Genomic DNA, 57671 nt, shown 5'->3' with positions numbered 1-57671 from the left:
TGGCCCGGGGCGAGGCGCCCACGCGGGCAGATGCGCGCGACGGTCTTCGGGTCGTGCAGGTGTTGGAAGCGGCCACTCGCTCGCTTGGGAGCGGGGGCGCACCGGTTTCTGTGGAGGAATGAACTGATGTCGTTGGCGGATACGCTGGTCGAGAAGGCTCGCAGCCGAGAGGCGCTGTTTGGCATCGTCGGCTTGGGGTATGTCGGGCTCCCGCTGGCCGTGGAACTGGCCAAAGTGGGCTTTCGGGTGGTGGGCTTCGACGTCAGCCAGCGGGTGGTGGACACGCTGAATGCGGGCAAGTCGCACGTCAAAGACATCAGCGATGCGGACTTGGCGGAGATCAAGGGCCGCTTCACGGCGACGACCGACGGCAGCGCCCTGGGTGCGTGCGACGCGATCTCGATTTGCGTGCCAACCCCCTTGTCCAAGTTCAAAGATCCGGACGTGAGCTACATCGTTGCGGCGACCGAGACGGTCAAAGCCGTCTTGCGTCCCGGGCAGGCGATCATCCTCGAGAGCACGACCTATCCCGGGACGACTCGGGAAATCATGCTTCCCGCGCTGGAGGCGACCGGCCTCAAGGCGGGGAAGGACTTCTTCCTGGCGTTCAGTCCCGAGCGGGTCGACCCGGGTAATCCGACCTATCAGACCCGCAACACCCCCAAGGTCGTGGGCGGCATTACCGAGGACTGTCGCCGGGTGGTGATGGAACTCTATCAGCCGGCCATCGACACCCTGGTGCAGGTCTCGACCACGGAGGCTGCCGAGCTCGTCAAACTGCTCGAGAATACTTTCCGGAGCGTCAACATCGGCCTGGCCAACGAAATGGCCATTGTCTGCGACATGCTCGGCGTCGACGTCTGGGAAGTGATCGAGGCGGCGGCGACCAAGCCGTTCGGCTTCATGAAGTTCCTGCCGGGCCCCGGGCTTGGTGGTCACTGCATCCCGATCGATCCGCACTACCTCGCGTGGAAGATGCGCGGGCTCAACTACAAGACCCGCTTCATCGACCTGGCCGGTGAGCTCAATACCGAGATGCCGCTCTTCTGGGTGCGCAAGATCAACGAGGCGCTCAACGACGCGGGTAAAGCGTTCAAGGGCTCCTCGATCCTGATCGTCGGCGTGGCCTACAAGCGCGACATAGAGGACATCCGGGAGAGCCCGGCGCTCGACATCATCCGCTTGCTGGAAGGCCGCGGCGCCAAGGTCAGCTACCATGATCCGTATGTGCCGTCGTTCAGCGAAGACGGGCATGAGGCGGTGTCGGTGCCGCTGACCAAGGAGTCGCTGGCAGCCGCCGATTGCGTGGTCATCGTCACGGACCACAGCAACATCGACTATGACCTGGTACGCCGAGAGGCGCGTCGCGTCGTCGATACCCGGAACGCTCTCCGCAAAGGCAAGACGGCGTAACCGATGCGGGTGACGGTCATCGGCACGGGCTACGTCGGGCTGGTCGCGGGTGCGTGCCTGGCGGAGACGGGCAACGATGTTGTCTGCGCCGACGTGGACGAGGCCAAGGTCGCCCGGCTTCGGGAAAACTGGATTCCGATCTACGAACCCGGCCTCAAGCCGCTGGTCATTCGCAATCAGACCGAAGGTCGCCTGGCCTTCACGACCGACCTGGATCAGGCGGTCCGCCACGGCGAGGTCGTCTTCATCGCGGTGGGCACTCCGCCCGGAGAAGACGGCTCGGCCGACCTGCGGCATGTGCTCGATGTCGCCCAGGTGGTCGGCCGGAATCTCAACGAGCCCAAAGTCGTGGTGACCAAATCGACCGTGCCGGTTGGCACGGCCGAGAGCGTGCGGCAGGCCATTGCGGCCGAGTCGTCGCAGCCGTTTTTCATGGCATCGAACCCGGAGTTCCTCAAAGAGGGCGCGGCAATCGACGATTTCATGAAGCCGGATCGGGTCGTGATCGGGGTGGATTCCGAGCACGCGCGCGAACGCCTGAGCGAGCTGTATTCGCCGTTCGTGCGCACCGGGAATCCGATCCTCTTCATGGACATTCCCTCGGCGGAGGTCACCAAGTACGCTGCCAACGCGATGCTGGCCACGCGCATTTCGTTCATGAATCAGATTGCACTGTTCTGCGAGCAGGTCGGCGCTGATGTCGGGATGGTTCGGAAGGGCATTGGCACCGATCGGCGGATCGGCCCGGCCTTCCTGTTTCCCGGGCCGGGATACGGCGGCTCCTGCTTTCCGAAGGACGTCAAGGCGCTGATTCGGTCGGCGGACGAGATCGGCATGGACGCCGATTTGTGGCGGGCGGTCGAGGCCGTCAATCAGCGCCAGAAGCATGTGCTGCTGGCCAAGCTCGAGTACGCGCTCGGCGGCGACCTGTCCGGCCGCCGGATTGCGGTCTGGGGGTTGTCCTTCAAGCCCGAGACTGATGATATGCGGGAGAGCCCCTCCATCCCGCTGATCGAGGGGGTCCTGGCCGCGGGCGGATCGGTTGCTGCACACGATCCGAAGGCGATGGACTCGGCTCGCCAGGTTTTTGCCGACCGGATCCGGTATGCCCGTGAACCGTACGACGCGCTGGCTGGTGCGGATGCTCTGGTCATCGTGACGGAGTGGCTGGTGTATCGCAATCCTGATTTCGATCGGGTCAAGTCGTTGCTCAGCACGCCGCTCATCATCGACGGGCGCAACTTGTTCGACCCGGCTCGGATGGGTCGGGCCGGTTTCCGCTACGCGAGTATCGGGCGGGTCACCGTATGAGAGTCGTGATCACCGGTGCGGCGGGCTTTCTGGGTTCGCACCTGGCGGATCGGTTTCTGGCGGAAGGATATCGGGTCGTCGGAGTCGACAACTTCCTGACCGGGTCGCGGGACAACCTGCGGCATCTGTTCGCGCGTCCCGAATTCGAGTTTCTCGAGCAGGACGTCTCGAACGGGCTCCAAGTGGCCGGCGCGCTCGACGGGGTGCTTCACTTTGCCTCGCCGGCGAGTCCGATCGACTATCTCGAGCATCCCCTGGCCACCCTCGAGGTGGGCTCGCTGGGCACCCGCAACGCCCTGCGGCTGGCCCAGGCCTCGACCGCGCGGTTTCTGCTGGCTTCGACCTCCGAGGTGTACGGCGACCCCCTGGTCCATCCGCAGCCGGAGAGTTACTGGGGAAACGTCAATCCGGTCGGACCGCGGTCGGTCTATGATGAAGCGAAACGCTTCAGTGAGGCGCTCACCATGGCCTACCATCGACAGCACGGGCTCGAGACCCGCATCGTTCGGATCTTCAACACCTATGGTCCCCGCATGCGGCCCCGGGATGGTCGGGTGGTGTCGAACTTCATCGTGCAGGCCTTGAAGGGTGAGCCCCTGACGGTCTACGGCGACGGGCGACAGACCCGGTCGTTCTGCTATGTCTCGGACCTGGTCGACGGGATCTATCGCTTGTTCAAGAGTGATCGGGTCGAGCCGACCAACATCGGGAATCCCAACGAGTTCACCATGCTCGATCTGGCCCGGCTGGTCCAGGAGCTGGTCGGCTCGGCGGCGCCCCTGCGCCACGATCCTCTGCCGGTCGATGACCCCAAGGTTCGCTGTCCCGACATTGCGATGGCCACGACGCACTTGGGCTGGACCCCTCAGGTCCAGCTTCGGGAAGGGCTGGAGCGCACCATCCCCCACTTCCGGGCCGCGCTCGAGCGCTGATCGGCGGGCTCCGGGTGGCCGGCCATCGGTCGGCTTCGAGCCTCCGCGAGCCGCGCAAATCAATCGACCACGCTATCTTACAAGCTTGTGCCGGATTCCCGCCGGGCTCCCGAATCGGGGGTCGGCGCGACGGTCGGGCGATGCAGTTCATCGTGATCGTCGACGGGTGGGATCGGCCTGGTCGAACCCTCGGAATGGCGAGTGGACGGATGCCAATGCAAGTCAGCACCGAGCATCTCCTGCAGCAGGCCAATGAGCGGTTTGCCGTGCAGGATTACTACGGCGCGGTCCACCTGGTCGATGAGATCCTCGAGTCGGGGCGTCGCTTCGCTGATGTGTATCATCTGCGCGGCCTGTGCTTGTCGCTGCTGGGGCAGCCGGAAAAAGCCCTCGAGGACTTCGATCGCGCGCTGGGTGTCAATCCGCGGTACATCGATGCGCTGGTGCATCGTGGTGTCGTGCTGGTGGAGTTGGGGCGATCGGGTGAGGCCGATGCCTCGTTTCAGCGGGCGGCGGCGCTGGGACAGACGGGGCCGAGCGGCTTTTCCAACCCGGTTGCGTCGCGGCTGGCCAACCTCCATGCCACGGTCGGCGACGCGTACGCCGAGGTCGGGGCGCTGGCGGATGCGATTCGGGAGTACCAGCGCGCGGTTGCGCTTGGTCCGCATTTTCACGACCTGCGGTATCGGCTGGCGCGGCTGCTGCTCGAGGGGGGTCGCCCGCTCGAAGCCCGTGAAGAGCTCGAGCGGATCGTGGCGGTGCAGCCCAAGTTCGTCGATGCGCAGGCCGCGCTTGGCCTGGCGCACTACCTGTCGGGCGACGCGACAGGTGCGCAGGAGATCTGGGCTCGCTGTCTGATGCAGCGGCCCGACAACGCCCGGATCGGCGCCTACCTCGCGATGGCGCGGCGGCTGGTTTCGTGACCCGGGGGTGGTCGTTGCTGGCGCTGGCGACCGTGGGCTGTTCGACCGCAGCCGCCGACCATGAGCGGCTGGGTGATCATGCCTATCGGGAAGGGCAGTATTCGCGGGCATTGAGCGAGTACTCAGCTGCGCAGCGAGGCGGGGCCCGAAGCCGGGTCTGGGCCAAGGCAGGATCGGCGGCGCTCAACGCGGGCGACTTTGCGGCGGCCACCGACGCGTTTACCGCGCTGGTTCGCGATGACCCGACCCGGGCGGTCGAGGCGGCGGTCGGGCTGACGCGGGCCGCGGTCGGGGCCGAGCGGCAGGGCGACGGCGCGGCGATGGGGCGGGCGCTGCTGGCCTTGCGCCAGGCGGCGCCGAACCGCCCGCTTGGCCGGCTGGCGCTCGGTCCGCTCGAATCGGGCGGTGATCCGGCGACGGACCTGCATCTGCTGCCGTCGGCGATGGCGATGGCATCGGGGCCGCGCGGGATCGATGCGCTGCTGCTGCGGTATGCGGATGCGCAGCGAACAACGGTTGCCTGTGAAGCGGCGGCGCGGAGCTATCAAACGTTGCTGCGGCGTTCGAGTGACGCACGGCTGCGGACGGCGGCGCAGGATGGGCTGGCCGAGTGCGCGCTCCTGCTGGGGCAGGACGCCCTGATTTCGGGTGACGGGTTCGAGGCCGAGCGGTGGTTCGACCTGGTGGTGCGCTCGCAGTCAGCCAACTCGCGCGGCTTGATGGCGCAGATTGGTCTTGGAGATGCCCGGGTCCTGCAGGGTGATGCGCTGGGCGCTGCCGTTGCGTACCAGTCGGTGCTCGCGGCGCCGGCCGGATCGGACAGCCTGCGGCAGGTCGCGACGGCGAAGCTGAATAGTCTTGGGGCCGGTACGCCGCCCCCTACGGATGGGTGACGCATGAATCTGACCCGAATCGGCCTGTTGGCGGCCGTGGTATTGTCTAGCGGGTGCTGGCCGTTCAAGGGGAAACGAAGCGATCCGGCGGTGCCGGTCGTGTCCAACTCGCCCCAGGTGGTGGATTCGCTCTGGCAGGCAGGCGAGCAGGCATTCAATCAGGGACGCTGGGGGAAGGCCTCGGAGCTGTTTGCGCGGCTCAACGGGGTCATGCCCGTTACGGACGCCCGGATCAACCGGATGGCGTTTTACCGGGGTGAGATCGAACTCGCACGGGGCAACCACCTCGACGCGGTGCGGCAGCTGCGGCGCCTGGCCGATGAGCACCCGGACGACGCCCTGGCGGCCGACGCGCTGCTTCGCGCTGGCGACGCCTACTCGTATCTCTGGAGGCGGCCTGAGCTCGATCCGACTTATGGTCAAACCGCGCTGGCGGTGTACCTCGAAGTGCAGAGCCGGTATCCGAACTCGACGGCGGCGAAGCGGGCAGAGGCCAAGATCCGGGAATTGCAGGATCTCTTTGCCCGCAAGGATTACCTGAGCGCGGTCTTCTACCTCAAGTACAAGGCGTACGACTCGGCCGTGCTGATGCTGCGCGACCTGATTGCCCGGTATCCGCGGTCTTCGGTCGTGCCGGCGGCGCTCGAGCGTCTCGTCTCGGCGTATCGCGCCCTCAAGTACGACGAGGATGTTCAGGAAACCTGCGAGTACATCGTGCAGTTCCACCCGGATCCGGACGGGCCCCGCAAGCTCTGTCCCGCGACGGCCGCGACTGACTCGACCGGGCAGCTCTAGTGCGGATTGCTGTGCTCGGCGGCTCGTTCGATCCGATCCATACTGGTCACCTCGTGATTGCGCAGGTGGCGCTCGAGCTGCTCGAGGCGGATGAGGTGAGGTGGATCCCGGTCGGTCAGCAACCGCTCAAGGTCGGCCAGCACCTGGCTTCCGGTCGTCACCGGGCGAGGATGGTGGAGCTGGCCACGGCGGGGCAGCCGCGGTTTACCGTCGATCGGGCTGAGATCGACCGCCCGGGGCCGTCGTATACGGTCGACACGCTGAAGGATCTCCGCGGCCGTTATCCTGGCGCGGCGATCAGCGTCTTGCTCGGGGGTGACGCCGCGGCGTCGTTTACGGCCTGGAAGGCGCCGGAGGAGATTCGGACCATGGCGGAGATCGTGGTCTTTGCGCGGGCGGGTGAGTTGCCGCCGGCGGGCATAGCGGACCGGATCATTCCGGTGCCGCGGATCGATATTTCATCGACGGCGGTGCGCGAGCGGGTGCGGCACGGGCGGTCGATTCGCTACTGGGTCCCCGATGCGGTGGCCGAGTACATCACGCAGCACGGTTTGTATCGGGACTGACGATGTTGAAAACGGTTTTTGCCAAGGTGTTCGGAACCCGCAATCAGCGTGATGCCAAGAAGCTGGCGCCGCTGGTATCGCAGGTTCATGCCCATGAAGCGCGGCTGGCGACGTTCTCGGAAGAGGAGGTCCGAGGTCAGACGGCGCGCTTCCGGGAAGTTCTCGCCGCCAAGACGGGAGAGCTCCGAGAGCAGGTCGAAGCGGTGCGCGCCGAGAAACACGCTTGCGCCGATCCGGTCGAGCGGGAGCGCCTGGAAAGCGAGTTCTATCGGATCGAAGCCGACTACAAGAAGGCCGTCGCGGCCGTGCTGGATGAGATCCTTCCGGAGGCGTTTGCCACGGTTCGCGAGGCGGCGCGCCGCCTGGTCGGCACCAAAGTGATGGTGACAGGCCACGAGCTGACCTGGGACATGGTGCCGTACGATGTCCAGTTGATGGGTGGTGTCGCGCTGCATCGCGGCAAGATCGCGGAGATGGCGACGGGCGAGGGCAAGACGCTGGTGGCCACGCTGCCACTCTACCTGAACGCGCTGACCGGCCGTGGCGCCCACCTCGTCACGGTCAACAACTACCTGGCCCGGCGCGACTCGCAGTGGATGGGCCACCTGTTCACGTACCTCGGCCTCACGGTCGGGTGTCTCGATGACACCGAGCCGCAGTCGCCGGGGCGCCGGGCAGCCTACCTCGCGGACATTACCTACGGGACCAACAACGAGTTCGGCTTCGACTACCTGCGTGACAACATGGTGTTCTCGCTGGATCATCGGGTCCAGCGCGAACATGCCTTTGCCATCGTCGACGAGGTCGACTCGATTCTGATCGACGAGGCCCGCACGCCGCTCATCATTTCCGGGCCGGTCGGCAACGACGGTGACGACAAGTACGGCGTCTTCAACGATCGGGTGGCCGACCTGGTTCGACGCCAGACGACGGTGGTCAACCAGCTGGTTGCGGAGGGTGAGTCGCTCCTGGCCAACGACAAGACGCGCCAGGATGCGGCGGTCAAGCTCTACCAGGCGCAGCTGGGCATGCCCAAGAACAAGCGGCTGCTCAAGCTCTACAACGAGCCGGGGGTCAAGCAGCTGGTGCAGCAGGCTGAGCTGCGGCACATCGCCGATCGCAAGCTGCCGACTAAGCAGCAGTCGATGCGTGGCATCGATGACGTGCTCTACTACGTGCTCGATGAGAAGGGGCACTCGGTTCATCTGACCGATCAGGGCACCGCGACCCTGTCGCCGGACGATCCGGAGCTGTTCGTGGTGCCTGACATTTCCGAGGAAATTCACCAGATCGAGCGCGATCCGTCGCTGGATCCGGCCGAACGGAGGGCTCAGCGGCAGGAAGTGGAACTGGCGTATGCGCGGAAGAGCGAGGTCCTGCACATCATCCACAAGCTGCTGCAGGCGCACTCGCTCTACGAAAAGGACGTGGAGTACATCGTTCAGGACAATCAGGTTCTGATCGTCGACGAGTTCACCGGGCGCGTATTGGCGGGGCGTCGGTGGTCGGACGGACTGCACCAGGCGGTGGAGGCCAAGGAACGGGTCCAGGTCAAGGGCGAAACGCAGACTCTGGCCACGATCACGATCCAGAACTACTTCCGGATGTACGACAAGCTGGCGGGTATGACCGGCACCGCCGAGACCGAAGAGTCGGAGTTCTACTCCATCTACGGGCTCGAGGTGCTGGTGGTGCCGACCAACCGGCCCATCCGCCGGAAGGATGTGCCTGACCGGATCTACAAGACGCGCCGCGAGAAGTACAATGCGGTAGCCGACGAGGTGGAGCGGCTCCACGGGCTCGGCCTCCCGGTGCTGATCGGTACGACGACGGTGGAAGTGTCCGAGACGCTGAGCAAGATGCTCAAACGCCGGGGCCTGCGGCATGAGGTCCTCAACGCGAAGTACCATGAGCGGGAGGCCGAGATCGTCGCGCAGGCAGGACAAACCGGGGCGATCACGATCGCGACCAACATGGCCGGCCGCGGCACCGACATCAAGCTGAGCAAGGACCTCAATCTCGAGGCCGACGAGGCGGGCCTCCAGATCGTCGGAACCGAGCGACACGAGTCGCGCCGGATCGATCGGCAGCTGCGCGGACGGTCCGGGCGGCAGGGCGATCCTGGCGCATCGGTGTTCTTCCTGTCGCTCGAAGACGACCTGATGCGCCTGTTCGGTACCGATCGGATTGCGCGGTACATGGACAAGACCGGCGCCGAGGAAGGCGAGGTCATTACCGGGCGGCTGGTCACGGCGGCGATCGAATCGGCCCAGAAACGGGTCGAGCTGCAGAACTTTCAGCAGCGGAAACGGTTGCTCGAGTACGATGACGTGATGAACCAGCAGCGCGAGGTGGTCTACTCGTTGCGGTTGTTTGCATTGGAAAAGGGCGAGGAGCTCAAGGCCGAGGCGCGTCGGATGATTGCGGGTGCGCTCGAGCATGCGGTCACCAAGGTGATCGACGAAGGCGATGGCAATCCGGAGCAGTGGGACCGTGAGGGTCTCAAGAGCGCACTCACGATGCAGTATCTCGTCTCGGTCGATGCGATTACCGATGCTGCGGCGACCCCGACCCGTGAGGCTCTGCTTGCTGCGGTGCTGGCCGAAGGTGAGGCGAGCTTTCAGCGGAAAGTCGACTACCTGAAGGAGTTCGGAACCGCAATCGGCATCGCGGATGTCGATCAGCAGGTGCTCTCGCAGGTCATGCTCGGTGTGATCGACGAGAAGTGGAAGGACCATCTCTACGACCTCGATCAGCTTCGCAATGCGATCCAGTACCGGGCCTATGGCCAGAAGGACCCGCTGGTCGAGTACAAGAAGGAAGCGTTCGAGATGTTCCAGGACCTGATTCGGGACCTCCGGGCTTCCTTCTCGGACCGGTACCTCAAGGTTCAGGTTACGGCGGATGCGCCGCCTCCGCCTCGGCAGCAGGCGCCACTGGCGCCCCCGCCACCACGCCAGCCCTCGACCGACGACCTCTTTGCGGGCTCGGCGCGGACCTCGTCAGGGCCGCGGCCTCCTGCCGCAGCGCCGGTGGTGCAAAGCAACATCGGTCGAATCGGCGGGCCGACGGGCAGTGTGCCGGTGGTGGGGCGCAACGACCCTTGTCCCTGCGGTTCGGGTAAGAAGTACAAGAAGTGCCATGGGGCGTGACGGCCGGTTTGAGGTGACCCGGCTTTCCGGGTCGCCTCGATGCCGGCTTGCGTTGTTTTCGGTTACCGGGGTTGCTCCGGGCCGCCCCATCTTGGATCCGTGCTGCCCCCTGAGACCCAACCTGGCGATCTTCCTCGTGAACGGCTGATCCGAAACGGACCGGCCGGATTGACGACTGTCGAGTTGCTGGCCATTCTGATAGGCACTGGCCAGGCCGGGGCCGACGTTCTGGCGGTAGCTCAGGCCGTGCATCGGTCCGTAGGCGGCTCGCTTCGGCGGCTGGCCCGGGCCCCTGACGCGGAGTTGCGTCGGATTTCGGGGGTAGGTGTGGCCAAGGCGGCTCGGCTATCAGCGGCGCTCGAGCTGGGTCGGCGGCTGGTTCGGGAGGAACGGCCGGTCCGGCCGCGGGTTCGGTCGCCCGAGGATGTGGCCAGGCTGATCGGAGACCGTCTGAGGGACCTGGAGGTCGAGGAGTTCCATGTCCTGGCGCTATCGGCGCAGCGGGACGTGCTTCGCGACGTCCTGGTGTCCAGGGGCGTATTGACCGGTGCGCTGGTGCATCCGCGCGAGGTATTTCGCCTGGCGATTGCGGAAGCGGCTGCCGGGATCATCGTGGTGCACAACCATCCGAGTGGCGATCCGACCCCGTCGCCTGAGGATCGGGCGGTCACCAGCCAGCTGGTGGCTGCGGGGGCCATCGTAGGAATTCCGGTGCTCGACCACGTGATCGTGGGTGGCGACCGGTGGGTCAGTTTCGCGACGCAAGGATTGTTGTGACGGAAGCAGTAGCAGGGAGCAGTACCGAATTCAGGGCAGCGCTCGAGCGCCACGCGGATCGTCTCGATCTCGGGCTGATCGATCGTGCCCTGCAGTTCAGCGCGTCGGCCCATCGCGGCCAGAAGCGCATGTCGGGCGAGGACTTCGTTTCACACAGCATTGCGGTGGCCACCATTCTGGTCAGCCAGCTGCTCGACACCACGTCGATCGCGGCCGCACTGCTGCACGATGTGGTCGAGGACTCCGAAGTTACGGTGGCAGACATTGCGACCGAGTTCGGTCCGGAAGTCGCCGGGCTGGTCGATGGGCTGACCAAGATTTCCCACCTGACCTTTCGCTCCCGCGCGGAGGAACAGGTCGAGAACTACCGCAAGCTGCTGCTGTCGATTGCCAAGGATGCCCGGGTCATCATCATCAAGCTGGCCGACCGGCTCCACAACATGCGTACCTTGGAGCATTTGCCCCCGGAGCGGCGGGAGCGGATCGCGCTCGAGACTCGGGAGATCTACGCGCCGCTGTCGCACCGGTTCGGGATGGCCAAGGTCAAGGCCGAGCTGGAAGACCTGGCGTTCAAGTTTCTGGAGCCGGAAGAGTACGTCGGGCTGGCCCGGCAGGTTGCTGCGAAGCGCGCCGAGCGGGAAGAGATGATCGAGGCGCTGCGGAAGCCGCTGGAAGAGGAGCTGACCCGTGCCGGGCTGACGGCCGAGGTGACTGGTCGACCGAAGCATCTCTGGTCGATCTATCAGAAAATGCGCAAGCGCAACATGCCGTTCGAGCAGGTCTACGACATGATGGCGCTCCGCATCCTGGTCGATTCGGTGCCGGCCTGCTATCACGTGCTGGGCATCATCCACCACACCTGGACGCCGATTCAGGAGCGGATCAAGGACTACATCGCCTCGCCGAAGTCGAACGGCTATCAATCGCTGCACACTACCATCTTCGGACCGAACGGCCAGCTCTACGAGGTGCAGATCCGCACACCCGAGATGCATCGGACGGCGGAGTTCGGTATTGCGGCGCACTGGCTCTATAAGGCGGACCGGGGCGGTCGGGACGAGCTCGATCAGCATTTCGAGTGGTTTCGTCAGCTGCTCGAGTTGCAGCAGGATACCCACGGGCAGGAGGAGTTTCTCGAGTTCCTCAAGCTCGACCTCTACCAGGACGAGATCTTCGTCTTTACTCCTGAGGGAGACGTCAAGCAGCTACCCAAGGGTGCGACCGCGATCGACTTTGCCTTTCATGTGCACAGCGAGGTCGGGCTGCACTGCCAGGGCGCCAAGATCAACGGTCGGATTGCGCCGCTGCATCGTGAAATCAAAAACGGCGATACGGTCGAGATTCTGACCTCACCGAATGCCAAGCCGAGTCGTGACTGGCTCAACCACGTCCGGACGGCGCGGGCGCGGCAGCGGATCAAGTCTTGGGTCCGTCACGAAGAAGAGACGATGAGCATCACGCTTGGTCGGGATATTCTCAGCCGCGAACTCAAGCGTCGTCGACTCGATCCGCCGGACTCGGCGACCCTCGAACGGGCGGCCAAATCCGTCAGCCTGGCGGATACGCGTGCGCTCGAAGCCGCGATTGGCCGGGGTGACCTCGCTATCGGCGCGGTGATGCGGGCTCTCTATCCCGACCTGACCGACGAGGATCTGCGCGAACCAAAGCCGACGGTGTTTGGGCGGATGCTCAACCGGATTCGGCTGGGACGCGGCATCAAGATTCAGGGCGTCGACGGTCTGCTGGTTCGTTATGCCCAGTGCTGTCAGCCGGTCCCGGGCGACACAGTGGTCGGCTATGTGACCCAGGGGCGTGGCATCTCGATTCACCGGGCGGACTGTCCCAACCTGCTCTCGATTCAGGAAGGCGACCGCCGGGTCGAGATCGACTGGCAGGAGCAGGAAGGGGAGTCGTTTGCCGTGCGGTTGGTGCTGAGCGCGGAAGATCGGCGGGGTCTCTATGCCGATATTCTTCAGGCGGTCAGTGCGTCGGGTACCAACGTTCGCCGTGCCGACCTGCACACCAAGGACGGTACGGCATTCGGCACCATCTTCATCGAAGTCGACAATCTTGCGCACCTTGCCAAGGTGCTGCGTCTGATTCGGCGTGTGAAGGGGGTCGTGTCCGTCGACCGGCGCGAAGTGACGACCCACTGACCGATTGCCGGGCAGGGGGCGGTGCGGTAAAGCGAGATCGGCGCCGTCAGCGGCGCACGCGGGTGTACTCGAACCAAACCACAGGGGTTGCAAGTGGCCAATCGTTGGTTGCTCAAGACCGAACCGTCGACATACTCGTATGCGGACCTCGAACGCGAGGGGCGCGCCGTCTGGGATGGCGTGGCCAATGCGGTGGCTCTCAGGAACATGCGCGCCATGGCGGCGGGAGACCTCTGCTTCATCTATCACACGGGTGACGAGAAGCAGATCGTCGGCATCGCGAAAGTGACCAAGGCGGCCTATCCCGACCCGAAAGGGAACGATCCGCGGATGGTCGTGATCGACCTGGAACCGGTCCGGAAACTGGCTCGGCCGGTGACGCTTGCCGAGGTCAAGGCGGATCCCCGGTATGCGGACTGGGAACTGGTCCGCCAGGCCCGGCTTTCGGTCATGCCGGTCGCGGCCGAGCGGTGGGGCTGGGTCGAATCTGCCAGCAAGATCAAGGCGCCTTAGGGGCTGTGGGGCAGGGCTGAACGCCCCAAGTCGCGGGGGCGAACAAAAGCCGATACCCGTGTTATATTGGGTACCCCATGTCGAGCCCGCCGTTTGAAGTCATTGCGCCGTTCCTCCCTGCGGGCGACCAGCCGGCCGCAATCGAGGCCCTGACCAACGGGCTGCGGGCCGGGCAGAAGTATCAGACGCTGCTCGGCGTCACCGGGTCGGGCAAGACGCTGACGCTGGCGCACACGATCGCCAATTACGGCAAGCCGACGCTGGTGCTGTCGCACAACAAGACGCTGGCGGCGCAGCTGTACGGTGAGCTGAAGCAGTTCCTGCCCAACAACGCGGTCGAGTACTTCGTCTCGTACTACGACTACTACCAGCCCGAAGCCTACGTTCCGTCGAGTGATCTCTACATCGAGAAGGACGCCTCGATCAACGAGGACATCGAGTCGCTTCGGCTCCGAGCCACCTCGAGCCTGATGGAGCGGGAGGATGTCGTCATCGTCGCAACGGTGAGCGCCATCTACGGCTTGGGAGATCCGGCGACGTACCGGAGCATGATGTTCAATCTTCGGGTCGGTCAGGAGCGTGGCCGGGACGCGATTCTCTCCGACCTGGTGGCGATCCAGTATCACAGGAACGACGTCTCGTTCGAGCCTGGGGCCTTCCGAGTCCGGGGCGACACGGTCGAGATCTTCCCCGCGTATGCGGAGCAGGCGGTACGAATCGAGCTCTGGGGCGACGTGATCGAGCGGATCACCAAGATTCATCCGGTCTCCGGCAAGACGATCGCGCAGCTCGAGCATTGCGCCATCTTCCCGGCCAAGCATTTCGTGACCGAGCGCCCGGCCATCGAGCGGGCCGTCGGGCTGATTCGTGCCGAGCTGGCCGAGCGTCTGCTGGAGCTGCGGGTTGCGGGGAAGCTGCTGGAAGCGCAGCGGCTCGAGTCTCGTACCAACTTCGACATCGATATGCTGCTCGAGATCGGCACCTGTCCCGGCATCGAGAACTACTCGCGGCTGATCTCGGGGCGTCAGGCGGGGGAACGCCCGGCTTGTCTGATCGACTACTTTCCGGCCGATTTCCTGGTGGTGGTCGACGAGTCGCACGTCAGTCTGCCGCAAATCGGCGGGATGTTCAACGGCGATCGGGCCCGCAAGCAGACGCTGGTCGAGTACGGCTTCCGGCTGCCCTCCGCCCTGGACAATCGACCGCTCCATTTCGACGAGTTCATGGCGCTGGCTCCGCAGATGCTGTCGGTGTCCGCCACCCCCGGCGACCTCGAGCTGGGCTTGTCAGAGGGGCATGTCGTCGAGCAGATCATTCGACCGACCTTTCTGGTCGACCCGCGGGTCGAGATTCGTCCGGTGCGCGGGCAGGTCGACGATCTGCTGGGAGAAATCCGGGAGCGGGTTCGCCTGCGCGAGCGAGTCCTCGTGACGACGCTCACCAAGCGGATGGCCGAGGACCTTTCGGATTACCTGCAGCAGGTCGGGGTTCGGGTGCGCTATCTGCACTCCGACATCGATGCGATCGAGCGGATGGAGATTCTGCGCGGGCTTCGGCTGGGCGATTTCGACGTCCTGGTGGGCATTAATCTGTTGCGCGAAGGGCTCGACCTGCCGGAGGTGTCGCTGGTGGCCATTCTCGATGCCGACCAGGAAGGCTTTCTGCGGAGCGATCGTTCCCTGATCCAGACCGTCGGCCGGGCGGCTCGGAATCTCAACGGCCTGGGCATTCTGTACGCCGACAAAGTCACCGGCTCGATGCGGCGCGCCCTCGACGAAATGGATCGCCGCCGTGCCCGGCAGTTAGCGTATAACACCGAGCACGCGGTGACGCCTCGATCGATCACGAAGTCGTTCGACGAAGTACGGCTTTCAACATACGTGGCCGATGCGCGGACCGAGCGCCCGACCGGGAAGGACAAGCGCGACAAACCGGCTGCGCCGGACTTGCGTGACCCGGCGTCGCGTGCCAAGGCTATCCAGGCGCTCGAACATCAGATGCGGGAGGCTGCGGCCAACCTCGAGTTCGAGCTGGCGGCCCTGCTCAGGGACCAGCTCAACGAACTCCGAGCCCTCGATGCGGGCAACGTCGCTCGGCCCTCCGCCGGGTCCGCTCAGCCTCGGCGGATGGCTCGGCGGGGGCGGCGGTAGGACGATGCGGCATCTGGTGAACGAGCCGCAGCTCGCCGCGCTGGGTGAGCAGATGGGCCGGAACCTGGTGCGCCATGGCGTGGTCTGGCTCGAAGGGGAGATGGGGGCCGGCAAGACCACGATGGTGCGCAGCATCGTTCAGGGGTTGGGCGTGGTCGGCGAGGTGACCAGTCCCACCTATGGGTTGGTGCACCGGTACGACGGCCCGCTTGGTCCGGTCTACCATGTCGATTGCTACCGCCTGACGCGTGCAGAGGAAGGCCGCGACCTCGACTGGGATTCGCTGGTGCAGGGACAGGCCCTGCTGGTGGAATGGCCTGAGCGAGCTGCCGGATGGGTCCCGGACCCGACCCACCGGGTTCGGCTCGAGTATGCCGACGACCCCGACAGCCGCTGGATCTCGCTCTCATGATGGTACTTGCCGTGGATGCCGCTACGGACCGCCTGTCGGTGGCGTTGGGTCAGCCTCGGGGGCGCCAGGCGGTTCGTGCGCTGAGTGGAGCCCGCCGGCACGCCGGTGCCTTGCCCCGTTTGGTCAACGAGGTGCTCGACGAGATGGGGGCCGCCGGGCTGAGCGAGGTCGAGGCGCTTGCTGTGAGCGACGGCCCTGGCAGCTTTACCGGGCTTCGGGTTGCGACCTCCTGGGCCAAGGGTGTCTGGCAAGTGCGCAGGCTGCCGTTCTGGACGGCGTCGACGCTGCTGGTGCGTGCGGCGCGCGATGCGGCGGTTGGTACGCGGGTCGTGGGGGTCGGCTCGGCGCTTCGTGGCGAGGTGTACGCGGCCGGGTACTGGATCCTGGACGACCGGATCGAGACGCTGTTTGCGCCCACTGTGGCCAGTCCAGGGCATGGGAACCTCCAGGACCTGACGGTGGATCGTCTCGTGGGCGATCTTCCGGAGGCCGAGATGGTTGCATGGGGCGTTGCGGGTCTGGTGGTGTCTGAGGAGGACGGGAAGCCGGATGCTCGGACCTTGATCGACCTCATTGGGGTCCCGGGCGGGGCCTGGAGTATCGAGGCGCCTTCGACCTGGGAGCCGGAGTACGGGCGGCCCGCCGAGGCACAGGCAAAGTGGGAGCGAACCCATGGCCGATCGCTATCGGATTCGACGGGTCGAGCGGGCTGACCTCGAGGCCCTGGCCGGGGCAGAGCAGCGCTCGTTCTCGGACCCCTGGAGCAGGGCGGGGATTGCCGAGTTGTTTGAAAACGATACAGTGGTTGGCCACGTAGTCGTTGAGGGCGGGCCGGAAATGCGCCTTGCAGGATACGTCTTTGCGCGGGTCGTTGCGGGTGAAGCCGAGATCCTGAACATTGCGGTCGTGCCCGAACACCGGCAGGCCGGGCTCGGTCGCCGCCTGCTCGAAGAAGTCCTGGTTTCGGTGCGTTCGGGCGGTGCCCAGTCGGTGTTTCTCGAGGTCCGGGAGTCGAACGAGGCCGCCAAGCGGCTGTACGGTTCTCTCGGCTTTCGCCCGGTGGGATTTCGGGCTGATTACTATCGCAAGCCGCGTGAACACGCCCTGGTTCTTCGGCTTGATTTCGAAATGGTGTTGATTTGATACAATGTGCGTAAGTTTGGTAACAACAACAACTTGTGGCGTCGCTATCGTGGTGGCGTCCCCGGTGTTCCTGCCCTGAATCGTTAGGAGAGTTCGCCATGAGCCGCAGTCTCAACAAAGTCACCCTGATTGGGAACCTTGGTTCCGATCCTGAGGTCCGGAGCACCGCAAACGGGGGGCGGGTTGCCACGTTGTCGGTGGCCACGGGCCGCCGCTGGAAGGGGCAGAGCGGCGGGTAAGGAAAGACAGGTGGCATCGGGTGGTGCTCTGGAACAACAAGGGCTCGAACCTTGCTGACATCGCCGAGCGGTATTGTAAGGGCGACAAGGTCTACGTCGAAGGGTCCATCAGTATCGGAGCTGGCAGGACAAGGAGGGGCAGACTCGGTACACCACCGAGATCACCGCTCGCGAACTGATCCTGTTGTCCGGTCGTGGTGGTTCTGACGGCGAGTCCTTTTCCCCGGCCCGCGCGAGCGCTGCGGCTCCGGCGGCGGGCAAGAAGGAATCGTTCGATGATTTCCCGGAGGCGCTTGATGCCGAGGAAGACGACTTGCCGTTCTAAGCTGTTCGCGAGCCTGGTTCTGCTGGGCGCCGCGGCCGTTCCATTTTCGGCCGCGGTGTCCCAGGCAGCCGGCCGCCCGGCCGCGACCTACACGGTCCGGCCAGGCGATACTCTCTTCTCGATTGCCAGGCAGCTCCTGGGCGACCACCACCAGTGGAGCCGTATTTTCGAGCTGAACCGTGATGTGCTCGGCAATCCGAATCGAATCGAGCCGGGACAGGTGCTCCGCGTACCGCTCGATGGTGAGCGGGTCAGCCCTGCCGAGCCCGCCCCGGCCGTCGCGACGCCTCCGGCTCCGGAGGTCTCGTTGCCCACCCCGCAGCGCCCGGCACGCGGCGTGGTGACCTTCCCGAGTGAGCCAACTGAGGAGCAGCAGGACACGACCTTCCGGCGACGTCGGGCGGTCGACGCGACCTCGGCGCTTCGGACTTATCGGGACCAGCCGTACCGCGCCTTGCGGTCGGGTGAGTTCCATTCGGCCGGGTTCCTGACCGAAGACGCCTCGCTGCCATTTGGTGTGCTGCTTGGTACGGTCACTCCTCCCCAGATCAGCAACTTGAGCAACCGGACCTCGGCGACGCTCCACACGACGGTGGCGATTCGTGCCCCCGAAGGTGCGACCTACCGGGTTGGCGACTCGCTGCTCGTGGTCCAGCTCAATCCGGGGCCTGCCGGCTATGGTCAGATCGTCCTCCCGACGGGGATGATCCGCGTGACGGAGGTTACCGGCGCCCAGTTGATTGGGACAGTGGTCTCGGTTTATGGCCCGATTCGGAGCGAACAGCTGTTGCTGCCGGTCGAGCCCTTCACGGACGGAGGCACCAGCCGCGCGCTGCCGGTGGCCGACGGTGTGACCGGGACGGTTCTGGCCCGCCGGGAGCTGCGTGAGCTGGCACAGCCGCAGCAGTTTCTCTTCATCGATCGCGGCAGCCGGGACGGAGTGGCCCGGGGTGATCTCTTCGAGATTCGCCGTGCTCCGGAGGCGCGGGTTGCTGGCGGGGCAGGTACCATCGATGAGCTGATGGCCGTCGTTCAGGTCGTTCACGTCCGCGAGCGGTCCGCCACGGTCCGAATCGTGAACGTGATCTCACCCGATATCCCGCCGGGGACGCCGGTCAAGCAGGTCGGCAAGCTGCCGACCTGATCGCTCCACCAATCAGAGTCAAATTGAATCGCGCGGGGCCGTCCATAACGGCCCCGTTTGCTTTTATCTTGTTGTCTGTCAACGTCGATGGGCTTCGGGCGTCTCCCCTCGCCTGTGGCTCGGGACGGCTTCGGTTTACCGCAGGGTGCCGAGGCTTTGGCCTTCATTTCGAGGAGAGTGGATGCTTTTCGTCGTCCAAGGGTCCGATGTCGCTCCGGGTTCCGTGCGCGAGCTGCTTGCGATTGCGACGCCCATTACCGTGGCTGTGCTCGTCGTCATCGCGATCCTCTCGATCTACTCCTGGTTCGTGATGGGGGTCAAATGGTGGCAGTTCCGGAAGGTCCGCCGTCAGGCCGACCGGTTCTTCACGGCCATCGAGGGGGCGCCGAAGCTGCCTGATGCGTATCGAGTCGCGATGAAGCTCCCGCCCTCGCCCTTCAGCCGCCTGTTTCGCGAGGCCATGAACTTCTATGGTGAACTGGTGCCGGGGTTTACGCGAGAAGGACCTGCCGAGAAGGTGGGACTGACGCCGACCCAGCTCGACGTTTTCAAGATGATGCTGGCCAAGGAGGTCGGGGTCGAGCGGGACGTGGCGACCCGGAATGTCTCCTTCCTGGCCACGATTGGCACGGTGAGTCCCTTGCTCGGCCTGCTCGGCACGGTGCTCGGCGTGATGCACACCTTCGTGGGGCTTGGTTCGCAGGGAAGCGGCAACATGGCGGCGGTCGCTCCGGGTATTGCCGACGCCCTGATTGCCACGGCGGCCGGTATCGGCGCCGCGATTCCAGCGTTGATGGCGTACAACTTCTTTGCCAACAAGATCGCGCAGCTCGAATCGGAGCTCGAGGGCTTTGCCAACGGCCTGGTCGGCTGGATGGCTCGGGAAGGGTGGTTGTAGACGATGGCGGGTGGAATCAGTGGAGCCAGCCTCGGTCGCAAGCGCCTTGCGGTCAATACCGAGATCAACATGACGCCGCTGGTCGACGTGGCGCTCGTGCTGCTCATCATCTTCATCATTACGGCGCCGATCATGATGGGCGGGGTCGACGTCCAGTTGCCTCAGGCGTCGACGGCCCCGCTCGCGGCCAAAGACGGCGTCGTCATCACGGTCGATCGCGCCGGGCAGGTTTTCGTAGACGACATTCCGGTGTCGGCGGCCGAGCTGCAGGCCACCGTCCGGCGGCTGATGGATCAGCGCAATGCAACCGGGGTCTTTGTCCGGGGCGATCGCGCAACGCCGTATGGCAACGTGGTCCGGGTGATTGCCGCGCTGCACGAGGCGGGGATTACCTCGGCGGGGCTGGTGACCGAAGCGGAAGATATCCGACGATGATCTTTCGGCGCGCGACCGCATCTCGGGAAGGCGTCCTGGCCGGGGTCGGGGGGACGCTTACCGTGCATGCGTTGCTGGTCGCGGTGCTGCTGCTTACGTCGCGCGGGACCAGTGGACCGTCGCCGATGATCTATTCGGTGAATCTCGTTGCCGCGCCGGCACCGACGACCTCCACGGCTCGAGTGGTACCGCCGTCGGTGCCGCCGCCACCTCCGGCGCCGCCCAAGGTGTCGCCGGCGCCGTCGCCGGTGCCACAGCGCACGCCGCAGCGAACACCGCCGCCGACCGTCGATCCGAAGGCCACGCCCGCCCCTCCGACGCGAACCCAGAATCAACCGGTTCCGGGGGCCACGCCAAGCACTGGCACCGACGTGGACAACGTCAGGGTGCAGGGCGCCACATTTCCGTATCCGGACTATCTGAACCGGATCGTCAACGAGGTGTTGCGCCGTTGGGCTCGACCGGTCGGGGCGGGGGCGCTCGAGGCGGAAATCAGCTTTACCGTAATGCGGGACGGCTCGGTCCGGGATATCCGGGTGATTCGGTCGTCACGCAACTACACCTTTGATCTGGAAGCGCAGGGGGCCGTCGAACAGGCGGCCGAGGACCGGGCGTTTGGTCCGCTGCCCGCCGGGTGGGGGTCGGACATCCTGCAGGTGGCGTTTTCCTTCACGCCGAGGAGGCGGTGATGCGGGGTTGGTTGCTACTGATGATGGCCACGCTTGGAGTGAACTCGCTCCGGGCTCAGGACACCGTGCGGGTACGCGGGGTGTACGATCCAGGGACGCGGGCGGGTCTCGTCGTCCTCCCTACGGTGCCTGCGCTGGACTCGATCAGGGCAATCATTGCTCGCGATCTCGACTACAGTGACCTGTTCGATGTGATCACATTGCCGGCGGTGGGGCCGGTGACGGAACAGGTGCTCGCGACGATCAACTACCCGTTGTATCGGTCGTTGAAGGCAGGGCTCGCAGTTGAGATCATAGGCTCGAGTGGAAATGTTACAGTTCGGATCCATGACCTCTCGACCGAGACGGTTCGGCACGAAATGACCCAGCCGCTCGACGCATCGGGTATCGGCGAAGCGCGCATGGCGGTCCACCGGGTTTCCGACGACATCGTCCAGGTTACCACGGGCAAGACCGGCATAGCCGCGACGCGGATCCTGTTCGTCAACAACGCGGACAGACGGATCTATCGAATCGATAGTGATGGCTACGGGCTCGCGCCGATGACCCCGGCCAATGTGCTCGCCATTTCGCCGGCCTGGTCACCGGACGGGAGTCGGTTTGCGTATACCCAGCTTGGCGGCGAGGGCCCGGGAACGCTGATCCTGCAGTCGACCTCGACTGGTACCCGGGTGGTGGTGCCGACGACGACCTCCGGCCAGAACATCACGCCGTCCTTCTCGGCGGATGGTCGCCGCCTGGTCTTCTCGAGGATGACCGAGCAGGCTGCGAATCTCTACACGGTCAACGTGGCGGATCTCTGCTGCGCGGAACGAATTACGGCGGTTCGGTTTGCAGAAAACCTCTCGCCTGTCTATTCTCCCGACGGTCGGCGGGTCGCGTTCGTTTCCAATCGAGCCGGGTCGCCTCAGATATACGGCATGGCGTCGGATGGTACGAACCAGGAGCTGCTGGTTCCGTTCGACTACGGTTCTGGCGGAAGTTTTGCGCCGGACTGGTCTGCCGATGGGACGACGATCGTGTTCCATCGTGAGTTTCAGGGAGCTCCCCAGCTCATGACGTATCATCTGGGGAGTCGTCAGTTGAAGCAGCAGACGTCGTCTGGTCGGAACGAAGATCCGAGTTTCGCGCCTGATGGCCGTCATGTCGTCTTTATCTCCAACCGGACCGGGCGGGGGCAGCTTCATGTCCTCGATCTGGAAACGGCGCGGGTCCGGCAGATTATGACCCCAGGCGTTGCCCGGTTGCCGTCGTGGTCGCACTCGCTTGGTCGCGGGCGCTGACCAGTTTCACCATCACCACCACCATTTACTCCGAGGGTACACCTCATGCGAATTCGGACTTTCGCTCTGGCGCTCGGTGTCATTGTCCTGGCCTCCTGCAAGAAGAAGGAGCCCGAGGTCATTCCGACACCGACGCCACCGCCCGCGAGCCCGGCCCCGGCTCCAGCGCCACCACCGCCACCACCGGCTACCAACGGTGATGCGGCCGCTGCAGCCGAGCACGCGGAGGTGACGCGGCTGCTCCAGCAGGCGATCTACTTCGATCTCGATCAGTTCGAGATTCGTGCTCAGGATCGGCCGGTGCTCGATCAGAAGGCGGCGATTCTTCAGGCCAATCCGTCGCTGCGGATCCGGATTGCCGGACACGCCGACGAGCGCGGTTCTGACGAGTACAACATGGTGCTGGGCACTCGCCGCGCCACGGCGGCCAAGCGCTATCTCGAGACGCGCGGCATCGATGGCAGCCGGATCGAGATCATCTCCTACGGCGAGGAGCGGCCGGCAAACCCGGCCTCGAACGAGGCCGCCTGGGCCCAGAACCGTCGCGATGAGTTCGAAATCATCAGCGGTGGCGCCCGGCTGGTGAGACCGCGGTGATGAGACTGTTGCTGGTGGCCCTCGCGGCCGGCCTGACTGCGGGGTGCGCCACCAAAGGCTCAGTGCGCCAGGTCGAGACGCAGGTGCTGGTGCTCCGGTCAGAAACGGCGCGCCAGGATTCGGTGCGGGCTGCAGAACTGGCGCGCATCATTCGTCTCCAGCAACAGGCCATCGACTCGCTCAGCGCGTCGCGTCAGGCCCTCCGGGTGCTGGAAGCCAGGGTAGGCAGTGACCTGACCGACGTTCAACGTCAGTTGCTTCAGATTCAGGAGCTGTCGGGCCAGAGTCAGCGACAGTTGTCGGTGCTCAAGGCCCAGCTGGATGCGCGTGCTGAATTGCAGACGATGCCGCCGGCGGATTCTGCCCGTCCGACCGATCCGGCGGCTCCGCCGCCGGCGGCATCGGCCGAACAGATGTATGTCGGCGCGCTTCAGCAGTATCAGCGGGGAAGCCCCGGCGTTGCGCGCCGGGCCTTCCTCGAGTTCCTGCAGCAGTACCCGACCCATCCCAATGTGCCGGATGCTATGTATTGGGTGGCGGAGTCGTTCGAGGTCGAGTTGCCTGACACGGCCATCGCGCGGTTTCAGGAGCTTCATGCGAAGTTCCCGCAGTCTCGGCGCGCACCGACCGCGCTGTACAAGATTGGCTACGTGCTCGAGACAGTTAAGAAATCGCCGGCCCAGGCTCGGGCGGCGTACCAGCGGCTGGTGACCGAGTATCCTCGTTCGGAAGATGCCGACCTGGCCAGGGCGCGACTCGAGAGCCTCAAACCCTAGGTCCGGGTTGGTTGGATGGCGCGGTCCAGTGGAGAAATGCCGTTCCTCGACCATCTCGAGGAACTCCGATCGCGATTGCTCAAGGCGGTTGTCGCCCTGGTCGTCGCGATCGGTATAGGCATATGGCTGGTCGACCACTTCCAGATCGTCGATATCCTGCAGCAGCCGATTCTGCCGCTGCTCGAAGGCCGTCATCTCGTCATTCAGAGCCCCACCGAGCAGTTCATGATCCTGCTCAAGCTCGGCTTCATCGTCGGGCTGGTGCTGGCATCGCCGGTCATCATCTGGCAGATCTGGGCCTTCCTGTCGCCCGCGCTCTACGCTCGTGAGAAGAAGGCCATCGTTCCCGCCCTCTTCATCGGCGTGCTGCTGTTCATCACCGGCGCTACCCTGAGCTTCATCTATATCGTTCCCCAGGCCCTGCGCGTGCTGCTGGGCATGGGCCCCGGCACCTTCGAAATGCTGATCACCTGGCGATCCTACTTCGCCTTTGTGATGCAGGTCACGCTGGCGATGGGACTCTCGGCTGAGTTGCCGCTGCTGATCATCATGCTGGCGGTCATGGGGGTGGTCACGCCGCAGATGCTGGGTCGGTTTCGGCGCTTTGCCATCGTGCTGTCCTTTGCCGGCGGGGCCATCCTGTCGCCAGGTGGTGACGTCTTCTCGATGGTGCTGATGACCGCGCCGCTGATCGTGCTGTACGAAGTCGGCTACTTCGGCGCCTGGATCGTTCACAAACGGCGGACCCGGGCAGCCGCGGCCGCGGCGTCGGCCCTGCTGATCCTCTGGCTGCTCCTGCCAGCTCCGCTCGCGGCGCAGCAACCGCCGCCGCCCCCGCCGCGCCAGGCCCAGGATACCACCCGGCCGCAGGCTGCTGATTCGGCCAGCGCCAGGCGGCTGGGACTGCCGACCGCGCCAAAGCGCTCGTTTCCGGCTGCTGATTCGCTGCTGCTCGATCTCCAGGACCTGGAGGGGTACGAGATCACCCGGTATCGGGCGGACACGGCGCAGGTCAGCCCGCGCGACAAGGCCGTCCAACTGGGCGGCAACGCGATGACCGAGCGGACCGATGCCGTGCTCGAGGCCGACCGGATCTTCTATCGCGAGGGAGACTGCCGGTTCGAAGCGCAGGGCGAACCGCGTCTCTTTCAGCAGGGCACCGTGGTGGTAGGCCGGACGGTACTCTACAACACCTGTGTCGAGCGCGGACTGGTGCAGGACGGGCGCACCAGTTTTCCGCAACAGGGCGCCAACTGGATTGTCAGCGGCAATATCGCCATGGACTCGACTGCCAAGCGGGTCTTTGCCAGCGCGCGGGAAATTACCAGCTGCGATCTGCCCGATTCCCACTACCATTTCCGATCCAAGGAGCTTCGCTGGGTCGGCGGTGGGACCATGGTGGCGCGCCCGGCGGTGCTGTACATCCGGGACGTGCCGATTGCCTGGGTGCCTTTTCTCTTTCAGGACACCAAGCGCGGCCGCCGCTCCGGGATCCTGATTCCCGAACTCGGCTTCAACGACATCGTGCGTCCGAGTCGCAACTACAACCGCACGGTCAAGAATCTCGGCTACTACTGGGCAGCAAGCGAAAAGGTCGACGTCCTGGCCCGCTTCGACTGGTACTCGAATCGCTACATCGAGTTCGGGATGGAGGGGCAGTATCGCTGGATCGATCAGTTCATGCGGGGCGCCGTGAGCTTTTCACGCGCGCAGGAAATTGGCGGCTCGACCAATACGCGAGTGGTCTGGAACCATAACCAGACCTTCAACGTGACGACCAAGCTCAACGTCAGTCTCGACTACTCGACCAATTCGTCGATCATCCGGCGGAACTCGATCGATCCGCGGCTGACGACGCAGCAGATTCGCAGCTCGGCCAACCTGAATCGCCAGTTCAGCTGGGGCAACATGGCGGTCGGTGGCACCCGCACCCAGAATGTCACGGATGGCAGCGGTCGAATGACGGCTCCATCGCTGACGCTTTCACCCAAGCCGATCGACTTCGGCTCGGCGGTGACCTGGTCGCCCGACATCAACTTCACCAACGATCTTGCCTTCAAGCAGCCGTTGCCCTCGGTCCTGGTGCCTCGCGGTCCGGGCGGCATCGTCGATACGCTGGCAGTCACGGGCGGGAGCCGGCTCAGCCGTTTCAGCATGAACACGCCGCTTCGGATCAGCGGCTTTCAGTGGACCAACAGCGTCAGCCTGGTCGACGCCGATTCGACCGGCCTTCGCGAGGAGTTCGTCACCCTGCCGAATGAAAGCACCGAAGATCCGACGGATTCAGTCACGATCCGGCGCGTCCGCTCGGGCGGCTATGGCAGCGAGTTCGACTGGAATACCGGCATCAACCTGCCCATTCTCTTCCGGACCTCCTGGAAGATCACGCCCTCGGTGGGCATCACCAACACGACGGCGCAGGCGCCGTTTGCGGTGCGTAACTCACGCACCGGCGGAGAGTACATCCGGCAAGGCAAGCGCTTTCAGTTCGGGTTGTCCGCCGCGCCGACGTTTTACGGCTTCTTTCCGGGAGTCGGACCGCTGGATCGGATCCGCCACACGGTGTCGCCGTCGATCAGCTACAGCTACAGCCCGGCCGCCGAGATTCCGATCGAGTTTGCGCGGGCCATTACGCCGGTCGGGCAGCCGCTGGTGCTGCGCAGTATTCCGACCCAGTCGATCAGTCTGACGCTGAATCAGAACTTCGAGGGCAAGACCAAACGGCCCGCAGGCGACACGACCGATGCGCGGGTCCGCAAGATACGCTTGCTGAGCATCAGTACCAGCGGCCTTGCCTACGACCTCGAGAAAGCCAAGCTGCCGGGCCGGACCGGGTGGTCGTCGCCCACGCTGAGCAATTCGATTCTGAGCGACCTGGTGCCGGGCCTCAATCTGTCGATGACGCATGATCTCTTTGCCGGCGCGTTCGATCCTGCGACGGGGCGGGTCGGGGCCTTCGACAGCAGCACCGCGCGTTTCAGTCCCTATCTGTCGGGTGTGACGGCCAGCTTTTCGCTGACCGAAGGCACCTTCCGGTCGATCGGTCGCTTGCTGGGCCTGGTCTCGGACGACGACGATCCGCCGACTCGGCAGGGGCAACCGACCGTGCCGGGAGCGCCAACGGCACCCGGCCAGCTTGGTCAGCAGCAGTTCGGGATGATGGATGACATGCGGCGTGGCACCGCCTTCACCAGCAACCAGAACTTCGTTCGGGGTCAGCGCGGCTTCAACTCCAGCGTCAACTACACTTTGAGCCGAACCAGGCCCATTCCAGGGGTGGCGCAGCCGCCGAGCCGGAGCAACCTGTCGCTCAACACGAGTTTTGCGCCGACCCAGTTCTGGCAGGTCAGCTGGAACACCCAGTACGACGTTACCAATCGGACCTTCGAGGCCCAGCAGGTCAATCTCACCCGCGATCTCCACGATTGGCGGGCCACCTTCTCGTTCCTCCGGTCACCCAACGGCAACTTCTCCTTTTCGTTCCTGATTACCCTGATCGACCTGCCGGACCTCAAGTTCGACTACCGCCAAAGCTCGATTCAGCCCTGAGCGAGGGGCAGGGCGGAGGCTGGCTGGTGGTCAAGTCCGGCCGGTCCGATGCCGATCGTGATGGTGATTGGCGGTCGTTCCGGAGGGGCCCTGCCGGCGGCGGCTTGCCCTTGTCCTTCCCGGTGGCCTATCTTAAGCGCTGGCAAGGTGTTGCTTCGCTTGGTGCCCCTCACCCGCGAGCCGGATGAATCTCGACAAGCTCAAAGAATCCGCGCGGAAGTACGAGCAGAACGGCCAGTGGCGCCAAGCCATTGACGTTTACAAGAAGGCGCTGCGCGAGTTTGAGGAGTCCGGCGAGGGCGTCCTGGACCCCTCGTTGTACAATCGCATTGGCGATCTCGAGATGCGCGTCAATGACACCAGTGCCGCGATCCGCGCCTACGAACAGGCCGCCGATCTTTACACCGAGCAGGGCTTCTTCAACAACGCCATTGCTCTCTGCAGCAAGATTCTCCGCGTCAATCCGGGCCGAACCGCCACCTATCTTCGCCTGGCGCAGCTCAACGCCCGCAAGAACTTCGTCGGCGATGCGCGGAAGAATCTGACGGAGTACATCGAACGGATGACCGCGCTGCACCACCCGGGAGAAGCGGTGGCGGCCGTCAGGATCTTCATCGCGCAGTGTGCCGAGAACCCGGAAATCCGTTCGATGCTGGTGGAACTGCTGCGCGGCGGATCATTCGATCCGTCGATGCGCGAGCCGTTCGATCAGATGGTCCAGGAGTTGGAACAGCAGGATGCGCCCGAGGAGGAAGAGGCCGGAGGCGAGGTTTCGGTCGACAGCGACGCGGCCCGCCGGATCGACGCTGCGTCCGGGCTTGTCTTTCTCGACTTGGACGGTGGTCAGGGGCGCGAGTCAGCTTACGTCAATCCCGTCGAGGGACTCGAAGTCATCCACAACGATTCGGAGCCTGAGGAGCCGTGGCGGCAGGATACGGGGCGGGTGGAGGGTTTCGAGTATACCGGGCTCGATCCGGTCGACACCGAGATCGGAGCAACCGTCGAGTTCGTGACCGAGTCCGCCTTCGACATCGCTGAGACCCTCGAGCTCGGCGAGGAGGACCCCGACCCGCTCGACATCGATTCGTATCCGAGTGTCGAACTCGACGAGGCGCTGGCCGCCGTCGGCGGAGACTCCGAGATCGAGTCCCTCGACGAAATTGCGCTGACGCCGACTGCCGGGCTCGAGGTCCTCGATCCCATCGACTTGGAAACGACCCCCGATATCGAGCTGCCACTCGACGAGGCGCAGGGTTTCGTGCTCGAGGGCGAGGTGGCGGTCGATGCCGATGGCTCTCCAGAGACGCCTGCGGATCTGGTCTTCCTGTCCGAAGATGATAGCGTAAGTACCCCAGGTGCGCAGGCGCCGGGTGGCGGTGAGGCTGAGCTGATCGATGGCGGCCTGGCTGCGGCAGAGGCCGAACCGGAGTCTGCGGACCTGGCGCGCTACGCCGAGGACCGGGCGCGTGTGCTGCTGTCCGCCGGCGACCGTGTGGCGGGAATTGCCGGGCTGGAGGAGGCCCTGCGTCAATACGAGGGTTCGGGCCGGCTGGCCGAGGCGCTGCAGCTTGCCGATGAGCTGATTCGCTACGAGCCGGATGCGATTTACCGCTACCAGAAGCGGGTCGAGATTGCCTACCGGGCCGGCGACCGGGGTGCCATGCTCGACTCCTACCTCGGCCTGGCCGATGCCTTGGCCCGAAGCGGGGGGGTCGAGCACGCGATGACCGTCTATCGTCGAGTGCTCGAACACGACCCCGACAATCGGGCCGCTCGGAGCGCACTGATCCGTCTCGAGGCCGCGCTGGCGCCGCCGCCTCCTCCGCCCCCGCCAGCGCCCTCGTTCGTCGACCTGGGCAGCCTGATCCTCGATGAGCCAGCGGTCCGGGATACCCGGATGCGGGTCGACCAGGGCGCTCCGATCGAGAATGAGGACGAGGCTTTTCACGAGGCACTGACCCAGTTCAAGCGCGGCATCGAGGAAAACATCGACGCCGAGGATTTCCAGGCCCACTACGACCTCGGCATTGCCTTCAAGGAAATGGGTCTGCTCGACGAAGCGATTGCACAGTTTCAGAAGGCCCTGCGTTCGCCCGACGGCCGCCTCAAGACCTCGGAACAGTTGGGAATTGCCTTCTACGACAAATCGCGCTTTGCCATCGCTGAAGCCGTGCTGCGCAGAGCCATCGAAAGCCTGCCGGGCGGGGACGAAGAGAAGATCGGCTCGATCTACTGGCTTGCCCGTGCGCTCGAAGCGCAGCGGCGCTACGAAGAAGCGCTCCGATACTATGAACGGGCCCTGGCCGTCGATATCCGCTTCCTGGATGTCGGCGATCGGGTCCACCGCCTGACCTCGGGCGCCTCATGACGACTTACGATACGACCCCCGTTTCGCTGGCCGACCTCCAGGCCGGGATCGAAGAACCGCTCGCGCTGGTGCGAGAGCAGATTCGCCAGACGATTGCCGCGGATTTCGCCCTGATTGCCGATGTCAATTCGCACTTGCTGCGGATGCAGGGCAAGATGTTTCGGCCGACCTTGCTGCTGCTCGTCAATCGTGCCTCCGGTGCGCCCGATGAACGGGCGGTTCGGCTGGCCGCAGTGCTCGAGCTGACCCACCTCGCCACCCTGATTCACGACGACTCGGTCGATCACTCGGTGCTCCGGCGCGGGATGCCGACGATCAACTCGATCTTCAGTCATCAGGTCTCCGTCATCATGGGAGATTACCTCTACTCCCGTGCCATGATCGAATTGGTCAACCTGGGCGATCTCAAGCCGCTCGAGGTGATGAGTCGGGTCACCAACGAGATGACCATTGGCGAGATGCGCCAGCTGCTGGCGCACGATCCGCTGACCTTCAGCGAGGAAGATTACGACCTCCTGATTCGCGCCAAGACGGCCTCGCTGATTTCGGGCGCGTGCGAGTGCGGGGCGCTTCGGGCCTCCTCGGAGGTGCGATCCGCCATGGCGCGGTTCGGTAACGCTCTCGGCATGGCCTTCCAGATCATCGACGACGTGATCGACGTCACGGAGGTCGAGTCGGTCACCGGCAAGCCGACAGGGCACGACCTTCGGGAGCACAAAGTCACCTTGCCACTGATCTATGCCCTGCCACGCCTTTCCCCCGAGCAGCGCCGCGACGTCAACGCGCTGATGGCCACGCCCGAGCCTACCGGGGAGCAGGTCTCGGTCGTGGTGGCGCATATCGCGGCAGCCGGGGGCATCGACTACGCCCGGGCCCGGGCTCAGGCGCTTGCGGCTGACGCGCTCCGGGAGCTCGATTCACTGCCGTCGGGTGCTGATCGCGACCGGCTGGAAGCCGCTGTGGCCTTTGTGACCGAGCGTCGGAGGTAGTCATGGCAGGTGCACGTGGCCCCCGCCGGCCCAGATTCTACGCCGCCGTGCTTGCGACGGGGTTCCTGCTGGGTGGATTTCTGCAGGGCTTTCTGTCGAAGTTCCTGCCCGACAGCCCCGCTAAGGATGTCTTTACCAGCGCCTGGCGGGGCGAATTTGGGCCTGTCAAAGTCGATCTCATGGTGATAGACTTTACTCTGGGACCGCTTGGCGTCGAGGTATCCGTGCTGAGCTTGTTTGGGGTCCTGATCGCGTACTTGATCGCGAGATCGCTCTTTTAGCAGGAGCCGTGGTATGATCGGGAATCTGGGGTTTGGCGAGATTCTGGTACTCGCCGTCATCGTACTGCTGGTGTTTGGCGCCAAGCGCCTTCCGGAAATCGGCCAGTCACTCGGCAAGGGTATTCGGGAGTTCAAGAAGAGCTTCTCGGAAATTGGCGACAACGTCACCAGCGGCCTGAACGAACCGCCATCGTCCAACGCGCGTCAGATCGATGCGGCCACGCAGTCCCAGGCGCCCACCTCGAGCGAACCGAAGCGGTTGTCGCAGTAACGCTTTCGATCGGTTTGCGGGGAGGCAGGCAAACGAACAGGGCGACCATCGCTGGTCGCCCTGTTGTGTTTGCAGGCCGTTTCCGTCCGACTACTGGATGGTCGGGAGCGCAGCAGTCGCGGCCGCCTGCTGGGCAGGAGTACGGTAGACCTCGCTGCGGCGGTCGACGATCTTGGCCGAAGCCCGCAAGGTGGCGAGGTAGGCCTGCACCCGGCTGCGCTGGGCCGACTGGAGGGCCTGTTGACGGATCACGGCCAGGTTGGACACGAAGTCTGCCGAGTCGGCCGGAAGCCGCTCGAGACCCTCGAGCAGGTAGACGGCGAAGTCGCCCGAGGCCGAATCGGCCTGGGTCGGACGGCTCAGCTGCCCCGGCTTGAGAGCGAACGCGGTACCGATCAGGCTCGGCGACCCGATCGGCGCCGTGAGCCGCGCAAAGGGTCCCAACTCCTGATACTGCAGCCCGAGCGTCGCGGCTGCGGCGCTCAGCTTGGCGCCACCGGCCACCTGCTGTGACAGCCGTTCGGCCATCTGTTTGGCCTCGGCCACCTGACGGCTCGTCCGCACCGCAGCATCGACCTCGGCGCGCACCGCGGCCAAGGGGGGCAGCCCCTCGCGGCGGAGGCTGTCGAGACGGAACAGGAAGAAGGCAGAGGGCGCCTCGATGACCTGGCTGTGCTCGCCGGGCTTGGCCTGGAAAGCCCAGACGCCGGCGTCAGGGACCTGGCCAGCCTCGGGGACCACCACACGGGCGCCCTCGGCAACCGGACCCGTCTGTCCCACGGTCAGCTTGAGCGCCGCCGCGGCCGTATCGAGTGCGGTAAACTCGAACTGCTCGGCCGCGAGGTTCTCGAGTGAATCGGCCACCGCGTCGAGCTGATCACGGTGGTCGCCGACGATTTCAACCGGGACCAGAATATGGCGCGCTTTGAAGGTGTCGCCGGAGCGGCTCTCGACTCGAATGATGTGGTAGCCGAAGGGACTCAAGACCGGCTCTGACAGGGTATTGAGCGGCAGAGTCATGGCGGCATTGCCAAACTCAGGCACCACCGAGTTCCGGTTCATTTCGCCCAGATCGCCGCCGCGGCGAGCGCTCACGCTGTCGGCCGACTCGCGTGCGGCGACCTCGTCGAAGCTGGTGCCACCAGCAATCTCGGTGCGCACGGATCGGGCCCTGGCCAGGGCCGCCGCGCTATCGGCTGCGTTTGGCACGCGGGGCACATACAGGTAGCTCAGGAACGCGGCCTTGGAACGCCGAAACTGTTCCTTGTGCGCGTTGTAGTACTCGGTGGCCTCGGCGTCCGAAATCGGCGTGGCCGGCGCGGCGACCGCACTGCCCGGGTCGATCCGGACCAGGCCGATGCGAACCCGTTCACGCTCGTCCCGGTAGCGCTCCCAGAGCGCGGCATCCGAGACAAAGACGTCGGCGACTACCGACCGGAACAGCTTGGCCTGCAGCAACTGCTCCCGATACTGTGCTTCCAGGACGGGGATGTACTGCTGACCCTCGGCAGAGGCGAGCCAGCGCTGGTACTTCTCCAGATCGAACTGGCCGTTGGTCTGGAAGGTCGGGACCTGCTGTAGATCGGGCAGCGGGAGATTGCGGATCGCGTCGACGATTTCCGCGTCAGACACCCGCAGCCCCCGCTTCTCGTATTCTCGCCGGAGCAGAATGCTCTGGACCGTCTGATCCCAGACCTGATCGCGGACGTTGTGCATCTGATCGAGGCCCAGGGTAATGCCACGCTGCTGGTATTCTGCGCTGGCATTCTGAACCTGCTGATCGAACACACGGATGTCGATGGACTCTCCATTCACCTTGCCGACGGAGCGGGAGGCGAAAATGCTCCCGGTACCGCTGCCGAGCCCGCTCAAATCCCACACGAGCCAGATGAAGAAGGTGATGGCCACGACGATCATGACCGGCTTTGCCGCATTTCTGAACGCTTGCATCATACGCGGGCGATACGCTCCGAGAGACCAGTCTAGGGGAAGGGGAGAAACGTAACGGGGGAACGGGGCTTGCTCAAGCGACAGCAGGGGGCAGCCGATTGACAGGGCCGCTTTCCGGTTGGTAATCTTAGCCCAAATGCCACAACAACTTAGCGCGTAGGTCATTCCATGGCGCCGTCCCGCGAAATCGAGAAACTGCAGCGCCGGTGGCAAGAAAACCCCCTGGGGCTCACCTTCGCCCCCCTGGCGGAGGCGTATCGCAAGGAGGGGATGTACGAGGATGCGCTGGAGCTGCTCAGCATCGGGCTGGCTCAGCATCCCAACTATGTGCCCGCGCACATCGTGCGTGGTCGGTGCTATGTCGACAGCGGGCTCGACACGGCAGCGGAAGAGGCCTTTCAGCGCGTTACCGAGTTAGACGCCGAAAACGTCATTGCATTGAAGGGGCTCGCCGACCTGGCGGAGAAGGGCGGGCGGATCGACGACGCGATCGGCCGGCTGGAACGCTTGCTGGATTTTGATCGGAGCAACGATGACGCCCGTACCCAGGTCGAGCGCCTGCGCGCCGCCCGGGTGCCCGCAGTCGAAGCCGAGCCGGAGGCGACCGTGGCTGACTCCGCCGCTGCTGAGGGGCCCGGCGCTGAATCCGCCGCCGAGGCGCCCGACGCCGCTGCCCTGGCTGAGGCGGCGACTTCAAGCGAGGCCGAGGCTACGCCAGCTCCGGACGAGGCTCCGGCCGCAGCGGAGCCGCCAGTCGACGAGGTGCGCGCGGCGGTGGTCGATCTCAGTGCCGCCGAGGTCGAAGTCATTACCTACCGGCCGGTCGAATTGGTGGCCGCGTCCGAGTCGGAGTATCAGCTCGCCGACGATGCGGCGTCTCTCACGGCTTCCGCGGCAGAGCCCGCTGCTGCGGAGCAGGCAGCTGCGCAGGACGCCGATCCCGTCAGCCACCCGCTCGAGCTGGTCGAGCCCCTGACGGGCCCGGTCGAGGCGCCGATCGATGCCGGTGCAAGGGGCGCCGATCGAGCTGCGGTTTCGGCTGCCCAGCCCGAGCCGGCTGAGTTTGCGGTGCCAACGGCCGTCGACCCGCCGGCCTTCGTCCCGTCACCTGTGGCCGAGGCTGTCGCGGCGGCCGAGGTGCCCCAGGTGGTCGAGGTGACTGGCGACGCGGCGACGGTCGAGGCCCCCGCCGTGGCTGAGCTGGCAGTGCCGGCCCCGTCAGAGCCCGACGCGTCGTTGGTGGCGCCGGAGGTACCCGAGGAGGTCGCGGCTGCCGCAGCGGGCTCGGCGATCGACACCGCTGAGATCGAAGTTGCGGAGGCCGAGGTTGCGCGCTCAGTCGAGGCAGAGCGGGAGAGCGCCCCCGCCGCCCGGCAGCTCGAAGCGTCGGACGCGGCGTCGGACGACATTGTTGCCGCAGCTGGCGACGAGCCGCCGACCCCGGAAGCCGACGAGACCGCCTTCGATGTCGAGGCGCTCGACCCGGAACGCGACGACGCCGAAGCCGTTGCGGGCGTCGAGGCGGAGCCTGACCTGGTCGTGACCGAAACAATGGCTGAGCTGTTCCTGCGTCAGGGCCACCGTACCCTGGCGCTGGCCGTGTATACCCAGCTTTCCGAACGTGACCCGGACAACCCGCGGATTCGTGGTGCGATCGAGCAGTTGCACGCCGAGTTGCGCCCCGGGTCGAGCGTCGGGATCCCGGCCTACGCGGCGGTGCTGACAGGTGGGCAGTCGGTGCGCGCCTTCTTCGAGCACCTCTTGGCGGCCACACGCCCGGTTGCTCCGGAGCATCAGGCGACCGGGTTGTCACTCGGGGCCGTGTTCGGTGAGGAGCGTGCTGCCCCCACCGCTGCCGCGCCGGCGGAGGATCGTGGCCCCAGCTACGATGAGTTCTTTGCAGAGGAGCAGCCGGCTGCCGAGTTGCCCAAGCGGCCCGACCATGAAGGAGCGGCGGTCGACGCGGCCTCGGAGGATCTCGAACATTTCACCTCCTGGCTCAAGGGGCTCAAGCGCTAGATGCGGGTCACCGTCCTCAACGGCCCGAACCTCAATCTGCTGGGCCAGCGGGAACCTGCGGTCTACGGGCGGGCTACCTTGGCCGAGCTGGAGTCGCTGGTTCGAGTGGAGGCAGGGCAGCTCGGCATCGAGTTGCAGTGGCAGCAGAGCAATCATGAAGGGGCCCTGGTCGATGCGATTCAGGCGCTCCCAGGAGCAGCGGACGGTCTGATTCTGAATGCCGGGGCCTACACCCACACCAGTCTGGCCATTCGGGATGCGCTGCTGGCGGTTCGGGTGCCCTTTGTCGAAGTCCATCTTTCCAATGTCTTTGCGCGGGAAGTCGAGCGGCACCGGTCGCTGATGGCCGACCTGGCCATCGGTGTCATTGCCGGCTTCGGGCCGCAGAGCTATCTCCTTGGTTTGCGGGCGCTCCACGCCCGGGCTGGCACCGGCTCAGCCCTGTGATCGATCGGTATGCCGATCGTCGGGCCCGGCTTGCCGCTGCAGCGCTGGCGGAGGGACTCGATGGCCTGATCGTCGCGGGCGCCTCCAATCTCCGGTACCTGACCGGTTTTACCGGGAGCGCCGGGCATCTGGTCGTGACTGCCGGCGGTACCACGCTCCTGACCGACTTCCGCTATGCGGTCCAGGGGCCGGCGGAGGTCGGGCCGGGCGTGACCGTCCGAATCGAACGAGCCAGCCTCTGGAAGGGCCTTCGGGGGCTGGTCGGAGGCAGCGGGCTTCGACGGGTCGGGATCGACCGCCATCGGGTCACCCTGGCCGATCTGGACGAGCTGCAGCAGCTCGAGGGCGTGGAGCTGGTGCCTGGCGCGGGGCGGGTCGAGGCGCTGCGCATGGTCAAGGACGCGGACGAAACGGCCCGGATCCGTGAGGCCGCCCGGCTTGCCTCAGAGGCGCTCGCGGCCGTGATCGGCGGGATTCGTCCAGGGCGCCGCGAAATCGACGTGGCCGCTGAGCTCGAGGCCGCGCTGCGGGTGCGGGGGAGCGAATGGCACCCGTTTCATACCATCGTCGCCTCGGGGCCCCGGAGTGCGTTACCGCACGCCCAGTCGACCAGCCGGGTCATCGGCGCCGGCGACCTGCTGGTCGTCGACTTCGGGGCCCAGCTCGATGGCTACTGCTCGGACATTACCCGGACGTTCGTGGTGGGCGCCGCTGCCGATGGGCGGCAGCGCGAGGTGTACAGTATCGTTGAGCAGGCCCAGCATCGGGCCAGGCGCTTGATGCGCGCCGGAATGACCGGTCGGGAAATCGACGCCCTGGCGCGGGACCCCATCACGACGGCGGGTATGGGCGAGGCGTTCGGGCATTCGCTGGGGCATGGGGTCGGACTCGAGGTCCATGAGGAGCCCCGACTGGCAAAGACCAGCGAAACCGTGATACCCCCGGGCGCGGTGGTGACAGTCGAACCGGGAGTCTATTTTGAGGGTTGGGGCGGCGTCCGGATCGAGGACGATGTCGCCGTGACGGCCGGGGGGGCGGAATGCCTCTCTGATGGTCGGACCGAACTGATTGAGCTTACCTAACTTACGCACTCACGCCGTCGGAATTGACGAGATGAATCCCGAAAAAATCAAAGCGCTGGCCGAGGTCATCGACAAAGTGCCGGGAGCCAAGGCGATCGACATGAAGGACGTCCGTCGTCTGGTGGAACTGCTTCGCGATTCGCCCGAAATCGGCTCGATCGAGCTCAAGGGCTGGTTCGGGACGGGCGTGATCGTGACCCGGACCTCCAGCGCGGTGGCGGCGGCAGTGACGCACTATCAGGCGCCGGCGCCGGCGGCGGCCGCAAATCCGGCCCCCGCAGCCCCTGCGGCTCCGGCTGCGGAGCCGCCCAAACCGGCGGTGGCGCTCAAGGAGATCAAGTCGCCGATGGTGGGCACTTTTTATGCGTCCCCGGAGCCGGGCGCCGAGGCGTACGTCAAAGTCGGCGCACGGGTGACCCCGGGACGCACGGTCTGCATCATCGAGGCGATGAAGATCATGAACGAGATCGAAGCCGAGTTCGGTGGCGTGATCAAGGAAGTCTGTGTCGAGGATTCGCAGCCGGTCGAGTTCGGCCAGGTCCTCTTCCGAGTCGACCCCAATGGCTGAACCGTTAGGCGGTGAGATCAGCGGCCCGCCACCGTTCAACTTCAAGCAGGCTATCGCGCAGATGGTGCAGCGGCAGGCGTCAGACCTGCTGCTCAAAGTAGGGCGTCCGCCGACCGTGCGTGTCAACGGCGATTTGCAGGCGCTTCCGATGCAACCGATCCGCCCCGAAGAACTGAAGCACCTGGCCGAGCAGATCATGACGCCGCGGCAAGTCAAAGAGTTTGCCGAGAAGAAGGAAGCGGACTTTGCCATCGGCGTGCCCGGGGTCGGTCGCTTCCGAACCAACATCTATCAGCAGCGCGGTACCCTCGCGTTTGCGCTCCGGGCCATCCCGTACGAAGTGCGCACCTTGAAGGAGCTGATGCTGCCCGAGGTGCTCGAGCAGGTCTCGCTCAAGCCGCGTGGCGTGGTGCTGGTGACGGGGATTACCGGGTCCGGGAAATCGACCGCGCTTGCCGCGATGATCCATCACATCAACCGGAACCGCCGCGTCAACGTCATCACGGTCGAGGATCCGATCGAGTTCCTCCACCGCGACCAGATGTCCAACATCTCGCAGCGCGAGGTGGGCAGCGACACGCTCTCGTTCGGGGCTGCGCTCCGCCATGTGCTGCGGCAGGATCCGGATGTGATTCTGATCGGCGAAATCCGAGACCAGGAAACGCTCGACACGGCGCTCAAAGCCGCCGACACCGGGCACCTGGTCTTCTCGACCCTGCACACCACGGACGCGACCCAGTCGATCAGCCGGATTCTGTCGTTCTACCCGCCGCACCAGCAGCAGGAAATCCGTTCCTTGCTGTCGACGGCGCTGGCCGCGATCGTCTGCCTCCGCCTGGTACCCCGCGCCGACGGACGCGGCAGGGTGCCAGCGGCCGAGGTGCTGATCAATACGGCGGCGGTGGCGGAGAACATTCGCAGTCTCGAAAAGTCGCTCAACATTCCCGATCTGATTGCGGACGGTTCGATCAGCTACGGGATGCAGTCGTTTGACCAATCCCTGATGATGTGGTACAAGAAGGGGATGATCACCTACGAGAGCGCCCTGTTCTATTCCAGTAACCCCAGTGAGTTCGCGTTGCGTGCCGCCGGTGTGACGGCGGCTTCCGATCGGACCTTTGCGGAGATCGCCTCGGCGCAGGACGAGCCGGTCGATCTCACGCGCGACGTGACGCCGACCTAAACGGCCGACGCGCGCGACACCCGGCACGGGCTCTGCTCCCGCTCGGCGCTCCGGTGCCGTTCGGGGCGTCCGCGTGCCGTCAACCAGAACGGTTTGATGCTCAACTCGCATGTTCAATAAAGTCCTCATTGCCAATCGGGGCGAGATTGCCCTTCGGGTCATCCGCGCCTGTCGCGAACTCGGCATCCATACCGTGGCCGTCTTCAGCGAGGCCGATCGGGAATCGCTGCATGTCCGCTTTGCCGATGACGATGTCTGCATCGGGCCGGCGCCGAGCCGCCAGTCGTATCTCAACATCCCGCGGCTGATCGCGGCGGCGGAGATTACCGGCGCGGATGCGCTGCACCCGGGCTACGGCTTCCTGGCCGAGAACGCCGAGTTTGCCGAGATCTGCAAGGCGTCCAACATCACCTTCATCGGACCGACCGGCCAGCAGATTCGCCAGATGGGCGACAAAGCCTCGGCGCGGCGCCTTGCCAAGGAGGCCGGGGTGCCGACGGTGCCGGGGTCGCCCGGGATCCTGGCCGATGCGGAGGAAGCGCTGGCTGTGGCCGAGGAAATCGGCTTTCCGGTGATCATCAAGGCCACGGCAGGCGGCGGCGGCAAGGGCATGCGCATCGCGGCGGATGCGGAGCAGTTCGCCCAGCTCTTCAATCTGGCGCAGAACGAAGCGCTCTCCGCGTTTGGTAACGGCGACGTCTATGTCGAGAAGTACCTGGAACATCCCCGTCACGTCGAAATCCAGGTCATGGGCGACACCCACGGCCGGGTGGTGCACCTCGGCGAGCGCGATTGCTCGGTGCAGCGGCGCCACCAGAAGCTGATCGAGGAGAGCCCCAGTCCTGCCCTGACGGCCGAGTTGCGGGAGCGGATGGGCGCGGCGGCGGTGGCGCTGGCCGAGGCCATCGGGTACGTCGGTGCCGGAACGATCGAGTTTCTGCTCGATTCGGACGGCAGCTTCTACTTCATGGAAATGAACACCCGAATTCAGGTCGAGCACCCGGTGACCGAAATGGTGACCGGGTTCGATCTCGTCAAAGAGCAGATCCGAGCCGCCGCCGGCGAACCGCTGACCTTTCCGGTCGATCTGCGTGGCTTGCGTGGACACGCCATCGAGTGCCGCGTCAACGCGGAGGATCCCTATCGCAACTTCCAGCCCTCGCCCGGGCTGATTACGGCGTATCATCCCCCGGGTGGCCCCGGCGTGCGGGTCGACACTCACGTCTATGCCGGCTACCGGGTGCCACCGCACTACGACTCGCTGCTGGCCAAGGTGATCGTGCACGGGCGGGATCGCGCTGAGGCGCTGGCCCGGATGGGGCAGGCGCTGGACAGCTTCATCCTCGAGGGCGTCACGACGACCATTCCGTTCCTGGCGCGCGTGATTCGCCACCCGGATTTCGTCGCGGGCAAGATCGACACTCGATTCCTCGAACGCGAAAAGCACCTGCTCAGGCCCGACGCATGAGGATCGATGTCGCATTTTCACCCGCGGGCCTCTCGAAAGACGAGGTCGCGGGGCGGGGGGTATTCGTCATCGATGTCCTCAGGGCCACGACGACGATGTGCGCCGCGCTCCACCACGGCGCCCGGAGTATCGTGCCCGTTGCCGCCATTGCCGATGCGATGGCCATGGCGCAGACGCTTGGTCCGGACATCGTGCTGATCGGCGAGCGGCATGGCCGTCCCATCGAGGGCTTTGCGCTCGGCAACAGTCCGCTCGAAATGACCGAGGAGAGAGTGCGCGGCAAGACGCTGGTGATGACGACGACCAACGGAACGGGAGCACTGCTGGCAGCTGCGGGCGCCGCCCAGGTCTTCGTTGCGGCCGCGGTCAATCTGTCGGTGGCCACCGCCCGGATGCGCCAGCTGGTGGCCGACGGCAGCTCGGTACTGGTCCTCTGCGCAGGCCGGGATGGCCGCTTCGGCATCGACGATGCCTATACGGCAGGACGGCTGATCGCGCCGATCGTCGGTGAGCGGCGCCGCCTGGAAGGGCTCAACGACGCGGCCATCGCGGCGCTCGACCTGGTCCGGCGCTACGGCAGCCGCTGGGAACGGCCCTTTGCCCGATCCGCCGCCGGCCGGCACCTGGTCTCGATCGACATGGCCGCGGATGTCGCCGAGGCGGCGCTGCCCGATCGCTACCCCGTACTGCCGGTCTTTCACGACCGGCGAGTCCAACTGAGCGGCACGTGATGACTCCCGAAGCCCGCCGACAGCTCGGCGCCATTGCGGCGCTCGTGGTCGGGGTCTTCATCGGCCTTTGCCTGCTGCCCTTCGTGCCGACCGGAGCGTTAGGCAATACCCTCGGTACGCTGCTCTGGCGCACCCTGGGTATCGGTGCTGTTGGTCTGCCGCTCCTGGGCGGGATGCTGGCCCTGGCCGGCTTCGATCGCCTGCCGCGCCTCGATATGAAGCGGACCGCGATCCTGGTGGGCGGTCTGGCGGTAATCGTCCCGTTCACGGTCGGTGTACTGGCCGGGGTGACCCCGATGTCGTTCGACCCTCGGCTCGAGGAGTGGAGCGCTTCGGCCCGGGCGAGCGGGATGGTGCCTGGGATTGCCGCCTACGCGGTCACCGGGCTGATTGCCAAGCCCGGCGGGCTGCTGCTCGCGTTTCTTGCCGTCTCGGCGCTGACCATCTTTACCATCGCGTGGCACCCGCTCCGACGGTTCGAGAAGGCACCGGTCGTGGCCGAGCCGGTTGCGGTCAAGGCGGCGGTCGTCCGGCGGCCGCCGAAGTCGATGCTGCCGGCGTCGGACGATGACGACGATGAGGACGAGAACGACGAGACGGCGGGATCGAAGCCGGCTGTGCCGGTCGCGGCCAAGTCGGCCAAGTTGCTAGCTGCGAAGGCGGGGAAGCCGGCCAAACCTGCCAAGCCGGCCAAGAGTGAGCCGGCTCCGTTGCCCACCGGTGACGAGAACGAGCTGCCGCCGGTGGACCTGCTGAATGAACCGGTCCAGGGCGATGTCGTCGCCGATCAGGCAGAGCTCGACCGGCTCGGTCAATCGCTGCTCGAGACGCTCCGCACCTTCAAGGTGGACGGAAGTATCGAGGGTTACACCAGCGGACCGGTGGTGACCCAGTTCGAGGTCAAGCCGGCGCCGGGCGTCAAGGCGGGTCGGATCATTGGCCTGGCAGACGACCTGGCGATTGCGATGCGGGCCTCGAGCGTCCGGGTTGCGCCCATCCCTGGCAGGGGCGCAGTGGGCGTCGAAGTGCCGAACCCGAAGGCGAAGATGGTCACCCTCCGGGAAATGCTGGAAACGCCGGAGTGGGAAAAGTCCAAAGCGATTCTGCCGATTGCGCTCGGCCTCGACCTCGAGGGCAAACCGGTCATCACGGACCTGGCCAAGATGCCGCATCTGCTGATTGCCGGCGCCACTGGTACCGGCAAGTCGGTGGGAATCAACAGCATCATCAGCTGCCTGGTTTACCGCTACACCGCCAAGGACCTGCGGTTCCTGATGGTCGACCCGAAGATGGTCGAGCTCTCGATGTACAACGCGTTGCCGCATCTGCGGCACAAGGTGGTCACCAACAACAACGACGCCGCCCGGGTGCTCAAGTGGGCGGTGTTCGAAATGAACCGACGCTACGAGCTGCTGAGCGCCAATGACGCGCGGAACATCGCCGACTTCAATCGGAAGCTGACGGACGGCAAGTCGTTGCGGAACCCGAGCCGTCCGCAGCCGACCCTCAAGGAGCTCGCGGCGCAGGAGGGGACGACCGCGCCCGAAGCACCGTTGCCCGAGATCTACGCAGAAGGACCGCTCCCCTACATCGTCATCATCGTCGACGAGCTGGCCGACCTGATGATGACGGTGGCGTCGGAGGTGGAAACGCCGCTGGCCATGCTGGCGCAGAAGGCCCGCGCCATCGGGATTCATCTGATCCTCGCCACCCAGCGTCCGTCGGTGAACGTGCTCACCGGCCTCATCAAAGCCAACTTCCCGAGCCGGATCGCGTTCCGGGTCGCCTCCAAGGTCGACAGCCGGACCATTCTCGACCAGAACGGCGCCGAATCGCTGCTGGGCAACGGTGACATGCTCTTCCTGCCGCCGGGACGGAGTGAACCGATGCGATTGCAGGGCGCCTTCATCGGGACGGAAGAAACCGAAACGGTGATGGACTGGTTCACCAAGCGCCGCGAGAAGCGCGAGGCCGATCAGCTGGCCGAGCGGCGTGAGGAGAACATCATCGAGTTGATGCGGGCGCAGGAGGCCGAGGAGAGTGGCGGCCCCGACGGCGACGATGCCAGCGATCGGGACGAACTCTTCCGCGAGGCGGCCGAAGCCTGCCTGCAGAACCAGGGCGGGTCGACCTCGCTGCTTCAGCGCAAGCTGCGGATCGGGTACGGGCGGGCTGCCCGGATCATCGATCAGCTCCATGCCGCCGGCATTCTGGGACCGCCCGACGGCAGTAAACCCCGCGAGGTCCTGATCAGCCTGGGGCAGCTGGACGAGTACACGAGCTAGTCGCGCTCGGATCGGCAACGTTTCCGGCCCGGCCGGAGTCTCACCCTTATGCGCAACCAACTCCGACTGGCCTGGCGTGTCATTCGCCGCCGGCCCGTGCTCTCCGCCGTCATCGCACTGACGATCGGCGGGGCCCTCGCGGCGACCACGGTCGCCTTCGCTGTCGTCAATGGTGTGCTGCTCCGGTCGCTTCCCTATGCCGAGCCGGAGCGGCTGGTGGTGCTCTGGGAGCGCTCGCTGGTTCGGGATGCGCCGCGAAACGTCGTGGCGCCGGCCAACTACTACGTCTGGTCCGACGAGTTGCGGTCGGTCAGCCACCTGACCACGGTCTTCCAGACCAGCGGTGCCCTGGCCGGCGACGGTGAACCAGAGCAGGTCGGTGTGATGATGGCGGGCGGCAACTACTTCACCTTGGTCGGCGCCGTACCGCTGGCAGGGCGCCTGTATGGTCCGTCCGACGATGTCGAAGGCGCCCCCAACATCGTCGTGATTTCCGAAGGCCTCTGGCGCCGGCGTTTTGGCGCCGACCCTGGCGTCATCGGCCAGACCATCCAGCTGAACGGCAACCCCAACACCGTGATTGGCGTTCTGCCGGCCGCGTACGACTTTACGCCTCGCTATGAGTTCGCCAGCGTGGGCAGCCGGGACGTCTGGCTGCCGCCGCGGTTTGCGGCCGCCGCCCGGAACTGGGGCGGCCGGTATCTCCAGGTGATCGGACGGCTGACGCCGGGTGCCACGGTCGAATCGCTCCGGCGTGAGGCGACAGCGCTTGCTGCGGAGCTGCGGACCCGGGTTCCCGACCGACAGACGGGCTGGGATGTGACGGTGGCGGGGCTTCACGATGAACTGGTCGGCGACGTTCGGACGCCGGTGTGGATCGTTTTTGGTGCGGTGACCTTCGTGCTGCTGATTGCCTGCGCCAATGTGGCCAACCTGCTGCTGGGCCGCGCGGCCGAGCGACAGCAGGAGATGGCGGTCCGGTCGGCGCTCGGGGGAAGTCGGGCCGACCTCTTCCGTCAGCTGCTGTCGGAAAGCGCCGTGCTGGTGGCTGCCGGCGCCGCGGTCGGCCTGGTGCTGGCCTCGTGGGGCATCGGCGCGCTGGTGGCCTCGGCGCCCGATCTGCCGCGGCTCGAGGCGGTCCGGCTCGATGGCCGTGTCATCGGTTTCGGACTGGTGGTCGCCGCAGTCATTGCCGTGCTCGTCGGTCTCGCACCCGCACTCGAGCTGTCGGGCAGCGGGTCCGGGCGCTGGCTGACCCAGCGCGGTGACGTGACCGGGCGGCGCCAGGCCCGCCGGATGCGGGACGTTCTGGTTGCCGCGCAGGTTGCCCTCTCGTTCACGTTGCTGGTCGGGGCGGGGCTGCTGTTGCGCAGCCTGGCCAATCGGCTCGATGTCCGGCTCGGTCTCGACGCGACGAATCTCGTTACCGGTCAGTTGTCGCTGCCGCTCTCCCGTTACGGCAGTGAGGACACCCGGGAACTCTTCTACGAACAACGCCGCCAGGCTCCGCTATTCCGGGGGGTGGAGGGCGCCAGCCTGGGCAGCATCGTTCCAATGAGCGGCGACGGCCAGGCGACCGGTTTCTGGAAGCTGGGAGAACCGGTTCCCGAAGCGGGCCAGGCTCCGGTAGCCCACGTCCGCTTCGTCCACCATGCCTACCACGAGACGATGCGGATTCCGCTGCTGGCGGGGGAGTACCTGGACGGCCGCGATCGTCGCGGGGCGCCGCTACGGGTCCTGATCAACGAAGCGGGGGCACAGCGCACCTGGCCCGGCGAATCGGCAATCGGCAAACGGATCGCGATGATCTGGAACGACACGCTGGTCGCCGAGGTCGCCGGCGTTGTTGCCGACGTGCCGCTCAACACGCCCGACGAGCCGGAGATGGGGACCACGCTGTACTGGGATTACCGCCAGGTGGGCGTGCCGGCCCGGATGGTGGCAGTCCTCCGGACCCGGATGGGAGAGGCCGTCGTTCCCGCCGTGCGTGCGGAAGTCGGGCAGCTCGATCCGGTCCTGCCACTCTTCAACGTGCGCACCATGGAAACCCTGCTGGGGAATGCCGTGGCTCGCGCCCGCTTCACGGCGCTGGCGCTTGCCATGTTTGCCGGGCTGGCGCTGGCGCTTGCTGCGCTTGGTGTCTACGGCGTGATGGCCTATGCCACCCAGCTCCGGACCCGCGAAATTGGTGTCCGTCTCGCGCTCGGCGCCGATCGCGCCGGGGTGGTTCGGATGGTGGTGCGGGAAGGGGCCCGGGTGGTGCTGCCCGCACTCCTGATCGGCGGGGTCGCCTCGGTCGTGCTGAGCCGCTTCTTGCGCTCGCTGGTGTTCGGCATCTCGCCGTCCGATCCCCTCACTCTGGGGGGCGTTGCCCTGGTGCTTGGCCTGATCGCGCTGGGGGCCTGCTGGCTGCCGGCACGCCGGGCCGGCGCGATCGATCCCGTGGAAGCCATCCGGAACGATTGACCCTTCCTGTCCGACCGGGATTCGCGCCGGTCGGACTCGCAGTTTTCTGCGCCCGATCGTCGGCTTTCCGGTTATCGGGCGCAGCCCTCTCGGTCCCATCGTTGGGCCATGTCAGTGCCCAACATCGTTCGTCCGCTTACCGAGTGGCGAGATCCTCGCCACCGGCGGGGTCTCGCCGGGGAGCTTGCCGCCGCCCGCGATCTCGAAGCGCGGGGGTGGACGGTCCTGGCTCACCGCTTCCGCTTTGGCCATTCCGATCTCGACCTGGTGGCCCGTCAGGGCAATCTGGTTGCCTTCCTGGAAGTCAAAACTCGGCAGTCTGACGCCTTTGGTGGAGGCCTCAACGCGGTCGGGTGGCGGAAGCGGCAGAGCATCGCGGTCGGGGCCATGATCTGGATCTCCCGATTCGGCCAGTCCCAGGATTCCTACCGGTTCGATCTTGTGGTTGTGGAGCTCTCGCGAGGTGGTTTTCCACAGATAATCCACATCGAGGACGCCTGGAGGCATGTGGAAAAATGAAAAAGTGCCCACTTGTTTCGGCTAATCTTCGGACTTAGATTGAATGCAGTAAGATTGTGGCGCGTATTGCTCCACAAAGAGACTCAGCGGTTGTATCGCCCAGATCGGTCATCATTTCACGCTTCATTGGGGGAGTTTGCTGATCATGCCAGTCGACGAAGTCCGGCAGGAGGCCGAGCGTAAAAAGGCGCTCAACCTCGCCATCGCGCAGATCGAAAAGCAGCTCGGCAAGGGGTCCATCATGCGGATGGGCACCGATTCGCCGCGCGAGAAAATCGGGGTCATCTCGACCGGGGCCGTCAATCTCGACGCCGCCATCGGGGTGGGCGGGGTGCCGAAGGGGCGGATCACCGAGATCTACGGACCAGAGTCGTCCGGCAAGACCACGCTCTGTCTTCACCTCGTCGCCAACATCCAGCGGAGCGGCGGGGTGGCGGCGTATGTCGACGCCGAGCATGCGCTCGATGTCGAGTACGCCCGGAAGCTTGGGGTCGACGTGGATGCGCTGCTGGTGTCGCAGCCGGACACGGGGGAGCAGGCGCTGGAAATCGTCGAGATCCTGGTGCGTTCCGGGGCGGTGGACCTGATCGTGATCGACTCGGTGGCCGCCCTGGTGCCGAAGGCCGAAATCGAAGGTGAGATGGGCGACAGCCATGTTGGTCTGCAGGCCCGTCTGATGAGCCAGGCGCTCCGCAAATTGGCGGGTGCGATCAACCGCTCGAACGCTGCGGTGGTCTTCATCAACCAGCTGCGTGAAAAGATCGGCGTCATGTTCGGCAACCCGGAAACGACCACCGGCGGCAAGGCGCTCAAGTTCTACGCCTCGCTCCGGCTCGACATCCGGCGGATTGGGCCGGTCAAAGAGCGCGAGAACGTCATCGGCAATCGGGTTCGGGTCAAGATCGTGAAGAACAAGGTGGCGCCGCCGTTCAAGCAGGCGGAGTTCGATGTGCTGTTCGACGAGGGCATCAGCCACAACGGTCTCCTGGTCGACCTCGCTTCCGAGGCCAACATCATTCAGAAGTCCGGCGCCTGGTACTCCTACGGCGAGCAGCGGATCGGGCAGGGCCGCGAAAACGCCAAGCTCTTCCTCAAGGACAATCCGGCCTTGCAGGTCGAAGTGGAGCAGAAGGTCAAAGAGTGGCTGGGTGTGAAGACTGGCCCGGAACTCGAGGCGGATGACGCCGACGAGGAGTAGCACGATCGAGGCTATCGAGCCCGATCGCCGACAGAAGGGGGTCGTCCGCATCGTCATCGACGGGCGGACGGCCCTCTCGCTGCCGGATGATCTGGTGCGCCGTGAGCGGCTCGCGGTCGGCACCGAAATCACCCCCGAGCGGCTGACCAGCCTGATCGGTGCGGTCGACCGCGAGGCGGCCTATCGGACGGCGCTCAGGGCGCTGGAGCGGCGTCCGTTTGCGAGGCGGGATCTGCAGCGCCGCCTGGTCCTCAAGGGGCACTTGCCCGATCTGGCGGAGGCGGCAGTCGAGCGGGCCGAGGCTGCGGGGTTCCTGGACGACGCGAAGTACGCCCAGCAGTACGTTGCCAGCCGATCTGCGCGGGGTCGGGGGCCGGCGCGGCTCCGTCGCGAGCTGGCCCAGGTCGGCGTGGCCCGCGAGCTGATCGAGGCGGCACTGGCCGAGCTTGCGGCTAGCGAGCCGACCGGGGAGCGGGAGCAGATCGAAACGATCATTGCGCGCAAACGGCCTGCGCTCGAGGGGCTGCCCCCGTACCAGGCCCGGCGGCGGCTGCTCGCCGTGCTGGCGCGACGGGGCTACACCGGCACCCTGGCGCGCGAGCTGGTTCGTCGATCCTGCTAGGGAACCGACTGCCGTCGGGCCTCGTCCTCCCCGTATATTGCGGGTATGCAAGCACGTACGATTCGCCGTCTCTTTCTCGATTATTTCGCCGCACGCGGTCACCAGGAAGTTCCCTCGTCATCCCTGGTTCCGGCCGACGATCCGACGCTCCTGTTTACCAATGCCGGCATGGTCCAGTTCAAGCGGACCTTCCTGGGTCAGGAGCATCGGGACTACCGACGTGCCGTGACCTGTCAGAAGTGTGTTCGTGCCGGTGGCAAGCACAATGACCTGGAACAGGTGGGGCTCACCAAGCGTCACCACACCTTCTTCGAGATGCTGGGCAATTTTTCCTTCGGCGACTACTTCAAGCAGGAAGCGATTGCCTATGCCTGGGAGTTCGTGACCTCGCCCGAGTACCTGGGTATTCCAGCCGATCGGCTGCGGGTCACGGTGCATCATACCGATGACGAGGCGCGCCAGCTGTGGATCAGCACGGCGGGTGTCCCCGCCACCTCCGTCTACGGTCTCGGCGACAAGGACAACTTCTGGCAGATGGGCGACACCGGGCCGTGCGGTCCATGCTCCGAGATTTATGTCGACCTCGAGTGGCGCCCGGGCGCGCCGTCGAAGGTCTTCAGCCAGGCCGAGTTCGAGGAAATGGCCGAGTCGGGTCGGTTCCTGGAGATCTGGAACCTGGTGTTCATGCAGTACGATCGCTCCGCAGACGGGGTCCTGACCCCGCTGCCCAAGCCGTCGGTCGACACCGGCGCCGGGCTCGAGCGGATTGCTGCGGTAATGCAGGGCACCGACGACAATTTCCACACGGACCTGTTCGAGGCGGTGTTCGCCGAGGCCGGCCGCCTGATTGGGGCGCCGTATCCTGGCAGCATGGCGGGAACCGGGGCCTCCTATCGGGTCCTGGCCGATCATGCCCGAGCGGTGTCGTTTCTGCTGGCCGACGGTGTCTATCCCAGCAACGAGGGGCGCGGCTACGTGCTGCGACGGATTCTGCGCCGCGCGGTCCGCCATGCGTGGCTGCTGGGCCGGCGCGAGCCGACCCTGGCGCCCCTGACCGGGATCATCATCGACGGCCTGGGGGCGGCCTATCCCGAGCTGGAGGCCAAGCGGGCGTTCATCCGCGAAACCACCGAGCGGGAGGAGTCACGCTTCCTCGAAACGATCGAAGGTGGTCTGGCTCGACTGGATGAGCTCTTTGCCTCGGGCGCAGCGGTGATAACCGGCGACGAGGCGTTCCGGCTCTACGACACGTTCGGCTTTCCGATCGATCTGACCGAGCTGATTGCCGGTGAGCGGGGTGTGCGCGTCGATCTCGAGGGATTCGACGCGGCGCTCGATGCGCAGCGGGCCCGCTCGCGCGCGGCGCAGGGAGCTGGAGCGGTCGGGCGCGGTTCGGCCGACAGTGGAGACGATGCGGGCTGGCAGGAGCTTCGGCCCGGCAGTTCCCGCTTCGTGGGCTACGATACGACGGAGGCGGAGACGCGGGCCCTGGCGTTCCGCCAGCTGGGCGGCCGGGTGGACCTGGTGCTCGAGGACAATCCCTTCTACGTCGAGTCCGGCGGTCAGGTCAGTGATGTCGGCCGGCTGGTCGGCACCGGATGGGAGCTCGAGGTGGATCAGGTGCGCAAGGGGCCGAGAGGCACCGTGCTGAGTGGCCCTTGGACCGGCGACGCCTTCGAGCCTGGCGAGGTGTCGGCCCGAGTCGACGTTGCGCGGCGCCGCAACATCGAACGCAACCACAGCGCCACCCATCTGCTCCACTGGGTCCTGCGTCGGCGCCTGGGCACCCATGTTCGGCAGCAGGGCTCGCTGGTGGAGCCCGATCGGCTCCGATTCGATTTTTCGCACGGCGGACCGATCGATCCGGCTACGCTCGATGCCATCGAACGTGAGGTAAACGAGCTGGCCTGGGAAAATCTCCCGGTCGTCATCGAGGAGATGGCCTATCCCGACGCTCTGGCCCTCGGCGCCATGGCATTCTTTGCCGACAAGTACGGCGACCTGGTGCGGGTGGTTCGGATGGGACCGTCGATCGAACTGTGCGGCGGCACGCATGTCGGCAGCACCGGCGCCGTCGGCGTCTTCCGAGTCGGCGGGCAGGGCGGCGTGGCGGCAGGGGTGCGACGGATCGAAGCGGTGACCGGTCCGGCTGCCTTCGATGTGCTGGGCAAGCTGAAAGCGCAGCTGGCCGAGATTGCGGCCCGACTCAAGGCGCAGCCCGATCAGGTGCTCCGCCGAATCGATCAGCTGCTGGCTGAGAAGGACAAGCTGGAGGCGCGGCTGGCCGAAGCGATCGCTCGGGGCGGGGCATCGGCCGACGGCGCTCGTGAGACGATCGAGGTTGCCGGCGTGCCGGTGTCGATCGGGGCCACCACGCTGGAGGATCGCAACGAGGTTGCCGCGGTTGCCGATCGATACCGGGGCGAAACCGGCAGCGGCATCCTGGTGCTGTTTGCCGACGGCGGCAAAGGGGCGGTGCACGTGGCCGTGACGGACGACCTGGTGGCGCGCGGCAAGAAGGCCGGCGACCTGGTCAATCGGATTGCGACGATCAGCGGTGGCAAGGGCGGCGGGCGGCCCACCTTTGCCTCGGCCAGCGCGGGTGATGTGACTCGGCTGGGGGCGGCACGGCAGGCCGTTCCCGTCGTCGTGGCGGAATGGCTGCGCAGCTGAGTCAGGCCTGGCTGGATGCCCAGCTTGCGGGTGCGCCCGAGGAGCTGGTGGCCCGGACGCGCGAGTTCATTCGAGGTCAGGGCGGGGCGGTGACCGCCGAGGCGCTGGCCCGGGCGGGAGACGCCGCGCTGGCAACGGCCATGGCGGAGTCGTCCGATCGGACGGCGGCGCTGGACCTGCTGGCGGCGGATGCGCTGGTCACGCTTGCTCTTGCTGCGCAAACGGACGCCGATCCCGATACGCTCCGCGCCTTTGCCGCCCGACTGCGCAGGCAGGGCGGGGGGGCAGCATGATCGATCTGCACTGCCACCTCCTGCCCGGCGTCGACGACGGCTCGCGGTCGGTGGCGCAGTCGGTCGAGGTACTGACCCGAATGGCCGCTGGCGGCGTGACCGACATCGTACTCACCCCGCACCTCGAGGCCAGTCGGGTGCTGGAGGGTCCGCCCCCGGCTCACGATGAGGCGTATGCCGCGCTGACCAGGGCCGCGCCGGCCGGGGTCAGACTGCATCGCGGGGCTGAAATCATGCTGGACCGGGCGCTGACACCGCGTGCCGTCGAAACGCGCCGGGTCACGCTGGCGGGAAGTCGATACGTGCTGGTCGAGTTCACCGGGATGGTTGCTGCGCGGGCGGCGACGAGTGCCCTGGAGCAGGTGGTCAAGGGGGGACTGGTACCCCTCCTGGCGCATCCGGAGCGGTACGCAGCGTGTTCGGTGCCGATGGTCACTCACTGGCGGGCACTCGGCGCGCGAATCCAGGTCGATGCCAATACGCTGTTTCGGCCGTCGGGTCGCGGGCGCAAAGCCCGTGCGCTGCTGGCGGCGGGCCTGGTCGATGTGCTGGCGGCCGACAATCACGGCGACTCGCGTTCGCTGGTCGAGCCGTTCCGGCAGCTCGAGGCCGCCGGAGCCGAGGAGGTGGCGAGGCTGACGATGGAGAGCAATCCTGACGCCGTTCTGCGTGATGTCCTGATGGTGGAGCCCGGTGCGGTCGACCTCAAGCTTCCGCTGTTCGATCGTGTGCGAGGCTGGTTCGGAGGATCCGAATGAGTCTCTTCGAAGCCGGACTCCGAGACCTTGCGGCGCTGGCCCGCTTGCTGTCGACCCAGGCCGACCGAATCGAGAGGCTTGCCCGCCGATATGCGGACACCCTGCGGCGTGGCGGAACGATCTTCTTTGCCGGTAACGGCGGCAGCGCAGCCGACGCGCAGCATGTCGCGACGGAGTATGTGGTGCGTTTCAAGCAGGATCGGCGGGCACTCAGGGCCGTGGCGCTGACGACCGACACGTCGCTGCTGACGGCGGCAGGCAACGATCTCGGCTTTGAGCGGGTCTTTGCCCGTCAGGTCGAGGCGCTGGCCCGCCCGGGAGACCTGCTGGTCCTGCACAGCACCAGCGGGCGGAGCGCCAATCTGCTGGCCGCGGCCGTGGCGGCCCGAGAGATTGGTGCGCAGACCGTCGCGCTGCTCGGTCGCGACGGCGGAAGCCTGGCCACGGCGGTGGATGAAGCCCTGATCGTTCCGTCCGAGGAAACGAGTCGAATTCAAGAGCTGCACCTGGCGATCGAGCATCTGATCGTCGAATGGGTGGAGCAGGAGCTGATCGGATGATTTCGTTGGCAGGTAAGGCGGTACTGGTCACCGGGGGTTCGCGGGGCATCGGGCGCGCGGTAGCATTGATGGCGGCCGAGGCCGGTGCCGACGTCGGGATCACCTACCATCGCCGGGCGGCGGATGCCGAAGCGGTTGCCAAGCAGGTGCGCAGCCTCGGGCGACGCGCCTTTATCGGCGGCGGGGACCTGGCAGATCCGGCCATCGTCGATCGCGTCTTTCGTGAGCTCAAGGCTGCCTTCGGCGGGATCGACGGCTTTGTCGCCAATGCCGGGGTGTGGCCGGTCGAAGAGACGCCCGTTACGAAGATGGTCAATGCCCGGTGGCGCGAGACCATGGCCCAGAATCTCGACTCGGTCTTTCTGACGACGCGCGCGGCGCTCAACCTGATGCGCCCGGGTGGCTCCGTCGTGATCGTCTCGAGTACGGCGGGGCAGCGGGGCGAAGCGTACCATGCGGACTATGCCGCGACCAAGGGCGCCGTGATTGCGCTCACCAAGTCGCTCTGCGTCGAAGTTGCGCCGCAGATTCGGGTCAATTGCGTCGCGCCGGGGTGGGTGGACACCGAGATGTGCACCGTGCCGTACGCCGATGGCGGCAAACAGCGAATTGCCGAGGGGATCCCGCTCAAACGCATTCCACCCCCTGAAGACATTGCCGGGCCAATTCTGTTTCTGCTGAGCGGCCTGTCGCGTCACATCACGGGCGAAGTCATCAACGTGAACGGTGGCAGCGTTCTCTGCGGATAATGACGACATGACGCCCGCCAGCATCGGGGGTGCAGCCGACGGCGCGTCCGCTCGGCCGCGGCGATTGGCCCTGCCGGACGAGATCATCGAGATTGCGGCGGCGCTGGAGGGGGCGGGGCACGAGACCTGGTGCGTCGGCGGCTCGGTGCGTGATGCGGTGATGGACGGGCCACGGGACGACATCGATCTTGCGACCGCGGCCACGCCGGATCAGGTGCAGGCCCTGTTTCCCCGGACCGTGCCGGTCGGGCTCAAATTCGGCACGGTTGGTGTGCTGGATCGCCATCGCCAGCTGCACGAGGTAACGACCTTTCGCCGAGACGTGACGACGGACGGGCGTCACGCCGAGGTGGTCTTTGCGCGGACCATCGACGAGGATCTCGGCCGCCGCGATTTTACCATGAACGCCATTGCCTACCATCCGCTGCGGCAGGTGTGGCGGGATCCCTTCGGCGGTGCGGCAGACATTGCGGCCGGTGTGGTGCGGGCGGTCGGCGTGGCTCGCGAACGGTTTCAGGAAGACTACCTGCGCATCCTTCGGGCGCTGCGGTTTGCGGCCCGGTTCGATTTTCGGATCGATCCCGAGACCTGGCAGGCCGCCATCGACGGCATCGACGGCTTGCGGCGGCTCTCGGCGGAGCGGGTCAGGGATGAATGGTACCGGACGCTGGAAACGGCCCGGTCGGTGCGCCGGGCGGTGCGCTTGTGGCAGGACGTTGGTGCGGCGGCGGTGTGCCTGCCCGGGCTCAGGGACGACTACCCGCTTGCCGCGGATGATCCCTCGCCTCGGGATCCGGTGCTGCTGACCACGCTGCTGGTTCGCCAGGCTGGGCGGCTCCTCGACCGGCTCAAGGCATCGCGGGCCGAGATCGATCGGTCGTTGCGAATCGAGCGGGGGCCTGCGGAGCCGCATGACACCTCGCCGGTTCGGGTGCGGCGCTGGTTGGCGCAGGTGGAGCCGGCCGCGGACGACCTGCTGGCAGCCCACCGACTCCGGACTGGCACTGAGGCGCCCTGGGCCCCGGTGGTTGCGGGCATTCGGGAGCGCGGCGAGGCCACCGTTCGTTCGCAGCTTGCGGTGACGGGCGACGACCTCCGCTCGGCGGGTATCCCTCCCGGGCCTGACCTCGGGCGGATTCTCGGTCTCCTGATGGACGAGGTGATCGAAGACCCGGCCCGCAATCAGCGCGACCGGCTGCTGGCTCGGGCGCTGGAGCTCTGATGAGCGGCCCCTCCCTGTTCGAATCGGAGAGCCTGCCGCTGCCTGAGCGGATGCGGCCGCGCACCCTCGACGAGTTCGTTGGCCAGCGTCAGCTCCTCGGCCCCGGCCAGGCGTTGGGCGAGGCGATTCGGCGGGGCGACCTTGGCAGCACGATATTCTGGGGGCCTCCCGGGGTCGGGAAGACCACGCTGGCTCGGCTGATCGCGGGGCATACCGGGCGTGAGTTCGTCGCCTTCAGCGCGGTCACGGAGGGCGTGCCGAGAGTGCGCGAGATCATCCGAGAGGCGGAGCAGCGCCTGATGATGGGACGCGGCACCATCCTCTTCTGCGACGAGATTCATCGGTTCAATCGGGCTCAGCAGGATGCCTTTCTGCCGCACGTGGAGCGGGGTACGGTCACCCTGATCGGGGCGACCACCGAGAATCCGAGTTTCAGCCTCAACGGCGCCTTGCTGAGCCGCTGTCGGGTCTTCGTGCTCGAGCCGCTTGCCGTGCAGGATCTGGTCGGGCTGTTGCGGCGGTCGCTGGAGGAGGTCGAACGCGGCCTCGGTGCGCAGGGTGTGGAGGCCTCGGACGAGGTGCTCGAGGTCATTGCCACGCAGGCCGACGGCGACGCGCGGATGGCGCTTACCACTCTGGAGGCGGCAGCGCGGCATGTGGGGCTCAAGGGGGAGCTGACCCGGGACGCGCTGGAGGTCGCGCTGGCCCGGCGGATGCCCCGCTACGATGCGACGGGTGAAGAGCACTTCAACCATCTCTCGGCGTACCACAAGTCGCTCCGGGGCAGTGACGCGGACGGCGCGCTGTACTGGATGGCCCGGATGATCGAGGGGGGCGAGGACCCGCGGATCATCTTCCGGAGGGCCACAGCCATGGCGGCGGAGGATATCGGCCTGGCCGATCCGAACGCGCTGCTGCTGGCGGTTGCCGCGCGGAACGCCTACGAGGTACTGGGGCCGCCCGAAGGCTACCTGCCGCTCGCTGAGATGACGATCTACCTGGCGACGGCACCGAAGTCGAACAGCACGATCAAGGCGCTGCACGCCGCGCTGGCGGCCGCGCGGGAAACGCCGTCGGCGCCGGTGCCCGCGCATCTTCGGAATGCCCCGACCAGGCTGATGAAGGAACTCGGGTATGGGGCCGATTATCAGTACGCGCATGACGCGCCGGAGCATTATGTGGCACAGACATACCTTCCGGACGTCTTGAAGGGCCGGAGCCTGTATCAGCCTGGCCATCTGGGGTTCGAGAAGAAAGTCGTCGAGCGGATTGCCCATTGGCGTACGATTGCCGGGAACGCCGGGTCCGATCAGGAAAGGAAGGGGTAGTCGTATCAGTCGTCAGATGATTGAAGTTGCGCCACCGATCGAGCGGGCCATTCTGGTTGGGGCGCCGCGCAAGGGGAGTCGGGATTCCGAGCAGCTGGCTGAGCATCTCGAGGAGCTTGCCGAGCTGGTGGACACGGCAGGTGCAGAGATCGTGGGCAAGGCCTGGCAGCATCTGGCGTCGGCCAGTGCGGCGACCCTGATCGGGGAGGGGAAGGTCGCGGAGATCAAGGCCATGGTCGCGGACCTTGGCGCGACGCTGGTGGTGTTCGACGAGGAGTTGACACCGGTGCAGGGCGCCAATCTCGAGAAGCAACTCGAGGTTCGGGTGATGGATCGCGCCGAGGTGATTCTCGACATCTTCTCGACCCGGGCGCGGTCGGCGGAGGCGCGGTTGCAGGTCGAGCTGGCGCAGTTGCAGTACATGCTGCCTCGGCTGGCGCGGATGTGGACCCACCTTTCACGAATTCGCGGTGGTATCGGTCTGCGTGGTCCGGGTGAAACGCAGATCGAAACCGACCGGCGGATGATTCGGAAGAAGATCCAGCATCATCAGGCCAAGCTGCGGGATGTGGCGCGTCATCGTGAAACGGTGCGGGCGGGTCGGCAGGGGATGCTCAGCACGGCGCTGGTGGGTTACACCAATGCGGGCAAGTCGAGCATCCTGCGCGGGCTGACCGGAGAGAAGGAGATCTTTGTCGAGGATCGTCTCTTTGCGACGCTGGATACGCTGACGCGCGAGGTGGACCTTGGGCCCGGGCTGCGGACGCGAGTGACCGACACGGTCGGGTTCATCCGCAAGCTGCCGCATCATCTCGTGGCGAGCTTTCGGGCCACGCTCGAGGAGGCGCGGGAGGCGGATGTGCTGCTGCATGTGGTGGATGCGAGCCATCCGGAGTGGGAGGAGCACGTCCAGGTCGTGGAGCAGGTCTTGAGTGAGCTCGAGATGGCGGATCAGCCGACCTTGCTGGTCTTCAACAAGAGCGATCGGTTGGAGGATCGGGCGAGTTTCGAGGCGCGGGTAACGGAGCTGTATCCCGGGTCGGTGGTCGTCAACACCGTGGATTCGCATGGCCTGGATCGATTGCGTGCGGCGCTGACGGAGCGGGCTCGGCGGCTTCGGCCGACGGTGCGGCTGCTCGTGCCGGCGTCGGATGGGAAGCGGTTGGCGGAGGTGTACCGGGCTGGGGAGGTGGTTGCTCGGGAGGATACGCCGGACGGGGTGGCGTTGACGGTGCGGATGGACGAGTGGATGGCGAAGCGGTTTCAGGGTCAGGAAGGTTGATGCGCTATGGTCGAAGTTTCGCGAGCGCTTGTTACATGGTCGATGACCTTTGCCAAGCCGTCGCGCCGCACGGGATACGTGAAATGCTCAAGGACGTGCTGACGACCTTTTCGACCCATGTCGGCAGCGAACTCTCTGTCATCGAGGAGGCGCGTTGCTGCGGCCGCAATCAGCGATGGTTCAGGGCGTTCCAGAAGGATGGCCCCAGGTCCGACAACTTCTGGCACCGCGCCTTGAGGATTCGTGATCACCGGTGCTTCGCAGGCGATCGCTTCCGCGATGGCCAGACCGAAACCCTCGAGCAGAGTTGGTTGAAGGTAGGCGGCGCACGTTTGCATCAACTGGACCTTCGTCTCTTCGCTGATCACTCCCAAAAAGTCGATCGCGTGTTCGACGTGAAGGGATTTTGCAGTGTCAACCAGCGTTTGATGGTACTCGCCTTGCCGACCAGCCATCAGGAGTCTTGTATCCGGGTGTTTGGACAAGATCGCAGGCATGGCTTCGATGATTTCCCGGAGACACTTCCTGCGGCCGTTGGTCGCGCCGCTCCACGCGACGTTCAAGAGGAATCGTTGCCGGGGTTGAAGGCCTGGGCGGTACCGCTCGGTGTCGACAGTGCAGGGGATGTACCATGCGTTCGGGGCTCCAAAGAGCCGAGCTACAAGTTGCATCTCGTAGGTCGATACGAACACATTGGCATCCGCGCGATGTAGCATTGATCGAAGGATCTGGCGCTTCCACCATGGGCGCCCGATTCCAGGGATACGTTCCGAGGAGTAGTCATAGACTCCGGTTATGACCATGGGCTTGCGCCGCACGCGCGCGCGAAAGTACGGAAGGAACGCCCAGGACCACCACCAGACGAAGTACAGATCGCAATCGGTGGGGATCTCGCGGAACCGGGTTGCGGTCACAACGTCATGACCAAGATCCTTGAGAACGCGAATGTCTTGAGCGTAGAAATTCACGGTGTCGAGGATGTCCGCAGACGGCACTTTGGCAAAGAAGCAAATGCGCATCAGATCTCTGGTGTCTGAGTTTCGATCGAACGGAGACGGAAGCGTCGGCGGTGGTTCAGTTGCGCACAATATACGAAATCTGGTTCGGCTGCCAGTGCTGAGGTACCGTGAGGCTTTGCTTCTACCTTGCCTTCGGCCGAGCAGTTGATCGGGGGAGTCCAACATTCTATGACAGATGCGCCATTGGGGAGCCGTGGGCCGGATAGGCTGCCACCGGCTTGGCTCAGCCTCTTGCTGGGTACGATAACCGGCGCGGTTGTTGCCTTGTC

50 protein-coding genes and 1 pseudogene (1 of these 51 running past the window's edge) are annotated in these 57671 nt (G+C 65.6%); 49 read left to right on the top strand and 2 right to left on the bottom strand.

Annotated elements, in window-relative coordinates; all coding sequences use genetic code 11:
* The 29 genes and pseudogenes from KF785_10235 to tatA form a co-directional block, all read left to right on the top strand.
* Positions 1 to 122, top strand: the end of a protein-coding gene (locus tag KF785_10235; GenBank protein ID MBX3147134.1) for a Gfo/Idh/MocA family oxidoreductase. The gene continues 889 nt to the left of window position 1, outside the view; only the last 122 of its 1011 coding nucleotides appear in the window; the start codon falls outside the window, past its left edge; it ends in the stop codon at positions 120 to 122.
* Positions 123 to 126: 4 nt separating this feature from the next.
* Positions 127 to 1413, top strand: a complete 1287-nt coding sequence (locus tag KF785_10230; protein ID MBX3147133.1) for a nucleotide sugar dehydrogenase — start codon at positions 127 to 129, stop codon at positions 1411 to 1413.
* 3 nt (positions 1414 to 1416) lie between these two features.
* Complete coding sequence (locus KF785_10225; GenBank protein ID MBX3147132.1) at positions 1417 to 2724, top strand: UDP-glucose/GDP-mannose dehydrogenase family protein; 1308 nt, start codon at positions 1417 to 1419, stop codon at positions 2722 to 2724.
* A complete protein-coding gene (locus tag KF785_10220; GenBank protein ID MBX3147131.1) occupies positions 2721 to 3656 on the top strand; it encodes an SDR family oxidoreductase in 936 nt (311 codons plus the stop codon). The genes KF785_10225 and KF785_10220 overlap by 4 nt, the downstream gene beginning before the upstream one ends.
* Positions 3657 to 3796: 140 nt before the next feature.
* On the top strand, positions 3797 to 4579 hold the full coding sequence (locus KF785_10215) for a tetratricopeptide repeat protein (protein ID MBX3147130.1): 783 nt from the start codon (positions 3797 to 3799) through the stop codon (positions 4577 to 4579).
* A complete protein-coding gene (locus KF785_10210; protein ID MBX3147129.1) occupies positions 4576 to 5472 on the top strand; it encodes a hypothetical protein in 897 nt (298 codons plus the stop codon). Before KF785_10215 ends, KF785_10210 begins: the two co-directional genes overlap by 4 nt.
* 3 nt (positions 5473 to 5475) lie before the next feature.
* Positions 5476 to 6267, top strand: a complete 792-nt coding sequence (bamD, locus tag KF785_10205; GenBank protein ID MBX3147128.1) for an outer membrane protein assembly factor BamD — start codon at positions 5476 to 5478, stop codon at positions 6265 to 6267.
* Positions 6267 to 6833, top strand: coding sequence for a nicotinate-nucleotide adenylyltransferase (nadD, locus tag KF785_10200; GenBank protein MBX3147127.1), 567 nt, complete (start codon positions 6267 to 6269; stop codon positions 6831 to 6833). Before bamD ends, nadD begins: the two co-directional genes overlap by 1 nt.
* Before the next feature lie 2 nt (positions 6834 to 6835).
* Entirely contained in the window at positions 6836 to 9985 is a 3150-nt protein-coding gene (gene secA / locus KF785_10195; protein ID MBX3147126.1) for a preprotein translocase subunit SecA, read from the top strand.
* Positions 9986 to 10153: 168 nt separating this feature from the next.
* On the top strand, positions 10154 to 10762 hold the full coding sequence (gene radC, locus KF785_10190; GenBank protein ID MBX3147125.1) for a DNA repair protein RadC: 609 nt from the start codon (positions 10154 to 10156) through the stop codon (positions 10760 to 10762).
* Positions 10759 to 12918, top strand: coding sequence for a bifunctional (p)ppGpp synthetase/guanosine-3',5'-bis(diphosphate) 3'-pyrophosphohydrolase (locus KF785_10185; GenBank protein MBX3147124.1), 2160 nt, complete (start codon positions 10759 to 10761; stop codon positions 12916 to 12918). The genes radC and KF785_10185 overlap by 4 nt, the downstream gene beginning before the upstream one ends.
* A 93-nt stretch (positions 12919 to 13011) precedes the next feature.
* On the top strand, positions 13012 to 13431 hold the full coding sequence (locus tag KF785_10180; protein ID MBX3147123.1) for an EVE domain-containing protein: 420 nt from the start codon (positions 13012 to 13014) through the stop codon (positions 13429 to 13431).
* A gap of 77 nt (positions 13432 to 13508) precedes the next feature.
* Positions 13509 to 15581, top strand: a complete 2073-nt coding sequence (gene uvrB / locus KF785_10175; protein MBX3147122.1) for an excinuclease ABC subunit UvrB — start codon at positions 13509 to 13511, stop codon at positions 15579 to 15581.
* A gap of 4 nt (positions 15582 to 15585) precedes the next feature.
* Positions 15586 to 15993 (top strand): tRNA (adenosine(37)-N6)-threonylcarbamoyltransferase complex ATPase subunit type 1 TsaE, encoded by a 408-nt coding sequence (gene tsaE / locus KF785_10170; protein MBX3147121.1) that lies wholly within the window; start codon positions 15586 to 15588, stop codon positions 15991 to 15993.
* On the top strand, positions 15990 to 16706 hold the full coding sequence (gene tsaB / locus KF785_10165) for a tRNA (adenosine(37)-N6)-threonylcarbamoyltransferase complex dimerization subunit type 1 TsaB (protein MBX3147120.1): 717 nt from the start codon (positions 15990 to 15992) through the stop codon (positions 16704 to 16706). Before tsaE ends, tsaB begins: the two co-directional genes overlap by 4 nt.
* Positions 16666 to 17136 carry a ribosomal protein S18-alanine N-acetyltransferase gene (rimI, locus tag KF785_10160; GenBank protein ID MBX3147119.1) on the top strand — a complete coding sequence of 157 codons (471 nt, stop codon included), beginning with the start codon at positions 16666 to 16668 and terminating at the stop codon, positions 17134 to 17136. The genes tsaB and rimI overlap by 41 nt, the downstream gene beginning before the upstream one ends.
* Before the next feature lie 98 nt (positions 17137 to 17234).
* Positions 17235 to 17700 (top strand): annotated as a pseudogene (ssb, locus tag KF785_10155) (single-stranded DNA-binding protein).
* Positions 17672 to 18844, top strand: coding sequence for a LysM peptidoglycan-binding domain-containing protein (locus KF785_10150; protein ID MBX3147118.1), 1173 nt, complete (start codon positions 17672 to 17674; stop codon positions 18842 to 18844). The pseudogene ssb and the gene KF785_10150 overlap by 29 nt, the downstream one beginning before the upstream one ends.
* A gap of 181 nt (positions 18845 to 19025) precedes the next feature.
* Positions 19026 to 19742, top strand: coding sequence for a MotA/TolQ/ExbB proton channel family protein (locus KF785_10145; GenBank protein MBX3147117.1), 717 nt, complete (start codon positions 19026 to 19028; stop codon positions 19740 to 19742).
* Positions 19743 to 19745: 3 nt separating this feature from the next.
* Positions 19746 to 20177, top strand: a complete 432-nt coding sequence (locus KF785_10140) for an ExbD/TolR family protein (protein MBX3147116.1) — start codon at positions 19746 to 19748, stop codon at positions 20175 to 20177.
* The gene (locus KF785_10135) at positions 20174 to 20866 is read left to right on the top strand and encodes a TonB C-terminal domain-containing protein (GenBank protein ID MBX3147115.1); all 693 of its coding nucleotides are present in this window, start codon (positions 20174 to 20176) and stop codon (positions 20864 to 20866) included. The genes KF785_10140 and KF785_10135 overlap by 4 nt, the downstream gene beginning before the upstream one ends.
* On the top strand, positions 20866 to 22149 hold the full coding sequence (locus KF785_10130; protein ID MBX3147114.1) for a PD40 domain-containing protein: 1284 nt from the start codon (positions 20866 to 20868) through the stop codon (positions 22147 to 22149). Before KF785_10135 ends, KF785_10130 begins: the two co-directional genes overlap by 1 nt.
* A gap of 45 nt (positions 22150 to 22194) precedes the next feature.
* Positions 22195 to 22746 carry a peptidoglycan-associated lipoprotein Pal gene (pal, locus tag KF785_10125; protein ID MBX3147113.1) on the top strand — a complete coding sequence of 184 codons (552 nt, stop codon included), beginning with the start codon at positions 22195 to 22197 and terminating at the stop codon, positions 22744 to 22746.
* A complete protein-coding gene (locus KF785_10120; GenBank protein MBX3147112.1) occupies positions 22746 to 23522 on the top strand; it encodes a tetratricopeptide repeat protein in 777 nt (258 codons plus the stop codon). Before pal ends, KF785_10120 begins: the two co-directional genes overlap by 1 nt.
* Before the next feature lie 15 nt (positions 23523 to 23537).
* A complete protein-coding gene (gene tatC / locus KF785_10115) occupies positions 23538 to 27071 on the top strand; it encodes a twin-arginine translocase subunit TatC (GenBank protein ID MBX3147111.1) in 3534 nt (1177 codons plus the stop codon).
* Between the two features lie 184 nt (positions 27072 to 27255).
* Positions 27256 to 29439 carry a tetratricopeptide repeat protein gene (locus tag KF785_10110; GenBank protein MBX3147110.1) on the top strand — a complete coding sequence of 728 codons (2184 nt, stop codon included), beginning with the start codon at positions 27256 to 27258 and terminating at the stop codon, positions 29437 to 29439.
* Positions 29436 to 30428 (top strand): polyprenyl synthetase family protein, encoded by a 993-nt coding sequence (locus KF785_10105; GenBank protein ID MBX3147109.1) that lies wholly within the window; start codon positions 29436 to 29438, stop codon positions 30426 to 30428. The genes KF785_10110 and KF785_10105 overlap by 4 nt, the downstream gene beginning before the upstream one ends.
* A gap of 2 nt (positions 30429 to 30430) precedes the next feature.
* The gene (locus tag KF785_10100) at positions 30431 to 30709 is read left to right on the top strand and encodes a DUF4321 domain-containing protein (protein MBX3147108.1); all 279 of its coding nucleotides are present in this window, start codon (positions 30431 to 30433) and stop codon (positions 30707 to 30709) included.
* Between the two features lie 13 nt (positions 30710 to 30722).
* Positions 30723 to 30980 carry a twin-arginine translocase TatA/TatE family subunit gene (gene tatA, locus KF785_10095; protein MBX3147107.1) on the top strand — a complete coding sequence of 86 codons (258 nt, stop codon included), beginning with the start codon at positions 30723 to 30725 and terminating at the stop codon, positions 30978 to 30980.
* A gap of 90 nt (positions 30981 to 31070) precedes the next feature.
* Here tatA and KF785_10090 read toward each other — a convergent pair whose 3' ends face one another.
* Entirely contained in the window at positions 31071 to 32933 is a 1863-nt protein-coding gene (locus KF785_10090) for a SurA N-terminal domain-containing protein (GenBank protein ID MBX3147106.1), read from the bottom strand.
* Between the two features lie 165 nt (positions 32934 to 33098).
* Here KF785_10090 and KF785_10085 point away from each other — a divergent pair, with 165 nt between their 5' ends.
* The 20 genes from KF785_10085 to hflX all read left to right on the top strand — a co-directional run bounded on the left by KF785_10085 (position 33099) and on the right by hflX (position 56383).
* Positions 33099 to 34949 (top strand): tetratricopeptide repeat protein, encoded by a 1851-nt coding sequence (locus tag KF785_10085; protein ID MBX3147105.1) that lies wholly within the window; start codon positions 33099 to 33101, stop codon positions 34947 to 34949.
* Entirely contained in the window at positions 34950 to 35396 is a 447-nt protein-coding gene (aroQ, locus tag KF785_10080; protein ID MBX3147104.1) for a type II 3-dehydroquinate dehydratase, read from the top strand.
* Positions 35393 to 36478 (top strand): aminopeptidase P family protein, encoded by a 1086-nt coding sequence (locus KF785_10075; protein MBX3147103.1) that lies wholly within the window; start codon positions 35393 to 35395, stop codon positions 36476 to 36478. The genes aroQ and KF785_10075 overlap by 4 nt, the downstream gene beginning before the upstream one ends.
* A 31-nt stretch (positions 36479 to 36509) precedes the next feature.
* Positions 36510 to 37046, top strand: coding sequence for an acetyl-CoA carboxylase biotin carboxyl carrier protein (gene accB / locus KF785_10070; protein ID MBX3147102.1), 537 nt, complete (start codon positions 36510 to 36512; stop codon positions 37044 to 37046).
* Positions 37039 to 38229 carry a PilT/PilU family type 4a pilus ATPase gene (locus KF785_10065; GenBank protein ID MBX3147101.1) on the top strand — a complete coding sequence of 397 codons (1191 nt, stop codon included), beginning with the start codon at positions 37039 to 37041 and terminating at the stop codon, positions 38227 to 38229. Before accB ends, KF785_10065 begins: the two co-directional genes overlap by 8 nt.
* Positions 38230 to 38338: 109 nt before the next feature.
* Complete coding sequence (gene accC / locus KF785_10060) at positions 38339 to 39697, top strand: acetyl-CoA carboxylase biotin carboxylase subunit (GenBank protein MBX3147100.1); 1359 nt, start codon at positions 38339 to 38341, stop codon at positions 39695 to 39697.
* A complete protein-coding gene (locus KF785_10055) occupies positions 39694 to 40428 on the top strand; it encodes a 2-phosphosulfolactate phosphatase (protein MBX3147099.1) in 735 nt (244 codons plus the stop codon). Before accC ends, KF785_10055 begins: the two co-directional genes overlap by 4 nt.
* On the top strand, positions 40428 to 42713 hold the full coding sequence (locus KF785_10050) for a hypothetical protein (GenBank protein MBX3147098.1): 2286 nt from the start codon (positions 40428 to 40430) through the stop codon (positions 42711 to 42713). Before KF785_10055 ends, KF785_10050 begins: the two co-directional genes overlap by 1 nt.
* Before the next feature lie 48 nt (positions 42714 to 42761).
* Positions 42762 to 45179 (top strand): ABC transporter permease, encoded by a 2418-nt coding sequence (locus KF785_10045; protein MBX3147097.1) that lies wholly within the window; start codon positions 42762 to 42764, stop codon positions 45177 to 45179.
* Between the two features lie 108 nt (positions 45180 to 45287).
* Positions 45288 to 45698, top strand: a complete 411-nt coding sequence (locus KF785_10040; protein MBX3147096.1) for a YraN family protein — start codon at positions 45288 to 45290, stop codon at positions 45696 to 45698.
* A gap of 145 nt (positions 45699 to 45843) precedes the next feature.
* Complete coding sequence (gene recA, locus KF785_10035; GenBank protein MBX3147095.1) at positions 45844 to 46896, top strand: recombinase RecA; 1053 nt, start codon at positions 45844 to 45846, stop codon at positions 46894 to 46896.
* Positions 46877 to 47518 carry a RecX family transcriptional regulator gene (locus KF785_10030; protein MBX3147094.1) on the top strand — a complete coding sequence of 214 codons (642 nt, stop codon included), beginning with the start codon at positions 46877 to 46879 and terminating at the stop codon, positions 47516 to 47518. The genes recA and KF785_10030 overlap by 20 nt, the downstream gene beginning before the upstream one ends.
* A gap of 45 nt (positions 47519 to 47563) precedes the next feature.
* Positions 47564 to 50191 (top strand): alanine--tRNA ligase, encoded by a 2628-nt coding sequence (gene alaS, locus KF785_10025; GenBank protein MBX3147093.1) that lies wholly within the window; start codon positions 47564 to 47566, stop codon positions 50189 to 50191.
* Positions 50176 to 50484, top strand: a complete 309-nt coding sequence (locus tag KF785_10020; protein ID MBX3147092.1) for a hypothetical protein — start codon at positions 50176 to 50178, stop codon at positions 50482 to 50484. The genes alaS and KF785_10020 overlap by 16 nt, the downstream gene beginning before the upstream one ends.
* Positions 50481 to 51242 (top strand): hypothetical protein, encoded by a 762-nt coding sequence (locus tag KF785_10015; GenBank protein ID MBX3147091.1) that lies wholly within the window; start codon positions 50481 to 50483, stop codon positions 51240 to 51242. The genes KF785_10020 and KF785_10015 overlap by 4 nt, the downstream gene beginning before the upstream one ends.
* Complete coding sequence (locus KF785_10010; protein ID MBX3147090.1) at positions 51239 to 51802, top strand: SIS domain-containing protein; 564 nt, start codon at positions 51239 to 51241, stop codon at positions 51800 to 51802. The genes KF785_10015 and KF785_10010 overlap by 4 nt, the downstream gene beginning before the upstream one ends.
* On the top strand, positions 51799 to 52551 hold the full coding sequence (locus tag KF785_10005; GenBank protein MBX3147089.1) for an SDR family oxidoreductase: 753 nt from the start codon (positions 51799 to 51801) through the stop codon (positions 52549 to 52551). The genes KF785_10010 and KF785_10005 overlap by 4 nt, the downstream gene beginning before the upstream one ends.
* A 7-nt stretch (positions 52552 to 52558) precedes the next feature.
* Positions 52559 to 53773 (top strand): hypothetical protein, encoded by a 1215-nt coding sequence (locus tag KF785_10000; protein MBX3147088.1) that lies wholly within the window; start codon positions 52559 to 52561, stop codon positions 53771 to 53773.
* Positions 53773 to 55101 (top strand): replication-associated recombination protein A, encoded by a 1329-nt coding sequence (locus tag KF785_09995; GenBank protein MBX3147087.1) that lies wholly within the window; start codon positions 53773 to 53775, stop codon positions 55099 to 55101. The genes KF785_10000 and KF785_09995 overlap by 1 nt, the downstream gene beginning before the upstream one ends.
* Before the next feature lie 16 nt (positions 55102 to 55117).
* Complete coding sequence (hflX, locus tag KF785_09990) at positions 55118 to 56383, top strand: GTPase HflX (protein MBX3147086.1); 1266 nt, start codon at positions 55118 to 55120, stop codon at positions 56381 to 56383.
* Here hflX and KF785_09985 read toward each other — a convergent pair.
* Positions 56371 to 57402 carry a glycosyltransferase family 4 protein gene (locus KF785_09985; GenBank protein ID MBX3147085.1) on the bottom strand — a complete coding sequence of 344 codons (1032 nt, stop codon included), beginning with the start codon at positions 57400 to 57402 and terminating at the stop codon, positions 56371 to 56373. The genes hflX and KF785_09985 overlap by 13 nt on opposite strands.
* Between the last annotated feature and the right edge of the window lie 269 nt (positions 57403 to 57671).

It is taken from the genome of Gemmatimonadales bacterium (assembly GCA_019637315.1).
GTDB lineage: Bacteria > Gemmatimonadota > Gemmatimonadetes > Gemmatimonadales > GWC2-71-9 > SHZU01.
The sequence above is the reverse complement of the archived record's forward strand: the minus strand, read 5'-3'. Positions and strand labels throughout refer to the sequence as shown.

Bases quoted from the DNA above. Each gene is read 5' to 3' on its own strand.
- KF785_10230 (MBX3147133.1), top strand. From the start codon at position 127: ATGTCGTTGGCGGATACGCTGGTCGAGAAGGCTCGCAGCCGAGAGGCG.
- KF785_10225 (MBX3147132.1), top strand. From the start codon at position 1,417: ATGCGGGTGACGGTCATCGGCACGGGCTACGTCGGGCTGGTCGCGGGT.
- KF785_10220 (MBX3147131.1), top strand. From the start codon at position 2,721: ATGAGAGTCGTGATCACCGGTGCGGCGGGCTTTCTGGGTTCGCACCTG.
- KF785_10215 (MBX3147130.1), top strand. From the start codon at position 3,797: ATGCAGTTCATCGTGATCGTCGACGGGTGGGATCGGCCTGGTCGAACC.
- bamD (MBX3147128.1), top strand. From the start codon at position 5,476: ATGAATCTGACCCGAATCGGCCTGTTGGCGGCCGTGGTATTGTCTAGC.
- secA (MBX3147126.1), top strand. From the start codon at position 6,836: ATGTTGAAAACGGTTTTTGCCAAGGTGTTCGGAACCCGCAATCAGCGT.
- uvrB (MBX3147122.1), top strand. From the start codon at position 13,509: ATGTCGAGCCCGCCGTTTGAAGTCATTGCGCCGTTCCTCCCTGCGGGC.
- tsaE (MBX3147121.1), top strand. From the start codon at position 15,586: ATGCGGCATCTGGTGAACGAGCCGCAGCTCGCCGCGCTGGGTGAGCAG.
- tsaB (MBX3147120.1), top strand. From the start codon at position 15,990: ATGATGGTACTTGCCGTGGATGCCGCTACGGACCGCCTGTCGGTGGCG.
- rimI (MBX3147119.1), top strand. From the start codon at position 16,666: ATGGCCGATCGCTATCGGATTCGACGGGTCGAGCGGGCTGACCTCGAG.
- KF785_10150 (MBX3147118.1), top strand. From the start codon at position 17,672: ATGCCGAGGAAGACGACTTGCCGTTCTAAGCTGTTCGCGAGCCTGGTT.
- KF785_10145 (MBX3147117.1), top strand. From the start codon at position 19,026: ATGCTTTTCGTCGTCCAAGGGTCCGATGTCGCTCCGGGTTCCGTGCGC.
- KF785_10140 (MBX3147116.1), top strand. From the start codon at position 19,746: ATGGCGGGTGGAATCAGTGGAGCCAGCCTCGGTCGCAAGCGCCTTGCG.
- KF785_10135 (MBX3147115.1), top strand. From the start codon at position 20,174: ATGATCTTTCGGCGCGCGACCGCATCTCGGGAAGGCGTCCTGGCCGGG.
- KF785_10130 (MBX3147114.1), top strand. From the start codon at position 20,866: ATGCGGGGTTGGTTGCTACTGATGATGGCCACGCTTGGAGTGAACTCG.
- pal (MBX3147113.1), top strand. From the start codon at position 22,195: ATGCGAATTCGGACTTTCGCTCTGGCGCTCGGTGTCATTGTCCTGGCC.
- KF785_10120 (MBX3147112.1), top strand. From the start codon at position 22,746: ATGAGACTGTTGCTGGTGGCCCTCGCGGCCGGCCTGACTGCGGGGTGC.
- tatC (MBX3147111.1), top strand. From the start codon at position 23,538: ATGGCGCGGTCCAGTGGAGAAATGCCGTTCCTCGACCATCTCGAGGAA.
- KF785_10110 (MBX3147110.1), top strand. From the start codon at position 27,256: ATGAATCTCGACAAGCTCAAAGAATCCGCGCGGAAGTACGAGCAGAAC.
- KF785_10105 (MBX3147109.1), top strand. From the start codon at position 29,436: ATGACGACTTACGATACGACCCCCGTTTCGCTGGCCGACCTCCAGGCC.
- KF785_10100 (MBX3147108.1), top strand. From the start codon at position 30,431: ATGGCAGGTGCACGTGGCCCCCGCCGGCCCAGATTCTACGCCGCCGTG.
- tatA (MBX3147107.1), top strand. From the start codon at position 30,723: ATGATCGGGAATCTGGGGTTTGGCGAGATTCTGGTACTCGCCGTCATC.
- KF785_10090 (MBX3147106.1), bottom strand. From the start codon at position 32,933: ATGATGCAAGCGTTCAGAAATGCGGCAAAGCCGGTCATGATCGTCGTG.
- KF785_10085 (MBX3147105.1), top strand. From the start codon at position 33,099: ATGGCGCCGTCCCGCGAAATCGAGAAACTGCAGCGCCGGTGGCAAGAA.
- aroQ (MBX3147104.1), top strand. From the start codon at position 34,950: ATGCGGGTCACCGTCCTCAACGGCCCGAACCTCAATCTGCTGGGCCAG.
- accB (MBX3147102.1), top strand. From the start codon at position 36,510: ATGAATCCCGAAAAAATCAAAGCGCTGGCCGAGGTCATCGACAAAGTG.
- KF785_10065 (MBX3147101.1), top strand. From the start codon at position 37,039: ATGGCTGAACCGTTAGGCGGTGAGATCAGCGGCCCGCCACCGTTCAAC.
- accC (MBX3147100.1), top strand. From the start codon at position 38,339: ATGTTCAATAAAGTCCTCATTGCCAATCGGGGCGAGATTGCCCTTCGG.
- KF785_10055 (MBX3147099.1), top strand. From the start codon at position 39,694: ATGAGGATCGATGTCGCATTTTCACCCGCGGGCCTCTCGAAAGACGAG.
- KF785_10050 (MBX3147098.1), top strand. From the start codon at position 40,428: ATGACTCCCGAAGCCCGCCGACAGCTCGGCGCCATTGCGGCGCTCGTG.
- KF785_10045 (MBX3147097.1), top strand. From the start codon at position 42,762: ATGCGCAACCAACTCCGACTGGCCTGGCGTGTCATTCGCCGCCGGCCC.
- KF785_10040 (MBX3147096.1), top strand. From the start codon at position 45,288: ATGTCAGTGCCCAACATCGTTCGTCCGCTTACCGAGTGGCGAGATCCT.
- recA (MBX3147095.1), top strand. From the start codon at position 45,844: ATGCCAGTCGACGAAGTCCGGCAGGAGGCCGAGCGTAAAAAGGCGCTC.
- KF785_10030 (MBX3147094.1), top strand. From the start codon at position 46,877: ATGACGCCGACGAGGAGTAGCACGATCGAGGCTATCGAGCCCGATCGC.
- alaS (MBX3147093.1), top strand. From the start codon at position 47,564: ATGCAAGCACGTACGATTCGCCGTCTCTTTCTCGATTATTTCGCCGCA.
- KF785_10020 (MBX3147092.1), top strand. From the start codon at position 50,176: ATGGCTGCGCAGCTGAGTCAGGCCTGGCTGGATGCCCAGCTTGCGGGT.
- KF785_10015 (MBX3147091.1), top strand. From the start codon at position 50,481: ATGATCGATCTGCACTGCCACCTCCTGCCCGGCGTCGACGACGGCTCG.
- KF785_10010 (MBX3147090.1), top strand. From the start codon at position 51,239: ATGAGTCTCTTCGAAGCCGGACTCCGAGACCTTGCGGCGCTGGCCCGC.
- KF785_10005 (MBX3147089.1), top strand. From the start codon at position 51,799: ATGATTTCGTTGGCAGGTAAGGCGGTACTGGTCACCGGGGGTTCGCGG.
- KF785_10000 (MBX3147088.1), top strand. From the start codon at position 52,559: ATGACGCCCGCCAGCATCGGGGGTGCAGCCGACGGCGCGTCCGCTCGG.
- KF785_09995 (MBX3147087.1), top strand. From the start codon at position 53,773: ATGAGCGGCCCCTCCCTGTTCGAATCGGAGAGCCTGCCGCTGCCTGAG.
- hflX (MBX3147086.1), top strand. From the start codon at position 55,118: ATGATTGAAGTTGCGCCACCGATCGAGCGGGCCATTCTGGTTGGGGCG.
- KF785_09985 (MBX3147085.1), bottom strand. From the start codon at position 57,402: ATGCGCATTTGCTTCTTTGCCAAAGTGCCGTCTGCGGACATCCTCGAC.